Consider the following 42,949-nt stretch of genomic DNA (forward strand, 5'->3'; position numbering starts at 1 on the left):
ATAATTCAAAATTTTACAATTATTATATTAGGAGGTATATATCATGGTTGCATTTTTAAGAATCGTAGGCCAATTAGGCGCTAAAGCTGCTTCATGGGCTTGGGCTAACAAGGGTAAAGTTTTAGATTGGATTAAAAACGGTATGGCTATTGACTGGATTATCAACAAAATTAATGACATGGTAAACTAATTGGTGTAATTACATAGACTAAACCAATTAATTCTAAAAGGATAGGATCTACAGTTCTATCCTTTTTTATATAATGATTATTAATTTTTATACCTTATTTCTACAATCTATTTATCCCCATGCTATCCCTGAAGCCCACTAGCATTAAAGACATTATAACATCCTTCCTTGTTTAACAAAAGAACATATAGAGTAAAATCCTATAATATAATTATATTATTATAGAAATACTCAAAAAACAGCTCCCGATATCTAATTATTAAAAGGGAATATGTATGATATATATTCCCTTTTAAAGTTTAAAAATCCACATTATACTTAAACTCAGTTACATGTCTTTAGACGCTAATCCTTTTCTTTATTTATTCGATTACTTCATATCCTTTGTTTTCATTTTGTCCAATTCTTTTTTCTGTTTATTTTTTAGTTCTTCTCTGCCCTTAATCCAAATTCCTAATAAAATGGCTAAACCACCTAAAATAATTATGATGAATATAAGTGTATTCCCTTTGACAGTTAGAGCCTCAGTTATCCAAAGATATAGGAGTGTTATCACATATACAATAGGTAAACATATTCCCCAATAAACATTTTCTCTTCTTGATAAAAAATATTGAAATCCAATTAATAAAATCGCAATTATAAATCCATATAGACGAAACATTAATTATCCCCTCTTTCATTTTTATATTTTTCAATTATTAATTTTGCATCTTCTAAATTAATACGATCTTCAATGGAAAGTTTTTTGATAAAAGTAATAAACTCCTCATCTTCATCAGTATCATTTACTTTTATTTTTTGAATTAACTTATCTACCCGTACCCTCACCGTGGGATAAGAAACATCATAAATTTTTGCTATTTCTTTCAAAGATCCAGAATGTAAAATGAAATTTTTAATAAATTCAATGTCCTCATTCTCTAAATTTAATAGCCAATTTGGAATCTTTTTAAAATCCATAACCTTCAGCTCCTTTAATTACATTTTAACATAATTAAACAAAAAATCAATTTTATTTTTAATAAAATTGATTTTTTGTTTAACTTTATTAAAAATCATTTTCCCTCAAAGCTTCTTAAACCTGTTTACAAATGAAAAAAAGAAGCAAAAAAAATCAAAAACACGATATTTTAACCCCTCTTACACTCCCATTTGATAATGTGTAAACTACTTTTTGCAACTTTAAACAATATATCTATCTATTACTTGAACTCCCACCATTTGAACTTCGCTTAGAAGTGAAGAATTCCTGCCATCCCTTGTTCGAAGCCAATTCATCTCACACCTACTCACTGGACTGTGACCCTTCCCCCCCTTGAGGAAAGAGTCTTCTTGGCTAAAATGATCAAAAAAGAGCCACCCAGACCAGGGCAGCGCCTACAATAATTGTTATAAACCTATTTATTCTCAAATCATTTATTTCTTTGCTTCCATACCCCATTCTCTTTACGATAAGTATTTTTTCCATTCATGAATCCTGCTGTATTACCAGGAATGATATATTTCTTATTCTTAGACTTCTTCTTCATCCTCTTTTCTTCTTGAACAACTTGCAAATCCACCTTCCATTGTTTCAACAAATCCTTTATACTTCGCATCGAATTTGTACCCCTTATATTGAAATGACAATCCAATAATCACATTATATAAATTTACATATTTTTTCAATAAAAAGAGAGCACCCTGGCTATTGGTGCTCTCAATGTGAATTGGGGTTTATCCTGAGCATTGATTAGGACACGAAGAACTTGTCCTATTGCATTATATGCTTGTCCTTATAATAATGTGCAATAAAAAAAGCACCCTCGCCCAGGCACCAAAAGATACATATATTTTGAGGTAACTAACACGTTAGAAAAGACCCTTCTATATCATTGTATGATTATCAATTATCTTTATACCTAGATGGCTCATTAAATACCTTTAATGTGTAATTTCTATATAACAAAGAAAAAAGCACCTAATACTCATACCCATCAAGCTAAGCTTATATAAGTTAAATTCCACGTGAGATTTTTTCTTTTTTCTAATATATCATTATGTCTCGGTTAAGGAAAAATGTAGAGTTACGCTAAAATAAAGAGTTTGCGCGGTTTAATTAAAACCATCGTTCTGGGATAGTCGCTTTTCTTAGCTTGATAGTGATGTAGTACTAGCCCTAGGGAATGAATCCAATCGAATTTTGTTAAGTACAATCATGACAAGAAAAAGAACATCCTTAACATGTAAGGACGCTCTCTCTTATTTAAGAACAGAAGGTGAAGTCTTTTCTAACCATAAAACTCCATCATATTGTTCGTTAGGAATCATGATTTCTTCTTTATCTTTGTCGCCCCAATAACTTGCTACAGTTGGGGTAAACATCCATGACGTTTCTGGTCGGTTACTTTCTCCCTTTAAGTTTACAAAGACATTTGGATGTCCAACGGTGTTTATTATTTTTTCTACACTTTTTTCTTCATGTTCTGTATGTACAGGAACAATTTTGTTATTTTCAGAGTTCCAACTGCTCCCACTATACGCAAACACTCCAATTGTGTACATTTGGTTTTTAATGTGCTGCGGAAGAAAATCCATCATATTAGGACATACAAAATTGTGTTGTTGATACTTTGTATAATCTAATATCATTTTTGAATTTTGTTTTCGAATGTGATAATTATGTCCCCATACAATTATTTTTTTGTTTTTATACTGCATCTCAGTGAGCCATGCTAAGTTATGAGCCATTTTTTGATCTCGAACATAATCTGGGAATCCTGCGATGTTAGAAGGGATAATACCTCCTTTTAATTTCATAAAACTATCTAGGTGTGTTTTAATTGCATCGATACGTATATTGATTGATTTCTCAAGAAAATTCACGTCATAAGTAGGACTAGGTGCAACTCGAGTCAATTCGGTTTTATGGGTCTGAATAAAAGCTTTTACGTCTTCAAACTTGTTGATTACGGGCTGTATTTCTACTTTATATTGATCATAAGGATACCCACCTTTTAAATTATAGTAATACTTATCCAGTTTGATTAGCTCTGTTACTGCTACATCTAGTTCACTCGCCACTTCAGGATTTAATTTTTGCAACCAGTCTTTCGCATACGAGTAGAATGGAGATCTATAAAATAAATTCATATCAAAACCAGCTAATGTTAGTGGCTTTCCTTTTTCTTTTTGTTCTTTCATATAGGTAAACAATTGTTCAACTTCCTCCGTTTGCCATACACCTTCTAAAGATTGTTTCATCGCTTCAGTAGCGGTTAAGTTATCAATATTTTGTTGAACCGTACTTGCTTCTGCAAATCCTGATTCAAATGCAATTACATCATATCCCATTTGCTCATGTAAGTACTTAATCATACGTATTTTGGATTGATTTATTTCCTTCGCTCCATGCGTACTTTCGCCAAGTACAACAATACGCTTATCTTTTATGGCATCTTTTAGAAAAGATAAATCTTCTGTTGTCTGGGAAGTGGGTTCATTTAATCTTTTTGCATGTCCATTTAGCCATTCCTCCCATTTGGGTTGATCGACAGGTTTTTCTGCTGCAAATGCTACAGATGTGAAGGTAGTACAGGCGAGAAGCGTACTCATTAGCCCGATTTTCCATTTTTTACGCACAACAATGCCTCCAATAATTATATTTTTAGAGATTGAATAGAATCCATATAAAAATTTTACTAATATTCCATTATTTATAATAATATATAGAGAGATTATAAACAATATTAATATTCCGAAAATTTAAAATCCCCTTCATATATAATGAAGAAATTTTCTACCTGGGTTCACCATACAGTTAACAAATGTGAATATCCCCAGAACAAAAATTTTGTGCTAACTTGTACCAAAAAAGCTCATTTTTCCGTTTTGGGGTACTTTTGTATTCTTAGCTTGATGGGCATGGGGTACAGTCAGCATTTCGGAAAAACCACGCTAAGCAAATTTCGACAGAAAAAGAGCCGATTTTACTCTTGATAGGGTAAAATTGGCTCTTTTTCTTAATACACGTATTCCACTAAGAAATTTTATCTGTTCTGCCCCCTAATATTTCAATAATTTCGATGTACTTCTATTCAAATAATATCTTTTATTGTAAATCTTCGAACTCCAACAAAAGTAAATATAATAACAAATAAGCAACTTAAGACATAAAAACTACTAAACTGAAAGAAAGTATGCAAGCCTTCTAGATGAATAGGGTCCATTGCTAATCCTGGTTGCGCAAATGGCCATATATACCCGATATTTAAGTAATGAAATATCATTCCTATACATGTAAAACCAAAATTCATTCCAACTGGAACAGCAAAACTTTTTATAGAAGATGAAAGAAATAATTGTAGTGCAGCAATTGAAAATGTACCAATCCATCCATTGAATGACTAATTTAATAATGAAATCCAAGGAATAGGACTTGTAATACCTAGTAGCTTACCAATTAAGATATAAGCAATTAAAAAAATACTGACCGCTTCCTGTTGCAACCTCTTCTTCATTTCTTTGTCCATTACTGGTAATAATGTTATTTGCTCCATCAATAATCCACCTATTTCTGAATTTTGGTTTTTATATTTACATACGGTACGTGAAATTTTAATATTTCTTTTAGATAACTATGCATTTAAATATTAAAATTTTATTGTGGTTCTCATATAGAGTCACATACGACTTTTTCTCTGTTTATGGTGCTCTTCATAGTAGTAAGAGCCATTTTTCATTAAAGTTTATACAAAAATCTTAATATACAGTTGTTAAAATGTTTGATTGAGTGTTAAAATTCCATATATACTCCTTAGGGAGTTCTCATGTAATTAAACAAGAGTTTAAAAATTCTCGAATCTTAGCCCCTTGGAGCGCCCTCCAAGGGGCTGCAACAATTAAAATAACTTTTTTGATACATTTACGAAACATTTATGTGTTATCTTCAGTAAGTTCTATTCTTTTTATAATATCGTGTGAGCTATACCAAAACGAGAAGCCCTAGGCCCCTAAGCCTAGGGCTTCTTCTTTTAAATACGGATTCTATGCAATTTTATTCTTTTCACAAACTAAATAATTCATTATATGCAATATACAGATATATTAGTTTATGATACCTTTATGAAACATCACGTGTTTCAAATACAACATTTTTGATGGCCTCTTATCTTTCCGTATGGGGTTCTTTTTTCAAATAATGCTTTTGTTTAATTTATATTTAAAAAGTTCATTTTCATAAGGCCTACCATTATGTGCTATACTCATTTTTAAATAATTGTATAAGGAATGTTAAAAATGGATGATAGATCATCAAGACAATGGAAAATGCAACAAAAGTTAAGAGAATTGAAAACAAAAAATAGAAATGATACAAATCCTTTGTTTAATGAATGCCTTGAATCTCTAGGAGACGAAACTCTTATCTTCTCTCAGAAAAAAAGCCAACAGATTGCTACTAATTTAATGAATTTATTTCCTATAACTGTTTCTGGAAGAATAGATTGGGAACAGATAGACAATCAAATAATAGCTTCGAACAAAGAACAACTAATTTCCCTTATTAGAGCAAACCAACTAGATTTTGATGAACAGATTTTTATAATATGGGATAACTATGAAATCCCTGTAGTAAGTACAAATCTGGATAAAGTATTCCAATCACTAGTTGACGTTGATGCAGTCAGTTTTTGTTACTGGCTATTAAATAAAGAATATAGATTCGTAATTGAAATACACGAAGAAGAATTGATTAGGGTTGGATTTCGCTAATACTCTAAGCATATTTCCTCATTCTGCTGTTCTACAAAATTCAAATTTTGTTTTAATCAAATACTTCAATCACATGTAAAAGTTACGTAAAGATTGCTATGATTCAATCGTTACAACTTAGAAACGTTATATAATAAAACATCTAATATTAGGTTTGCATAAAACTACCTTTCTGTACGACATAACTCTTTGCTAGAGGCAAAATCATAGCCCTTTTTATTTAATCTCGCTACTTCCAAAACCATTTTTTCCTCTTTATGATTCTGATAACTCCTCCACATCTTCTAAAGAAAATGAGCCAACATTAACGTTAACAACTTGCTATCCTTTTGACTATATGGGCGATGCTCCAAATCGGTACATAATTGAATCATCTCTTCTTTCCATTAGTTGAGGATGGAAGTCTCCAATACATATTATTAAAATTAAGATGGTTCAGGTCAGAGGAAGGCACCTTAAAGTATCTTTTATTTATGAATAAGAGGTACAGCAGAAATAATAGATTATAAGACAGAGAGATAGTCTGAAACTTCCAAACTATCTTTTTATTTCCTTTCGACATAATATGACAATATAAAGATATATAATTTGATATTATTAACGAGGTAATCTTACATTTTACATAATTGGAGGAACAAACGTGGGAAAAATATTTAAGTTTGGATGCCTAGGCATTATAGCTTTATTTGTAATTGGAATAATTGCTATGGTTGCTGGTGGTGGAGATTCAACAGAAAAAACTTCGACAGACACTACAGCAGTATCAAAAGAAGGTGTATCTTCTGATGTAAAAATCGCTGTAGGATCTATGGAAACAGTAGATTCTGTGGGTAATGAATATACAAAGGAACAAGCACAAGGTGTCTTTAAAATTTTAGAAGTTACACTTACTAATAATCAAAAAGATGCCATCACTGTTGATGCTAATAGTTTTAAATTGGTAGATAACAAAGGTCGTGAATTCACATATTCAACACAAGGTCAAACATCTTTTGACTTAACTAATGGTGGGAAAACTGACTTCTTCTTAAAACAATTGAATCCTGGTCTAACACAGACAGGTAAAATTGTATTTGATATACCAAAAGATGCTGAAGGCATTTTCTTAAAAGCTAGTGGCGGTATGACTGGTAAAGAAATTAAGTTAAAAGTTGAATAGTTGAAGGCACTCGAAAGAGTGCTTTTATTCTTTCTCAGTGCCTAAAATTACTTAATGCGTTAAAATAATATTTGGATGGAAGTCCAATACATATTATTAAAGTTAAAGTGGGTTAAATCGCAAGGCACATTTGGGTGTCTTTTCTTTTGTACATTATATCTATTATACACAAAAGGCATTACTGTATTAGTATTACGGTAATGCCTTTTGTGTATAATAAAAGAAGAGATTCGCTAACATCTCTTCTTTTAACTGCTACCGTCAGGGTGATGGTTATTCATTTATTTTTTACGAAACTCACCCTTTTGCTTCCGACAGCGACGAGGAGTGGGGTTTTTGCTGTCTTTTTCTAAAAACATACACAGAAGCTTCACCTACAATGGCTTTCACAAATTCTTTTAGAAGCTCAAACAAAAACTCCATAGGTATATTCCCCCTTTCCTTCCAAATGGAAAGAAGGGATAACCAATCAACCTCACAATATACCGTTAATTCTGTTCTATCATACTAGTACAATCTAACCCATAAAAAAAACCACCATTACTGGCAGTCTTTTAGGTAGTTTTAGAAATAAAATTATAACATATTAATATATAGATAACAAATATACTTTTCCCAAGATACTATAATTTTTTATAATTCTTGATTTCTCAATCTTCATTGCATGATAAATTTTCCTATGACAATTAACAAATAACATTAAAATTATCAATCCATTAGATTATTAGCAAAAACTGGTTATACATATAATATTTTGGTAAAATATAGATATAATTTAAGAAGATAAAGTTAATATAGATCAACTAAGTAATGCAAAGAAAATGTTTTATTGCATAAAAAAAGGCTCCGTTACTGGAGCACTCAAAATAAAATAAACAAACGAATTAAAACAAGAAACAGACAATTTAACTATATAGATAAAATATATTAAAATCTATATATATGCAATATTACATATAAAAATCCTCTACTTATTGATGCTATAATAGGCTTACTTGATGATTATTATATTTTTTATGGTTTTTAAGCAATACAATACCTTCTTAACACCAATTGTACAGGTAAAAGAGGACATCTTAACCATTTTCTTTTTTAGTATAATACTTCTAAACCAATAAGAAAGCCTCCTTATTGGAGGCTTTTGATGATATAGCCTATTTTCCGTTGTAGTAAGAGTCAGATTTATTATCTTTTAAACCACTTTTGTTATACTAAGGTAACAGGAATCAACATATATCAACGTTTTATACATACTTAAAACATATAAAACAATAATATATAAAAGTGTTATTTATACTTGTCTATCCAATCATTTATAGCTCCAGGAATATTTTTTGTAGTACTTTTTACTTCTTCAACAATATAAGACAAAAATTCTGTCCACGAAAATTCTTCTTCATATGGATTATTTTGATTAATAAACTTTATAATCTTTTTTAACTCCTTTAGTCTTCCAGAGTCTAATTGTTCTTGTAAATACATTTTAAAATATTTGTTTATAATGGCTGAGTTTTTTAAACTCACTTCCAGCAATATTGCTGTAGCTTTAGAAGGTGTTACATCTAATGCATAGGCTAAACTGTTTATCTTTTCAGCGATTTCCTGTGTAAAACGAATTGTAATACGATCTGTCAGACCGTCTATCTTTTGACGTTGTAAAGACGTTCTTTCTAGGTCCCCAATATAGCATGTATTTCCGAACACTAAATCTCTTCTAAAGTATTCTGATAAAAGGTCCATTACTTGTTTAGAATATAAACCAATCGAACAAATCTGCTCTGCTACATCTTTTACTGGAGTAGTAGTTATATAGGAAATCCGTGAAATTGTTTCTTTAAGATTAATAGAAACAGTTGGTTTAATGTCCTTTTTTTTATCTGAACGTGTCTTCCTCTGTTTTTCTTCTATTTTCATTTTGCCCTCCATTTTCATACTTTAAGTTTTAACCAGTGTCCTAGTGTCCTAGATTTATTTTATGTATATGTGGTAGGGAAGAGGGGTATGTATAAATTTTTACTAATCTGTTAAACATAGAAATAAATACGGAAGGGGAGAGGATCTTTATGCGATTATCAAAAGAAGAAGCTAAAAAAATCGCAAAGATAGGTATTGAAGCGAGAAAAAAATATAATTTACCAGGAAAGAAAAAAAAGCAAAATAAAATTATTTTAGACAATAAAAAATAATAAAATATTTTATTAAACTTGTGCAAAAAAGAAAATATAGTCCAGCTATAATTTCTCTTTTATTATTTACTAACAAACTCATTAAACTTATAATTAATATATATAAATTATAGGTTTAACGGAGGAGTTTATGAAGAAAAAGATATTCATGGGAGCCTTAATTGTAATCATCATTCTGGGTGTTACTCTTGGTTTCTTAGTAAACAAAGCAAATAATATGAAGAATGAATTCACAGGATTTAGAGAAGAACTTGACAAAGACTTCTTCCCACTACTTAAGGATACTAAAGAACATTTTGAAGCTGTAGTTCAAAAAGGAAACTCCTACGCGTTAGAGAGTTGGTATCTTACAGGAGATGGAATGAATAATACCCTAAAGTATAATGCTAAGATAAAAGAAATAAGGGATAGAATTGTGAATAAAGATGTTAAGAACCAAGATACACTTGAGTTGAAGAAAAATGTTTTAAACTCATTATCTTTAATGGAAACTGCTTTAAAAGACATTAACACTTTTTACAAGAATGAAAACTCTCATTTACTATGGGACATGCTAAGTGAAGACACAGATAAGTTAACAAAGAACATTTCAGAACAAAACAAGATATTAGCTAAGTATTACAAATAAGAATCCATAAATAGGATTTTCATTTAAAAATTCTTTAGATTTGGAAAGCCTAAATGAACAGAAAGGAAACCATATTAATTAATCTTTTTCAAAATGGTTTCCTTTTATTAATTATATCTTATAGGTTTACAAAACATTTTTAATCAAAAAACATTTCAAATCTACAATAGATTTTATTAAAATTACTAATAAAAAAATACATTTGGATATTGCAAATGTCATTATGTTAAGTAAATCTCCCATTATTTATTAATAAATAATGTATCAGATAAAATCTGTGTCTTATGCCTTGAAACGGTTATTTACCATTTTTTAATAATTCAATTGCCTTAGCAGCAGCTTCATTAGTTGAAAGACCTAACTTTTCACCCTCATTATGGAACATTTCATACATTTTAAGTGCATCATGTGCCACTTCAAACATCTTCTTATTGTCTTTAAAAGCATATGTTTTAAGACGAACATGATCTTCTTCTAAAACCTTAGTTGTATGTGTAGCATATATTGCCTTTGACTGTTGCTCACCTTTTGTTAAAGGATTTGATTTTCCAGATCTAAACTCATTTGTGTTAATATCTTTAAAGCTCATTCTTTTCCAATCCTTTCTATTAACTCATTAACTACACTTTGATACATATCTAATACCGCTTTATCATGCATATCTTCATTAGTAATACCATTTTTACTAAACAATTTTATACGTTCACGTTTCATTATTTGTGAATTAAATAAATGATCACTAAATATCTTCTTAGAGTCTTCAAGCACTTCATTATCGACTTTTCCCTTTTTTGTAACCAAATAAGGAATAACTCCAGCTAATTTAATATTCTCATTATAGTCAAGAAGGTCTTTTAAATACTCAATAAACTTTACAGATGATGCAAAGGACTGTTGATGTGTTTGCATAATAAGAGCCACATAATCACTAGCTACAATTGCATTATTGGTAAATTCACTGATTGTTGGCGGAACATCAATAATAATATAATCGTAATCTTCTTTGATTTGATCAATTAGATATTTTAATAGATAAAATCTCTTTGTTTTATCACTAGTTAAGTCATATAAATGTGCTGGAAATCCTACTAAATCCAAATCACTTGGGAAGATATCTAACTCTGAATTTGCTTTAACAACACATTTAAGCAGATCCTCTTCTTGAATTGCTTCAAAAAGACTAGTTTTTACATTTGAATCCATATTGAATGTATTAAACATGATTTCAGTAGCATTAGCTTGTGGATCAAAGTCAATTAATCCAACCTTTTTTCCTTGCTTCTGTAATAAGTATGCTAAGATAGTTGCAAAAGTTGTTTTACCAACTCCACCTTTGAAATTAGAAATTGTAATTACTGTCATTTTTCATTTCTCCTTTTGTGTTATTCTACTTAATTTTACACTTTTACACAAGTAAAAAAGTGTAAAAACCAATTAATAATAATCTTTAATTTCTCCACTAATCTTTTTTCAAGTTCTTCACCATTTAATTGCATGAGAGCATTTAAATGGATTTCATCAATTAAAACAATCCACTCTATAAGATGGAATCTTTCAGTTTCAACCACTTGGTTCATATTTCTACATTATTTTACACTTTGCTATTTTTATACTTTTACACTATATAGTTTTAGAGAATAACTATTTTGTTTTCTCCTTTAAACCTACGCTTTTATCTTAGCAATTCTCTTAATAATGCCTAAATTGAACATAATCCGCTTAATCTCCCTAACCCCTTATGTATTTCATATGCTATTTCAAATTAAATCAAACCAACACTTACTTCTTTAATCATGTTTTAACGTCTTTTTTTACACTTTAGTTATAATAGAAGATAGTCTCAACTCATTTATTCCCCTATACTAAATGTTTTTATACCAAATCTAACTAAACAAATAGAGGTTGCAACTATTAAATCATAAATTTACATTGAAAAGGGTTGGCTTCTATACTTCTTACCCCATAAATAATTTAGCTTTCTTCCAATCATTGACTTGAGATTCACTACTAATAGAACTAATTATTTTTTAAATCCTTTCAAATTAAATGTTTATAAATAAATTAATATGTTAGAAAATAAAAATAATATGATATTATTATTTATGTAATATTCATTCCAAAAAAGGGGGATTTTTCATGTTTAAAAAAGTAATAATTGGAGCATTAGCAACTGGAATTATGTTATCTGGTGCTGGAGGAGTATTTGCGGAAATCCCCACTGATACAAGTGTAAAATTGAAAACAATTGATAATAAAAAAAGTTTTGTTAAAAAACTTGAAAAACAAGACTTCCCTGGCTACAAATCAAAAAAGGAAATACCTGCTGTAAAAGAGTGGAATGGGGTGACTTGGTATTTAAAAGGAGCAACTGAAGTAAGTAAAAATTCATGGACAGGACATTATGAAGGATGGCGAACAAGTAATAATTAAGAAACTTAATTAAGTGTTTTCAAAGAAAATACTTACAAGGTTTATTTTCATTTATACTCAAATAAAAGCAAAAAGACAGCAATAAATCAGCTGTCTTTTCTTTTTTTATCTATAGATATTCTATTTTTTAGGCATCCATGTATGTCCACAATTCATACAACCATTGACAATATTTTTTCTACCAATAAATCCACTGAATAAAGTTATAGGTGCCCCTAGTAGCATAATAAACCAAACAATAAGTATGGCTATACCAAAAAGAGGGGAATCTATAGGGATTATATTATCAATAGAAGCTAGTCCAGCTATAAGTGTAGCTAACATAAGAAACAGAATTAAAAACATCCTTTTAAAATTATAACCACGTTTATTACCAACTATTTGATCAGATTTACATCTCCTACAAACAACCCGCCTAGTTACCTTTTCTTTTTCTACTGTCATGTCCAATCATCCTTTTTAACTATAAATTTTAATAAATTAATTATAAAATATATAAACTACAATAAGATACAAATATTATCAAAATAAGAAATAGAACCCTAAAAATCAGTTTCTTTTTCTTATTTTCCAAAGTAAACTTTTGAATAGAAGTTTACTTTCGGTTATTGTTAAAACAATCACCCCAGCATACCATCAAACATTTTGGAATGGCACCAATAAGGAGGCACTCATGAAAACTATTTTAATAATTATTCGTGGAAACTCAGGATCCGGAAAAAGCACAGTAGCCCGACAACTACAGCTACTCCTAAAAGACGCCCTACTAGTTCCACAAGATGTGGTTCGTAGAGACATGCTTCGTGTAAAAGATGATGTCGGAAACTTATCTGTTGAACTTATCAAACAAATAGCACTGTACGGTATGAATAAAGTAAAATATGTAATTGTAGAAGGCATTCTAAGCAATAGTAAGTACAAAACTATGCTTACAGAACTAATTGATACATTTGAAGAAACTCATGTCTATTACTATGACATTTCTCTCAAAGAAACAATGGTTAGGCATAAAACCAAGCCCAACAAAAACGATTTTGGCCAAGCTGAATTAACCGCTTGGTACATTGCCAAAGATTTTCTAGATTTACCAAACGAGAAAACTATTTCTGAAACTATGTCAGTAGATGAAACTGTCAAAATGATTATCTCTGATATTGAAACTGTTTCTAAAACATCTGAAGCAAATCTTGACGAATAAGCCTCTATAATTAGGCCAATTACGAAAACATTTTCCTACTTAAAACAGAAAGAGTCCTAAATTAATAGGACTCTTTTTTTACTCTTATCAAATGTAAACTTTTAAATATTAGTTTACTTTCATAACCTTGATTTTATTGGTTTTATCGCAACTTACCCATTTCCCTCAAAAATGACTAAAAAAGTATACATTCAAAATGCCATAAATAAAGAATCCAAAAACTCTATAAAAAAACAAACATCTCATTAATATAAAACTGATTCGAAGTAGTTCACATCACTCCGAGGACTATCCAAAGTAATAATGACCTATACTGAAAATAAATATAGACGCTTAGATGAAATGGGTGATCAATATGTATATGCCAATGGAACAAGAGATTAGAGGATATTTAATTAGGGTGTTTTTGCCCAAATCCCCAAAATGGGGGAATTAGCTTAATTTATTAGAAATAAATACATCATGTCAAAAAGTACACTTTATGACATAGCTAGAAATCCTGAATTTTTCATTTCAAAAATACAACTTATACGTATTTGAAATGTGTCAATTAAACTGTATATGTTTTGACATGTTCATTTTTAAAAGAAGTTAAAACTCTTTATTTATAAGGATTTTGTTAATAATTTGCTTGCTATTCCCCTATTTCGAGGGGATGGGCAAAAATATCCTGTAATAACCGTGAGAATAGAGAGCGTAAAAATTCCACCGCTTTTGGTGTTTAACCTAAGATTCAGTCCTTCCGGACTGATAAGGACGCCAGTTTCTGATTCTAAAACACCACATAATCGAGTCAGAGAATAACTCGCAATATCTTGCCCCATTCCAATACATAATAAAGATAGATCTTGTGCCCGAAATTTACTTGTACGTTGAACAAACTGAGCTTGTTTGTTTGGCAAGTTCGGTTAATGCTTTTGGTGAAAAGCTACGTTGTAATTCTTCTGCAAGTAGTCGAAACACTTAAGAGCTAGAAAGTTTTTTCATAGATATTCCTCCACTTTTTCTTCAATTTTATACAATAGAAAGAAAGAGCTGAGAAGATAGCTACCATTTGTGATACGTATAATTTCTACTACATCGTGGGGTTAGAATTCAATGAAGATATATCAGATTTAAGGAAAGCAATCAAAGATTACAAACGACCAGCAAATATTTATGAGAATTGCCCTTGTAACAGTGGTAAGAAATACAAATTTTGTTGTATGAACAAAGAAATTAAGTTGGATATATAAAAACGAGATACTCCCATTTTTTCGGTTTGGGGGTATCTCATTTCCCTTAGCTTGATGACGATGTTGCTGTACCCCCACTAGAGTACCTCAATATACTTAATTCGGAATGACTCAGATGAATCGAACACCCGTCCCCTTAGCGTATTTCAGTGTATTCCCCACCGTATATACGATATGGGCATTGCCGAGATGATCATAAGTCAAGGACGGCATAACGCCGCCGTCAGGATTGACGACTTCAATGACCCATTCGCCGAACCGGTTGCGCGATGCTAATTTGAGTGTATTTTTGTCTCCAAAGGCTATACGATAATTATCACTCCCAGGAGCCCTTGCTAACGAAGGAACAACGGCAAAAACAGTCTCCGCCACAGTCTCTTGGTGTAACTCAGGCAAACTAAGGTCAAAAACAGATGCCTTTAACCTGTTATTCGTAATGTCAGCATACGCTACACACCATTCAGTTTCTGACACGATGGAAGTAGGTCGCACCACTCTGAAATGACCATCTTCGATGAGTGATGTATACCCGATCGTGCCTTCATAGGGGTCGTTAATTCTCGTCGCGAGAACCCTTGTATGTGGTTCAGGCCCTCCCTCATCTCGTTCCTCGGTATACGCAATGAGGAATGTACCTGACGAATCATCGAACGCCATTGAGGGGAACCGACCGACATCGAACCCGCTACGTTCGGCTACTATCATTCTCTTAAATTGCCCATCTACTTTTCTCGTGTAGCCGAGTGCGTCCGACGTTAAGTCGTGAAAAGCAAAGTGTGGAGTGTCGCGAAGTTCGGGAGACAATCGCCCTGCGTGAAGCCTAAAAGCAAAGTGCGAGACGTCACCTGGATTGTTAAAACGGTTCGTCGGGACAGGCGTGAATGTCCATTGCTCGTTCCGCTTAACACCATAGATGAGATGGCCGGTACTATATCCGATATAGGTGACGTGCGGATTACCCTCAGAGTCGATTTCTAGGACAACCGGGTTCTCGTCTGAGCCACGAACGAGCCCTGCACTGAATACTTTCTCAATACTCCATTCACCGTTAGCATCCCTACTGGCCAGCATCAGTTGTAGATCAGAACTGACATAAGAAATATGAGGATTGTTGTTCTTATCAAGCGCCAACCAAGCTTGCCCGTGGACGGTGCCTGGGACGTCCACCGTCTCAAATGTAAACTGTGCCATGGTGATTCCCCCTTATCTTGATTCTAGTTTCCTGATAGTATATTTGACCGTTTATGGTTTAGATGATTGTCTATTCATAATTAGGTTAGTGTCTAACATTTATTCGGAATCCACCGACGATGCTGATTCATCCACGCACATTTAGAAACCTATTTTTTTGATCTAGTTTTGCTAAGACTTTCTTGGATGTAGAAGAAGCAAGGGGAACGAATTCAATAAAGAAAGTACGAGAGATTGATTTAGCCCTACTCAATTACATAGACAAAATTTGATAGATATCATACTCAGATTTTATGTCCACATACTAGCTTTTTTGGGGTTCTGTTGCAAAGATTTATAAACTGAGCTAACCTGTAGAAAAAGTGTGAGCAGGAGAATGATATATGGGATATTTTAAAGAAAAACGACAATAGTAGCCGTCGGCTACTATTGTCGTTTTTCTTTAAGTTATCGAGATGTATCTGAGATCCTCAAGGAACGTGATGTATCGGTTCACCCCACAACCATCATGCGATGGGTTCATGAATATGGCAATCTCATCTATCAAATCTGGAAAAAGAAAAATAAAGCTTCCCAATCATCATGGCATTTGGATGAAACCTATATCAAAGTTAAAGGAGAATGGCGTTATCTCTATCGTGCAATTGATAAAGATGGTCATACACTGGACTTTCAACTTCGAAAAACACGGAATCATCAAGCTGCCTATGCTTTCATGAAAAGATTAGGGAAACATTTTGGAGAACCGTCGGTTCTCATAACAGACCAAGCTCCTGCATTACTTTGTGCTTTCAAAAAGTTGAAGAAAAACGGGTTTTATGACCATACAAAGCATTGTACCATCAAACAGTTCAATAATCTTATTGAACAAGATCATCGTCATGTGAAACGTCGATTTGTTAAATCGTCTGGGTTTCAAAACCTTCGCCATGCTTCTCGCACAATAAAAGGAATCGAGACAATTCAAGCTCTATATAAACAGAAACGAAGTCTTCAATCAGACTCCGTCTTTTCGGCGTACAATGAATTACAGCAATTACTAGCCACTGCATAAATATTGCTGCACATTTATCAACCTGTTTATGCTTTTTTCAAACTTTGCAACAGAATCGAAATTTGTATAAGTATGGAAATCACCCAATTATGTATAGACAATCATCCAAGAAGTATATAGTCAAATAAAATAATAGGGGGAAATTGGTTGCAATAGGAAAGGTTTAATTTGTATAAAAAATTAACTGAAAAACTTTCATTCGTCTATCCATCCCAATATTATAGTATAAGAAATACCCTTCAATATTACAGTTTCTCTAACTACATGATACATTTCCAAACAATAACGAGGAGGGAGAGTAAAAACAATGCCATTTAAATTTAGGAACGAGACTAATTTAACTGTGTGGTTAGCAGCCGCCTGGTATGAACCAACATGTAGAAGCAAATGGAGAAAAAAAGGATGGTTTCACATGGCCCCTGGACAGACGGTAACGTTATGGCCCGGATCGGCTACGTATAGTGATGTTTACTTCTTTGCTAGGGATACAAATGAAACTAGGAAGTGGGAAGGAAATGAATATAATGTTGTCCTCCCTTTAGGACACATGGATTTTTCTAATGGATTAGACTACTATTTCGATCGATGTTGGGGCGATCCCAATACTGAGCCAAATAAGATACGTCGTGGGTTGATTGGAATCAGGGCTACAGCTGATGATTTCACATACCCCATTCGTTAGACGGGATGAAAGATAAAATGCTATCCGTTTATTATTATTCGGTCTATTTTATCAAAGTAAACGTCAAGTAACTTATATATATGTAAGTTAATATAATGTCCTGTTATTGGTATGAAAAAAGGATCTTTGATTGGAAGATCCTTTTAGCTATTATTGAACTCAATTTTTTTTTAGTTGAATTAAAAAAACTGTTATAACAGTCGTTTATTTTAAATTAAAGTGTCTATAGTTTTTAAGTAGACATTTTCAAAATAAATTCTACAATTAACCACAAATATTAGTAGCTCTACTAATTAAGCTCCAAATTCGTGGAATAATTTTGTTTGTTATCTTATCATAATCTGGACCAGTAACAACTACAACTTCGTAAAATCGATATTGATCAATTCTTAAATGCATAATAACAACTGTATGATCATCATCGGTTGTGCAGACAACTGCGCTGCTATGATTAATTACATTTGAATAGTAATACCTTAACTCATTTGCTATGCACTCCTTGTGTCGTTCAATGTCTGAATAACTGTTTATAAGTGCTCTATAATTGATCGATGGATGAGCCAATAATTTTCCTCCTCAGAAATATTTTTTAAATTACTAAGATTGTATTGAATTGTTTATGTTCGTGTATATTGTCTATACATAATTGTGCTATTACCTATAAAAAATGACACTAAAAAAAAGCCCTTTTGGAGCTGTTAGTTTTAATATAAGATTCGATGATATAGGAAGTTAAATGAACTTTTCCTCTTTTTAGTACACTATATAATTTAATAAAATTGTATCATGCAGAATAAATGATTCGTTATAAAAGATGGATTTACAGGATACTTATGGTAGGATTACATAACTCGTAAAAGTATGTATTTTTAAAAAAAGTAATAAAATAAATATTTAATTAGATCTTCTTATTAGGAGAAAGTACGTATAATTTATGAAAATCATTGGTCAAAAGAAGGATTATTTAAGTAATGGTTGGGGGAAATATTATTAGTGAAGTTACTAATATCTGGGCTGATATAATGGAAGGGCTCTTCTAAATGTTGCATACTGATGGTCTGGGTATTGATTTATAGGCTCAGTATAAAGATGAAAATCTCGGTGACGAATGTAACGGTTAGGGTAATTAGATGAACGAAATGAATACTGATTTGGATCTACAAGTCTAGGTTCTAAAATGAAAGTAGAGTCCGCGCGGACTCTTGGTTCTGCTTCTGGATCCAAGGCAGGTCCGTAATAATCAAAAGAGATACGAAAGTTGCTGTCGGGTAAGTGTCGCAAAACCATTAACGGGTTGATGATTAAACGAAGTTGCCCACTCTCCCCATATCTCTAAGCACCTGTCCATTCAAATGAGGCATCCATTCGGTCACCTTCAGTTTGAATTGTAGTAAGTTCCCCCCAACCACCACTGTCACGGATATACATATTTTGATAGTTATTGGAATATAGAGAAAGATAAGTCATATTTTCCCTCCTTGATATGATAAAGTTTTATTGCAGTACCTTTTCTTTTTTAACTTTAAGAAATTAGAGTTAAAAAGTTTAGTTTAGGTAATCAAAATTTGTTAAAAATATACAGTGTTAATATATGTGAAAAACATATGTTAAGAACTAATAATTTACTGTATATTTTATTCGTGTTCAGTTAACATAACGCATCATTATAAGAAGTTATCCTCACCAACAATTCCCGACTTATAAACACCTTGTGAAATATCCTCTTCACCTATGTATGCAGTTTCTTATTCATCTCATTATATTTTAGTGGTTAAAAGCAATCATTGTCTTTATTTCTTTTACTCCATATGTATAAAAGTTCGCATAAATAAAAGGCCAACTTAAAGGTAAAGTGACAGAACAAATGCTCATCTATATAAAAATAGTAGAAGTGTAGATTTGAGGGGTTCACACACCTCTACTAAATCATGTAATCAATCCATTATATGCGGCATATAATTTCTTACAAATTAAACAATCTCTGAATTAAGGATTTCTTTGGAGCTGGAATCTCTTTCTTATCTTCTTGTAGTAGTGTTATAGCTTTATCTAACTTATTTTGTAGCAATTTAATTTCTTGGTCCTTTTCTTCTGCTATGGATCGTTCCTGTATTAATAGATCTATAATGGTTTGGTTTTGCTGGACTATTTTATCCTGTTGTTCAAACATGTGTACAAACCGTTCTTTCATCATAGAACTCTCTTCCTGTGAACGTTCAGCCTCTAACAGCGTTATCAGATTCGTGAACGCTAACCGTTTCCGTTGCGTTTATCCCCTCATATAGCTTATTCTCTGCATCCTGAGGGCTATTCGCTGTATTGTCTTTAAATGTCTCAGGAGCTGCAATGTCTTCATTACTAACAGTGGCAGCGGCTTCGTCTAGTTTCCAATTTTGCTTTAGATATATTTTCATCTGTCTCAGTATCTCTATATCTTTTTGATAATATATTCGCTGGTTGCGATCATTACGTTCAAATGTGTAATCCATCTTTTCTAATTCAATGGACCACCTACGAAGTGTATTGGCGTTTATTTCTAATTGCTTTGCTACTTCTTGAGCAAAATAACCATATTCCAAGCGTTACACCTCTGTTTTTCTACAGACTATATTAGTTATATATATCTTTTATATACATAATAGGCCGAACCCTTTGTCTTCCCTTAGTTTCCCCAAAAGTAGTCAAAAATCGCTAAATTTATTAATTATTAGTATAAAAAATTTAAAATTTTAATTGAATAATAGTTTAATTTTATCGGGTTCATTTTTATATACATATTACAAATAAATGTAAAGTTATCATTTTTAAAAATAAAAATTGAAACAATAATAAATAACTAATTCAAATAAATATAAAGAGCAAAGGGAAATAGCGTGAAAGCCTTGAGGCTCTAAGTGTAATAGAATTATTAAAAATGTTTAAATGTAGAATAAACAATTTAACAAGAAGTCTACTAAATAATTAACAATTAACAAGAAAACTATTCAATAATTAACAATTCAACAAGTTTTTTATCGTATTATCACATATACACAAGTCTTGAATCGTAATAGAGAAAATAGAAGAAGAACACAAGAATAGGAGAGTTGATGTTTAAAACTTACTTTTCCTGGTGTTCTTTTTTGTTTCCTTTATAGTTTTCCATGACTAACAGCCTTATGCTTTATTTTTTAAAATAAAGCATAAGGCTGAAATAAAGTAGATTTTTAATTTTTTATTTTATGCCTTTAAGGCATCTGGTACAGGAATATTATTAGTTGTTAGAGCCAGCACTAGATCATGCCTCATATCGCTATAAGAATCATCTGGTATATATTTAGTCCTCCAGGACAGAATAGATTCACGGAATTTAGCACGCATAAACGCTCCTAAAACGCTTACTTTGTTACCAGATTTCACAAAATTCTCTAGCTCATCTAACGCATATGTCATTGTATATGTCATAAATCTCTTAATATCTTTTGTATGTTTTAGAAATTGAGCAATTGTGGAGATTTCATTTTTAAATGCAACAATAAGATCATTGTCTTCTTTCATAGACAATGGTAATTTTAAAGACTTCAAGCGATCCTTTGCTTCTTTTCTCATATGTGCTTCTTGTTGTCTTAAAACTTTATTTTGTGATTCAATTACACATTCAGCAGAAATGTGAACGTTAAATTTTGTGATGAAAATTTGTTCAACATACTCTTTGATACGAGTAAGCCTACCCATATTAGGTTTACGCACTTCTGTATTTGAAGCTGTAAAAGGGAAAATAGGTCTAATAATATTTAAGTATTCACGTACTTTTTTAGCATTACGTCCTAGTTTTTCTTTTAGGTAACTCATCGTGCGTTGTGTAATGAATTTTTCAATTTGATTTTTATTCTCTAGGCCTATTTTTCTAGTAAATGTATTACATAAGTCTAAAAGTAATAGAATACCTTTTGAGTCACGGTGAGAAACTAATTGTTTTAAAACTTTAGAATCTAGTAAATGGTTAGGAATTCGGAAATAAGAGAGCTTTCCAATGTCTTGTTTAGTTGTTTCTTTATATGTACGGTTTAATCTAGCATAGTTACAAATTTCATAAATTGAGATTCCGTTAATAAAAACTTCTCGAACCATTCCAGATTCTAATAATGCTTGAAATCCTGTATGTACAGTCGTATATGCAATACCAGAAGCATTGGAAATAATAGATAATTTAAAATCACGAGGTAATAAACCTACATCATTTACATAAAAATGTAAGTAAATATAGGTTGCTAAGGCTGATGAAGGAAGTGCATATTTGCCTAGCTCGTTATTTTTAAGTAGATAATGGCGTGTTTCATCAAACATTTTTACTCCACGCATGAGGAACTTTGATGATATGTTGCTTGTGGTATCTAATTTTATATTTGTAAGTTCATTGATATCAAAATCATTGTTTGTGAACATGAAAAAGCCTCCCTAAATTTCCCACCTAAATATAAGAGAATTAGAGAGTTTTGTATTCACAAACCTTTATAACTTATGATATAATTTAGTCATAAATAATTTTGTGATTAAAACTCTGCTAATGGGAGTTTTTAATTGATTCAAAGTTTGCCGACCTAGATCAATTAAAAACTGAGGTGGAGTTTTATTTTTTTGTGATTTTTTATTATATAAATGTGTTTCTTTAGATTATTTATCTGTAATTACTTTTTATTCTATAACGTTTTCCCAATAATTACAATATACTTAAAGTGTATGTTGTATACTTTTGGAGAATAGTAATAATTTCATATAAATAATTATACCATAAAGAAGAACTATAGTTCTGAAATTTTGGAATTTTTATACACTAAAAACAAATTATAATTAAAATAAAAGGCTTGAGGGAGAAATTCCTCAAGCCTTTTATTTTTAAAAATTTTATGTATAATTACTAACCTATTTCCCTTCACATATAAGGAAAATATTAAATTCGAAATAAGAAAACATTGCTATATAAAATAAAACGAAACTGGAATATAAAAGTTGTCATTGGAAAAGAATTCATGTTATTCTATGAAATGTTTTTTTACTAAGTCTGTATAATCAAGCAGTGAGTCAAGAATAATTTTTTGTTTTTCTAATGGTAAAGTACTAATTTTGTCTTTTATTTCTTCAAGTTGTACATCTGTATCACATTTTCTCCCAACTAATGTATCAAGTGATATACCAAGATAATCTGAAATCTTTATTAAAGTTGAGAGATCGGGTTCAGTCCTATTTGCTTCCCAATTTGTGTATGTTGGACGAGCGACATTAAGGTAACTTGCGATTTCATATTGTGTTAATCCCCGTTTTTTGCGAAAATACATTAAATGCTCTCCTACCGTCGCCATATACACCATCCTTTCGAATCTTCGAACATTATACTTGAAGTAATAATAAGGATGGAATATATTTGGATAGAACGTTCTCAAACTAAACCTTTGGTGCGCAAATGGTAACGGTTTGAAACCTGTTTGAGCTTAAAAGTAGAACAGACGTTCTATCCCGTGGTAGAATATGTTATATTCATGTTGTTATATGTGGTTAATATGATTAAAAATTTTTTAAAAACAATATTAAAAAATCTTAATATACATTTAAAAGGTATTTAGAAAGTAGGAACTCTTATGGAACAAACTTTTTTTGTAGATATAGTAAAAGAATGCAAGGAATATACCAACTCCGATACATTAGAAACATTTATAGAATTACTAGATGTCATAGAAAAATATGAAAATCTAGATAACTTAAGTGACTCGTAATTACCTTTCATATCTGACCCTTAATCGTCTGTATTATTTTCATTTTTTAAATTAGCTTCTAATTTTAAAAGATCAGCATAACGAATTAACTCACGTTCTACCTCGGGTTTATATTTATCTGGGACGCTCATAAATCGATCATATAGAAGACGAGCTAAACGTTCAATAGGTTCTTCCCCAGTTTCATTCCGTAAATCCTCGTCACGAATATTATGTGTAAGTAAATATGCCTCTGTTACATTGAAGTAAGAAGCAATTTGAGAGATTTTATTTAGTCTTGGCTTCTTTTCTCCCTTTTCCCAGCTGGAGACAGCACTAACAGAAACCGACATTGCTTTAGCAAACTCAGTTTGATTAACGCCCTTAATTGCTCTTAATTTTCTTATGTTTTTTCCTAAAACTTCTTGGTTCATATAATCAAACACCTTTCTTTTTCACTTAAAGTATAATTTTTAATCTTTCAGAGTTGACTTTAATCTTTTAGAACTATACAATATTTTCAGGGGGTGAGAATATGGATAATATTTCTACTCGAATTACCATGCGAAATATTCGCAAATCCAAAAATCTTTCTCTAGCAGAAGTATCAAAGGAATTAAATTTATCATTAGGCGTTCTAAGAGAGATTGAGATTGGGAGTAAAAGTACAACACTCTCTAGAGCTGAACGAATTTCAGAATTTTATGGAGTTCCGATTGAAAAATTATTTCTTCCAAAGTATTTTACTGCTTTAACAGACGAAAATGATCCCAAAATATAAAACCATTTATATTTTGTTTAAGTAATTCTTCTTATATTATAAACAAAATTGCACTAAAAGATAAAAAAGTACTATAGGATTTGCTTATTTCTAAAATTCCCAATATTGAATTAACAATTTTCATATATAAATTTCAAAACATTTTAAACTTAAGAATTTTACTTTAAGTGAAATTGTAGGAGGTGATTTGGTTGGTATTGCTGGTTGAACCGACTAAAAAACAGGAAAAGAAAATTATTAAACTTGTTCTTAAAGAATTCAAAAAGTATCATTTGTATGTTTGGTCATTGGAAGAGAAACAACAACCAAAGATTACAGCATCGTACACTTTGAACGAATCAACTACAGTAAACAACACGTTTCATTCTTCTACAGAAAGTACGGCTCTTAAAAATGTTGAGGCATGTGAGTTTACTACTTCTCTATTACGTAAGGTTAGTCGTTTGGAGTTAACCCAAAGGCAATTGGTTATTCATTACTATATTAAGAAAGATAAAAGTGTAGTGCAGCTTTGTAATCAATTTCATATTTCAGAATCCCAATTTCATAGGATAAGAAATCGGGCATTGATGACTTTAGCATATGCACTTGGATTAGCAAGAGAAGAGCTGATTGATATCGACTAAAAAGTTAAATTTCGAATAGTCAACTACCATATAAAATGTTATATTTTAATATGGTTAAATAATAATTAGTTGATATTGAGCATTATCCTAGTGCTATATATAGGGAGGAAGCTATTACTAAATTAGGATAACTCAACAATTTGAGTGTTTAGTGATAGATTACACACATGTTTAAAAAGACTACTACTAAAAAAACTGCTGCTGGTATTATGACAATTGGTATTGCATTATCTACAACAATGATTTTTAGTCCAACAAAGGCGTTAGCATGGTATACACCAGATGATCCAGCATATGATGAAATTGTTATTTATTCACATAATACGCTTCAAGATCCTGCACGCCCGAAAGGGGATTTAAATTATTATGTTAAAGGTTATGTTGCTCCAAGTGGAAAAGTAATTTTAATCGGACCGTATACTGGAGAAGTATTTGATGGACAAGAAATTGAAGTTGTGGAGCCGTTCAAAGGAAACTATAAGTTGAAGATTAAAGTGGCTACATCTGAAAAGCCAGAACCAAAACCTGAGCCGAAGCCAGAACCAAAACCTGAACCGAAGCCAGAGCCAAAACCTGAGCCGAAACCTGAACCGAAGCCAGAACCAAAACCTGAGCCGAAGCCAGAGCCAAAACCTGAGCCGAAGCCAGAACCAAAACCTGAGCCGAAGCCAGAGCCAAAACCTGAGCCGAAACCTGAACCGAAGCCAGAACCAAAACCTGAGCCGAAGCCAGAACCAAAACCTGAGCCGAAGCCAGAACCAAAACCTGAGCCGAAGCCAGAGCCAAAACCTGAGCCGAAACCTGAACCGAAGCCAGAGAAACCAACAGAAAAACCAGAGGGTAATAAAATTCCAGAGAAACCAATTGAAAAACCTACTACAAAACCAAACTTCTTTATTCCTAAACAAGAAGTAGTTCCAGAAGCTAAATATGTAGTAGTAGAGGATAAAAAGGAAACTTCAAGTCCAGTGGATTTACCTAAACAAGACAATAAACCAAAAGCTGAAAGTATTGCCAAAGGTGAAATTAAATTTGTAGAGAATAATGGCGTAGTAGTTCCAATGAAGAATAAAGAAGATGATGTTGCTTTATCTGTGAATACTACCCTTAAAGATCTTGCAGATAATAAAGGTAACAAGGAAAAATTAAATACTTCCGATGAACAAGTTAAACAGGAAGAAGAAAATAAACCAGAAGAAGTAAAACCAGAAGAAGCAAAACCAGAAGAAGCAAAACCAGAGGATAAAAAAGAAGAGAAAAAAGGTACGGATAAAGATAAAGCCTCTAAGCAAAAAGAAAAAAACTCTGAGGTGAAAGATGAACAAGGTGGCTTATCACCAATTGCGGTAGCTGGTGGAGTTGCTGCAGCTGGAGCTGTAGGTGTTGGTGCTGCGGCTGGAGTTAGTCCAACATTTAGAAGATCCATTCAAAATGGTTTAAGAAGACTGAAGGACCTTTTTAGAAAATAATTATTTAAAAAGACTAGGATAAAAAATCCTAGTCTTTTTTTATGCTTTTTTAAAGCAAAAGAATTTGGGAGTTTTATGAAAGTATCTTGAAAGTTTCTTGGCAGGGAGGAGATTGGAATTGGCGATATGATATTACCAGAAGCAAAACATGTGTGGAGAAGCGTCTACCTCCCTTATCAATGACGAACCGTGTATAGGTAAAAGATGTTTCGAAAAGTGTAACCATAAGAGAGGACACTTGGGTTCTGGATCGCACTAGTTTGCGACTACTTATATGGGGGATTTGGACTATTACTTTTAATGATTTTACTAGGTTCGGTTTTTATCCTCTCTATCTTAGTGATTTAATAAACCATTAGTTTTATTCTTTTTTGAATTAATGATTTTTTATTTAGCGATGGATAATAAACATTTATGCAAGATATTTAATCGTTAATTGAAAGAGGTGTAGGACTAGTAAAGTAATACATCCATTGTTAGTTTTTTGCATCCATTATGGATGTTTTTTTATTGAATTTTTAAGAGGGGGTGAAAAGAGTGGGTGAACAAAAAGGAGCTATTTTAATTATTGTAGTATGTCTTGTGATTTTTGGATTATGCGTAGGATTTGCAACAGGTGTGATCCAACCATTATTAAGTCAAATTGGTACAGGAATGAGCAACATGGTAAACAATGTATTTAAAGCTATTCCAACGGCTGGTAAGTAGGAAATAGCAAGAAAGAATTTAAAGGAGGTGAAAAGAGTGGGTGAACAAAAAGGAGCTATTTTAATTATTGTAGTATGTCTTGTGATTTTTGGATTATGCGTAGGATTTGCAACAGGTGTAATCCAACCATTATTAAATCAAATTGGTACAGGAATGAGTAATATGGTAAGCAATGTATTCAAAGCTATTCCAACGGCTGGTAAGTAATTAGTTGTTTTAATATAGGATGTGAAACGAAACATGAAAGTAAAACATTTGCTAATGGTAATTGGTTTTTCGTTTCTTTTTGCTTTAAGTTTTTTTAGCAACCCTACATATGGGGCGGCATATTCGCCCTATCCTTCTCATAACGTTTCTCCTGGAGAAGGTGGAGGAAAGGAAGAGGCTTGGAAAAGTGGTAGAAAGTTAGTATACGATGTTTATAGTGGTGTTGATGGAAAACCTAAATGGCAAATCACCAACAGGGATTATGGACGAGGAACGCAACCTTATTTAGAATTTACAGGTTGGAGTGCGCTAGTAGGGTATCATGAGCATAATGCTTCCAATCAAGAAACGTATTTATGGGCGTTGAATAAACGGACTGGTAAAAGTTATATTTATCAAGCTGAAATGACGGATTTAGATGCCTCTAAAGATTTGGAGTACAACCGACAAAACAGTACAGGGGAAATTTATAATGCATGTCCCAAAGATGCTTATAACAAAAGTAACGATGAGTGTAACATGTATTATCATAATGTAGGATTTGTTGCGCACATCCCTTTAAACGAACTATTTCCTAATGGAACTACAGAAGATACATGGAATCTAAGGATTATTAAAAAGGTAGAAAATAATGTTGTTTGGGACTATTTAAAAGTACCATTTCAATTTAGTGATTTAGATTTCAGTCTTGGTAAAATTTCATTAGATTCTGGTTTAAATGCTGGAAACTTAGTTATGGCGAATGATGGAGTAGTAAGAAGGAATTATCCCCGTCAAACAGGTTGGTCTGGTGGAAGATACTTTACTATAAATGAAACGTATCAAAGGGTTGCGCAAAATGAATCGAATACCGTTGTATGGTATGGAGTAAGCTCTCCAGAAGAAGCTGGACAAACAAGATGGGCTGGTAGTGCGTATTGGATATTTGGAGGCCAACCAGCTGAATTATCCTATAAAATTGGTCAAAAAACTTGTCCAGACGGTTCAATTGTAAACTTGGACCAAACTTGCTCTATTAAAGTAGACATAAAGCATGTAGATGCTAAGTCTAATAAAATTTTAAGAGAAGATCATCATAAGATGAAGATAGGTTCAGATTATAGTTATACTCCAGAAAATAAAGGAGTATTTAAGGATTCACAAAATAATCCTTATGTTGCTGCACCTTTAAACCAGCAATATAAAGGAAAAGCTCCAGAAAACAACTTGAGTTTTACATTTACGTATAAGAGTTCTCTCACTGATCCAACTAGGATTGTAGAAATAGAAGGATCTACAGAAGGAATGGCAAAAGGTGACTATTTATGGGAGCTTAGACGTGTAGATCCAGCTAAACCGAGTCAAATATATGCAAGTAGTAATTTTGAAATTACAGGTAAACATTATTCGGTTAGAAATGTCTTAAATCGTATAAGTACGAATGGTGTTTTTTCGGAGCAAAGTGATAAACCGATGGCACTTTTATTAGATTTGAAAAACCTACAAAATAAAAATATACAATATGATTCTTCTTATGAATATACGAATCATTACAGTGAAAATTATATGTGTAAAGATCAACAAGGTAGTGATTGCTTTGATTGGGTCTATAAGGATACAACAGCCGTTTGGTCCGAACCATATAAAAAAGTATTTGATTTAGTTAAACATTATGGTGAAAGCCTCCGACTTTTAGTAGACCCAAGTTTTGAAAAAATGTTCAATGTGACTGGCGCTAAAGATTTACAAAATATCACTGGCAACGGAGCATCTGGTGAAAAGGGTGGCAATCTAATTGTAGGTAAAAAGAAAGCAATTGATATGAGCAAGGATAAAACGAAAGTAGTCTTTAATAAAAATTACTACGAAAGATTTAAACAAGCTGCAACTTCAAAGGTTAAAGATGATAATAATTTACCTACGCAATCATGGATTGATATTTCACCAGGAACGATGGAATATGAAGTAGAATTACCCACTGATTCCCAAAAATCTAAGTCTTTCATGTATCAACGTAAAAATGGAGCGAATAGCTATTATTACGCTGTTGATGTTGATAAGAGTTTAAGAAGTACATATCAAAATCAAAGTCCATATGCGTATACGAAGTATGCATTACCTCTTCAACTAGAGAATATGAAGGATAAAGGCTTAGTGAATGATACAAAACGTAGCTATACTTTAAATTGGACTTCTGATTATTTCTTTGTCGGAAAACAAACAGGATTTATTCAGCCGTTTCCTTATACAAAGTATTTGCGAGATATGGAACAGGGTAAAGGAAAGTTACCATCAGCTGACGAAATTAAGAACATTGTAAATCAAGAAGCTAAAAAGAATTATGAACAGCAAACAGGACAGAAATTCAATGATACACTCTTACATGCAGATTCTAATAGCAAGGAAGGTTTGTATGGATTGAGAACAAACCTAAATCGTTACTACCTTCCTATTTCATCTGATTCAGCTTTAAAAGCCAAACAACCGTATGAGAATAAGGTTTTGTTAGCAAATATGGGCTTAAATGATGCCACTTTAATATTTGGACAAAAATTTAATTTCGAACGCTATTTAGTGGGGAGTGTCGTTGACGATGCTTATGTAGTAGAGCAACATGATCCAACGGTAGAAATTGCATCATATCCCCATCAAGTGAATGTAAAGAATGATCAGCAACCTAAGATTAATGCGATTACAAAGGCTCACTCAGCAGAAAAATTGTTTGAGTTTAGAAAGACTGATACTTTAAGTTTGTATGATCAATTGAAGAAAGTAATTAATTTAGGTATATAACTAAATTTATGTGTAAAAGGCCATTTTCCTTAGGAAAACGGTCTTTTTTTATGAATTCATTGAAAGGAGGTGATATGAGTGACGGAATATCAAAACCACAACACTCCAATTCAAGAAGAAACACAGGTAAAAAAGCCGAAAGTACAAAAGCCACCAACATTTAAAAAAATGGAAATTGCTACGAAAAATATTTTGGCAGCAAAGGGTATTAATTACTATGATTGGCTCCATGAAGCACATGAGAAGCTAGTTCAAGAAACAATGCTTGCAAATGTGGACTCAATTGGTTCACTAGTAAAATCTTAAAAAAAGGTAGGAAAATTCTATGAATGAATTTATTTCAACGATTGGTAATTTTACAAACACAATTAAACCAGTTGCGCCAGCGTTAGCAGGTTTAATTTTAGTTATTATTGGTATTATTTACATGGTTTCAAAAGATCCGCAGCGAAAAGAACAATGTACAGGCTGGATGATCAATGTAGTAAAAGGATTTTGTATTGTATATCTTGGAATCGCTATTGTTTCTTGGTTATCAGGACAAGTAGTAGGATTCGGTTGATAAAGAGGTCGTATGACCTCTTTATATTTTTTTTACAAAAAAACGGGGGTGTCCAACTTATGTGTTTAGAAAATGGATTAAAAATTGATTTTTATCCCAATCATAGTATGGGTAAAGGATTGATTGAAATTGTACAAATTAAAGCAAATGGTGAAAAAAAACCATATACATATCATTTATGTAGTAATAAAGATGCACAAGAGTTTATTCGAGATGTTAGAGAGAAAAGAAGAAGCTTCTTAATTGCTGAAGATGCTGGAACAAAAAGCTTCGAATTACTTGTAGGTGAAGAAGGTAATATAACATTCAGATACCCAGAGTGGAATACCATTAAAGAAATGGAAACACGTTTATTAAGTGTACATTGTAAAGTTAAATTTAAATTATTACCAGAATTGAATTTCAGAGAAATAGTGAAAAAATACGTAGATACTGAATCCAATAGATTGTTTGGGGGAGAAAAAATTTTTTTCCAAGAACGAGAAATTACGAAAGACAGTATTTTCAATTCTTATTTTGAGGATTTATATAAAGAAGAGAACTTGCAAGAGGATACTTATGATTTTCTTACATTAGAAGAGTGGATATATCAAAAAAATTTAATTAATGGGTGTGAAAAGTAAAGGAGGGAGTGATTTTGAGAGAGATAATTATAAAATTCTCAACGGAAGGTGAACGTTTTAGGGAACTTGATGAATCAAAAAGCTACTTTTTACAAGAAGCTGAGGATATTATTTTTCAATTGCGGCATAAAGTAAAGAGTAGATCACAAGAGATTCAGCCGAAACGATTTGGATTATATTTAAACGGGAAGTTTCTGTTGGATTCTAAGATTTCCTTTTCTGATAAGAACTCAATAGAGCAACAAATTAAAGATACCTTTCAGCGTACCGATGTATGGACGGATGATATAAAAAAGCAATATATAAAAATTCTAGGCGATTATGCAAAGGAAGAAAAACAGGCATTTCTTAATCAAGAATTTCGTTCGTTTATCTTTTTGAAGCGGGATTTATTTGAGAAAAAGGCAGATTTTTTATTTTCATTAAAACAATCGGAAAGGTTGTTCCAAAGCGTATATGCAAAGATTTCAAATGGTTTTTTCTCACAACTTGAGGATATTGTATCTTCTATGTTTGATTCTTACGAGTATATTGTACATTATTATAATTTACTAAATGGAAGCTATGAGGAAGTTGTAAAAAATAAAGAAGAATGGTTTGGAAGTGTAGAAAATTTCGAGAAATTTGTTCGTTTTGTAACAGCAAATTATTTTTCTATAAATCGTTCCAGATTAAAAGTAATACAAGCTAATAACCCAGTATATCATTCATTTCAAGATTATTTATTTGAATGGCGTGCTAAAACTGATTTTCAAGAATCACTAAAAGTCCATGAAAATATTAATCAAAAATTACAAAATAAATGGACAGAAGTACTTCTTAATGGTTCAACTTTTGTAAATGCCGATAGTGTGGAAAAGTGGGTTGTTGAGAAGGTATTAAGGGAATTCTTTCAAGAAGAAGCAAAACGTGAAGGTTTATCAGAAGAGGAAAAACAATTTTGTGAGATAGCTGCTGGAACAGAAACTAGGTTTTAGGAGGTAAATCTTGGTGGCACGTTCAGAAGTAACGACTTATTCATATCAAAATGTCGAGGAAGCTTTAGCTGCTGTTAACGCTCAAAATCGCGGGCGTTATTTTTTATGCACTTGTCCAGAATGTAAACAACCCGAAGCCTTTATTTATAAAAATAATCCCCAATTTTTACAATGTAACCGTGAAAACGTGTGTGGTTCATCTATTGTGTTTGAATATGAAGAAAACAAAAAGGTGAATGTTTGGAAAGGGAAACAAGATGTTAAAGATTCTGAGATTACACCAGAACAAAGAAAAGAAATAGATTTGGTAACTAAGTTATTAAAGCATATTCAATATAATACAGAAAATAAGAGTCTTGAGAAATTTAGGGGAATGAGCAGAAACACGACACAAGCCTTTATCTTAGACTTGGAGCAAGAAAAGCTTGTGAAGAAAATGTTCGAAATCGCTCCTAATATTTTTTACTCGAAGAAGACGATGCAAAATGAAGGCAAAAAGATAAATTATTCCACCATTCCAGATATGGTTAAAAGAAATATTGTTCTTCCAATCTATGGTGATGACGGCATGATTGACAGAATTTTATTACGGTCAACAATCGATCCGAATTTAGCTAAAAAGGAAATTCAATTACAAGTAAATCCAAAATCAAATGCAAAGGATTATTTTAAAGATATTCCAGAGAAGGCATCACATATCGTAATTGGTGAATCTCCAATAGATGCATATTCCTTTCGTGAAATAGATTCTGGTGTTGGTATATACGCTCTTACAGGATCAAGAAAGTGGAGAAAGGTAATAGAAGATATAAAAAGTAATAAAGAATCCTTGCAAGAAAAAATATTCATTATAGCGACAGATAATGATAAAGCTGGTATCGAGGCTAATGAGAATATAAAGAAGGCATTGGAAGAGGAAAGCCTAAACTATAGAACTTTTGAATATCAAATAGAAGATATAAAAGATACAAATGAATATTTGCAGAAAAATAAGCAGGGGTTTCAACAAGCTTATGAAGCCATTAAACATAATATGTGGGATAAGAATTTAATTGATGCCCCAAAATTAGAACAAAGGTTGGTTATTAACCGTTTATATCGCTCGGAACAAGAAAAAATTGATCGTACGCAATTTAAAGTTAGTTATGAAGGTTTATCACTTCATAATATAGCAATTGACAATCCACCAGGAAGTGTGACAATTCCTGGGCTAAAGGCTAAGGCACCTACTGTAATAGTAGGTAAAAGAATGGAAGATTTTCTAAAACATATTGCTCAAAAAGCACCTAAAGATCAAGATTACCAGGATATAGTGATTCCTACTAAAAATAATATACCTGCACAACTAAAGATAATTTCTCATAAAAAGGAAGATGATACGACAAAGAAAGTATCGTTTCAAATCGGAGAGATTACTATTAGGGATGTAGAAATCAATTCTTTACCAGATGGTAGAGATCCGATGGTATTTTATCCTCGACATTCTAATAGAACTACCTTAGTAACGGGAACTGAAGAATTTAATGAGAATTTAATTAAAATTTTGAAGCAATATGAAAAAAATATGGACAAACAGCTAATAGTGAAACAACGCTTTAACGAGAGTACTTTGGAGCGTTAGAAAGATAGGGGATGAAATACTATGGCAGTGCCATTTAAATACTTTTTCGTAATCGTAAGTGTTGCATGTATTATTTTAGCAGCCTCCATATTTGGTTTAAATCAAAACAGTAATACCAGGACCATTACAGAAGTAAAATCATTACTTTCAACCATGGCAGTGGGTCAATTAAGAGAATCACAAAAAATTGAACAAGATCCAAAAGAACTAGTCACTAATTTAGTATCAGAAGTAATTAAAGTTCAAAAGAATCATGGTAATGATATTCGAATTAGTTATGTATTTTTAAATCATGCTGAAAAACCAACCGAGAAGTCGCATGAGATTGAAAGTGTTCAATTTAAAATTGAGCAATTAAATGAAGATAAAGAAGTCCGTTCACAAGCCGAACAGAGATTATCTTTAAATAAGGTATCTAATTAGTGAGGCAGAAAGGAGTTGTGACATGGGGGAACTGAAAGGTTTTATTCTTTCATTGCTTTTATTCATATCTATTTTCTTACCCTTTCAATTGTTTTTAAGCATCCAATCTATTCATCAAAATGCTTTTATGAAAGTAACCACTGAGATTCAGCAAATGGTTGATTCAGAAGGTGGCGTAACTCCAAAAATTCAAGGGGTAGCTAATAGATTACGTTCTAAAGGGTATGAACTGAATTTTAAAAATCAGAAGGGTGCTAATGTTTCTGGAAAACAGCCCGTTGGTACTGTTATCGAAATTCAGTATCGTTACAAATATATAAATGTATATCGTGAGCAAACGCTAGAAACGTCCAATTATGTTTCAGTTTTAAGAAGATAGGAAAGGAGGACGCTTGTGAAACAGTCAATAAATAAATTAGCCGAAACCAAAGTATTAATGCTTATTAGTATTTTAGTTTTATTTTTTAATTTTTTCTTTGCTAATTTCTTATTAGCATTTTTACAAAATATATTAGTGGTCTTTAAAGAATTTGCTCATCAAAATATGCAAGCAATGGATTTATTCCACCTTTCGTTGGAGGATTGTTTCAATTTTCAACGTGACATCATGACCTTCTATATAGGTGCATATGCACTTACTCTCTTTGGATTATTAAAATTTTGCTACAGCATGAAAACAAATTACGCAACAATGAATGAGAACCAGCATGGTAGTGCAGAGTTTGAAGATCCAAAAGAATTAATGAAGCAATATAAGGTTGTACCAGGAAGTGACAAAGAGTACAAAGGGGGAAGTGGTGTAATTGTTTCTGCTCTCCAAAGAGGAAAGAAATATCAACTTATGCTAGATACTGGCCCAGTACATACAGCGGTTATCGGTATATCCCGTTCAGGTAAAGGGGAACGATACGTTTTTCCATCAGTTGATGTAATTTCTCGTGCAGAAGAAAAAGACTCCATGATCGTTAATGATCCTAAAGGTGAAATTGCTGCAGCTAGCTATGAAACATTAAAAAAGCGTGGTTATGAAGTTTATATCTTTAACTTAATGCAACAAAAAAAATCAATGGGATTTAATCCCCTGCAGTTAGTCATTGAAGCTTATAAAAAAGGCGACACTGCTTTGGCTCAACAGTATGCTAATAGCGTAGCTTTCTCTTTATATCATGATCCAAACGCTAAAGATCCCTTCTGGAATAACTCTGCAAAATCTTTAGTAACAGCAATTATTTTAGCTATTACTAAAGATTCTTTAAAAGTTGGAAAAGAAGAAAGAGTAAATATGTATTCTGTAGCCAACTTTCTTGCCACAAAAGGAAGTGATAACAATGAGGAAACAGGGGAAAATGCACTAGATATGTTTTTCCGAGCACGAGATGAAAATGACCCAGCACGTATGATGTATGCAACGAGTAACTTTGCCGCCGGTAATACACGTTCTGGTATTTTCAGTAATGCAATGGATAAACTGCAAATTTTTACATTAACACCAAATGCTAAATTGACATCTTATAATTCTTTAGATTTAACAGAGATTGGATTTGGAGATAAGCCAGTAGCAATCTTTATGGTGACACCTGATTATGACAAGTCAAATCATGTATTAGCCTCGATTTTTGTGAGTCAGGCATATCGTGTCAATGCTGAAAAAGCGACAATGAGTGCAAGTGGAAAAATGAAAAGAAAAGTACAGGTATTACTTGATGAATTCGGAAATATGCCAGCCATTGATGGTATGGACGGTATGATTACGGTTGGTGCTGGTAAAGGTTTCCGCTTCCATTTAGTTTTACAAGCATATTCACAAGTTAAGAGTTTATATGGGGATGAAGCTGACACTATTATTGGTAACTGTTCGAACCAAATTTATATCTTAACAATGGATAAATCTACAGCGGAGCACTATGCTGCCTTAATAGGGAAACAGACGATTCAAGACTATACTCGAAGTGGTAAATTCTTATCTATGGATAAGAGTACAAGTGAAAGTACAAAAGAACGTTATTTATTAATGCCTGATGAATTAATGCGATTACAGGAGGGTGAAAGTGTAGTCGTACGTGTAAATAAAAGGCAAGATAATAAGTTTGGAAAAATTGTACCAAAGCCAATTTATAATCGTAATGAAACTGCAGCTAAAGCTCGTTACGAGTATTTAAGTCAAGATTTTGATAATTCAAAGTCAGTATTGAATTTACCAATTATTTCAGAACATGAAAATATTATCTTAGAAAATATCGTATATACTGCAAAATCAGAGACTGATAGTTATGTATTAATGAAGGATTTAATGCCTAAAGATGCCATTTTAGAGATAAAAGACACTATTAGGACGGAGTTAGGGGACTTTATTCATGATCGAGCAGATATTGCTTTAAGTATTGTAGAAACTCATTTTGATGAATTCACATTCCAACAATGTTTATCGTTCATTGTATATGCTTCCTATTTATCTTTAAAAACAAAAGTAGAACTAGTAGGTCAATTAAATGAGTATTTACCTAAATCGGTAATTGAATTATGGCGAGAAAGAGCAAAAAAATCTGATTGTTATAAACCGACGGCGGAGGGAGCATTTATTCAAGTAGAGTCATCTGCAGAATATGAGGAACGTGAAGAAAATGCAGAGTATGACGAAATTGATGTAAGGGATCAGTGGGCTACTGTTGCAAGCGATGGTTGGGATAACGTTTCAAATGATGATTAATATAAACAAGGGATATAGATATGAATATTAAAAAGAAATTACAAACAGAAAAAAATAGTTTGGAAATGGCGAGATAGGAAGGGATAATTCCCTTCCTTTTATTATTTATGGATTAAAAAGGAGTGAAAGAAGATGTTTGGAGAGATTTTGCGTGAAAAACATTTAGAAATGTATTTAGAATACTTTAATTTAAATAAAAAAGCATATCTGATTACAAAATGGATGTTAACTGTAGTAATTTTTATGGTGTATACATTAGTTGTAATGCTCACACAAAAATATGTATTTTTCTTAGGATTACCAATAGTCGTAATAGCTGCCAATAAATATAACTATTTTAGTTTAGTGCTGCGTAATACAAATGCCAATATAGAGAAAACCTTTTTGTTTCCAGAGTTTTTGAGATATTTTTTAGGTTCATTAGGTACCTCCGGGAATGTTTATACAACATTAAAAGAAACAGCTCCCTATTTAAAAGGACCGATGCAAGCGCAATTAAATTTATTAGTTGAAAAGATAGAAATGAGTAATGATCGGGAGCATTATATAGAATTTGCTGACTTTGTTGGGACAAGTGAAGCAAATATGGTTATGAGTATTATTTATGAATTTAGTGAGTACGGGGTAAAGAAAGAAGCTTTACAAGAGTTAGAAATGTTTATTGATCGTATTCAAGAAAATAAAGTTAATGAGCTAGTTGATAAAAAGGTCGAAGCAATGGATATATTTTCTGTGCCCGCATTATTTTTAGCTGTAGGTTTTGTTGCTGGATTTGCAGGGATAATTTTTATCTATTATATGAATCAAATTTCAAATGCCATTACATTTTAATTGAAGGGAAATGAGAATTATGAATATCCAAATGCAAAAACAGCAAAGGGTAGAAAAAATTTTAGCAGAAAGTTTTTTAAAAGTATATCTGAAGGATAAAGATATTACGGATATGAAATGGAATGGTTCTTTCTTAGTAATAGAGAATCGAATGACTGGAAGATATAGGCCTAAAGAGCAACCAACGCAAGAAGAAGTGAAAAGTTTGATAAAACAAATTGCTGATATTCAAGGTGATGAATTTACAGAAAGTAATCCAATATTAGATACTGCCTTTGGGAATTTGCGAGTGAATGCAATACATCCAGTTTGTGCGAACGGTGGTACATTCGCTATACGTGTGAGTAAACCACATTTAGCAATTCCTGATTTATCAGGACTAGTTAATAAGGATGTAGCAGTACTCTTAGAATTATTAATGAAGGCAAGGGGTAATGTCACAATTAGTGGTGCAACGGGTACGGGGAAAACAGAATTACAAAAGCTATTGGTAGGATTTATGAATGATGATGATGCGATTTTTTTAATTGAGGATACGCCAGATAGTCACTTGAAAGAATTGTATCCACATAAAGACATTAGTAGTTTAATAACCCTAACTGGTGATGATAGGGAAAAAAAGATAGATATATGGGATTTAAATAAAGCTGGTCTACGTAATAACCCAGATTGGATTTTAATTTCAGAAACTCGTGGCGTTGAGGCTGCTGGAGTATTAGATAGTGTCAAAACGAGTCATTCTATCATTACAACTCTCCATGCCAAGAGTGCAGCAGCTATTCCGAGTCGATATATTCCAATGATGAAACAAGCTCCATCGTATGCTAAATCGGATGATCTTACAATTGCAAGGGATATTGTGGAATTATTGCCATATGGAATCCAAATGAGCAAAGAAAATGTAAATGGTAGTGTTGTACGTGAGATAAAGGAATTCGTGGAGTTCCTAGAATATAATGATAAAGGCCTTGTATATCGACACATATACCAGAGAGAAAATGAATGGAATCCAGAATTAGAAGAGTATGAAACCATTGAAAAGATACAACCCATTTCAGAACGGACGATAAAGTTGTTGAGAGATGCTAAACTCTATCATTTACTTCCAGATGTATTTAAGGAGAAAGTTGAAAAATAGGAGTTTCCTGAGAGTTTTATGACATTATCCTGAAAGTTTGTTGATAGGATTGGGATGAAAAAAGCTGATAACATGTTAATATCAAATAATTTAGGTGGGATAAATGATGAAAAGATTGGTCTTCATGTTATCAGCTATTATTATAGTTTTTAGTGCTTTTATGGCTTTTGATACATATAGAAGTGCACAAAAAGAAAAAGCAAGTCCATACGGAAACAAACAAGTGTCTATGCAAACTTTAGAGCAAGCAGAGAAAGATCCGTTTTACCAAAATATAATTTTGCCTGAGCAATTGAAGGAGAATAAAAAAAATGGGCAGAATGAAGTGGTTTATTTTTTTAGCCCAGTCTGTTCATATTGTGAGGCGCTAGAGCCTAACTTAAAGGATGCAGTAAAAAAACACGCTAACACGAAATTTAGCTTATACAATGCTTATGAGTTCCAAGAAGGATGGCATGATTATGATTTACAGGGAACGCCTACATTGATTCATTTTAAGGATGGTAGAGAGGTAAATAGGTTAGTAGGATATCAATCTAAAGAGGCTGTAAATCAATTCTTTGATGCAATTAAATGAGAATAAGTCTAGTATATGCAGCTGTAAATTTAGTAAACTATACTTATGTGGATTTATAAATATACAGTTGGAGTGATTGAGTTGAAAATCATGAAATCAAATTGGATTATTGCGCTTGTAATTCTATCTATAATGGTTGTAAGTGGCTGTTCTAAAAATACAGATGGAACAGGTAGTCAATCTAATAAGAATGAGAAATCTATTAGTGCTGGTGTAGTGGAAATCTCTTATGATGAATTAATGAAATTAGTTAAAAAAGAAGAACCTGTATTTATAATGATGGCTCATAATGATGACCTTCAAAATACAAATGCAAAACAAGTTTTAGATTATGATGCAAAGCAATTAGATAAAAAAGTGTATCTCTTTTCTTGGGAAGATGCACCAAAAGATTTAAATTGGAGTTCCTATGTGGCAAGTAAGACAAGAAATGAATTAGAGAGTATAGGTATAACAGAGCCAAAAAGTACTTATTTAGCTTTTAAGAAGGGAAAAATAGTTGAAGGTTCAAGTTCTATTTTTAGTGGAAAAACAAGGCTTTATGAAAATGGGGATTTCAGCTACTCAATTAAGATGGGGCTAGAAAAATAATTATTTTAAGGACTTATTCTAAAGAATAGGTTCTTTTTTTATTAAAGGAGGTTTATAAAAGTGGCAAAATCAAAAAAGAAAAAAATATCTTTGTGGCAAGAAGCAAGGTTGCTATTTAGTGGATGGGCAATAGTAGGATGGTTAGCATTTTTATTTATGATACATACGGGCTATGTATACATAATTTTGAAGGATATTCCCTTGAGTATAGTTGCAGGTGCTTTTGGTGCAGTAATATGGTTCTCCGCCTTTACTGTTGCAAATAAGAAAGTTAAAGTTTATCAATTTCAATTAAATGAGCTATTAAAGTATGCAACGAATATGTCTTTCTTTATGCAGTCGGGGAAAAATCCATATTATAGCTTAATAGAAACAAAGAAAACATTAGATATTTCTATTCAAAAAGAAATTGATAAAACACTAGCTAAATTGGAAGAAGAGGCAAAATTAGATACAAAACACTTTGAAAAATATAATTTCCCAGCTTTGAACCAATTTCATAAAATTTTAAAGATTAAAGATGAAAAAGGTGGTTCAGCAAGGGAAATGTTTGGCCGAGTTATTAAAAGTATGAACTTTGAAATCTCAAAGCGTGATGATCTACACCGTAAGAAGAAAGGTAAAGCAAAAACAATTTATATGATTATTGGTATGGTTGGCGCAATGCCAGTTATGCTAGATTTCATGACAGCTAATATATACGAACAGTTTTTATCAGTGAAAGGACCAGCTACTATACTGCTCCTTCTTTTTTATATAGTTATACTTTTCACTTGTAAATTCGCACAAAAAAATAAAAATGATATTTCAATTCGATTATAGAAAGAGGTGAATGCATTGAGTAAGGAAGAAATACTAACTCAATATCAAGATATATTAGATATAAACGGGATTGCGAGTAATATATTTCGTTGGTTAGGTCAGAAACTTCTATTTATACTTCTTTATATAAATGAGGTTGTAGAAAAGGTAGTAATGCAAGTTATTACAGGTAATGATTTCTTTCAGTATTCGGGAATTAATGATCTAAGGAACGGAATGAGTATGGTAATATGGGCACTTTTGACCGTTACCATAATAGCGGTTGGTTACCAATTGATGTTCAATAAAATAGAAAAAAGAACAAATGTTATATTAAACGGATTACTTTCAATATTGTTTCTTGTGGGTGGACCGATTTTAATGGACAATCTGAATAAAATAGCGAGTGCTGGTGTAAAAGACTTACATGCAGCTCCTGGTTCATTAGGTGTGAGTATTGTAAAAAGTAATTTAGCGGACCTTAACTTTTATGCTAAAGAAAATTTTCAATTACCGAAGCCAAATGAAAAAAGAATTAATGGTGTATCGGAAGAAAATATTAAATATATTGATTTTAATGAAACAGTAAATATGGACGATGCTAGGGATGAAGGAAAAAAGGCTTTAAACAGTAGATTAGTTCTTTCATATGATAATAAACTTAAAACAGAAGATTTAGATAACGGTTGGTTTGATGTATTTAAAGAGGCTTATTATAGATGGGATATAAATTGGGGATCAGTATTAATCTCCCTCATTGTTACTGCATTTGCTTTACTAATTAGTATAGTGAAAGTGGGACGAATTATCTATGAATTGGCTTTTCATAATATATTTGGAGCACTAGTAGCCGCAACTGATATTAGCAGTGGTCAGAGATTAAAAAAGATAATAAATGAAATTTTTAGCTGCTATGCAGTCATTTTTTGTATGGCGTTACTTTTAAAAATATATTCCCTTTATATAGGGTGGCTAGCTACAAAAGATTTTGGCTTTATGGGTTGGGGAAATGCACTACTCCTTCTTGCTGGATCTTGGGCTGTAATAGATGGGCCAAATATTGTTGAACGTATACTTGGCATTGATGCAGGCTTACAAAGTGGCTGGAAGACCATGATGGGCGGTATGATGGCTGCCAAGGCTGGATTTGATGTTGCAAAAGCGACAGGGAAAATGATGAAAAAAGGTGCAACAGGAACAGCGGGTATGATTAATAAGCTTAGAGGGAAAGAAGAGCCAGCAGGTCCACGGATGCCAGGTGTTGGAGATAATGATTTAAACAACTTTGATATGAAAAATGGTAATGATGATACTGGTGAGGATGGAGATGACGGTCCTCCACCTTCTGACGATGGGGGTGCTATTGATAGCCCTGACGATTCAGAAGAGAAAGATAAGACAAACCCAAAAGGTCGAGGTGGTGCAGAAGCAATACCAGGTACATCTTCAATCGGCAGCGGAAATAATAAAGACGTAAAAGGAAAGAATGGTTCCAACGTTAATCCTGGTGGCTTTTCAACAAATGAGGAATCGTTATTTGATGGAGGGAAGTCTAATATTCCATTACCAATACCGGTTAAATCAAATATAGGTCCAAAATCAGCAGGATCAAAGGCAGGGGTTAAGAAACCTGCAAAGAACGGTGAAAAATCAATTGATAAGATTACACCAATGAAAAACCAATATGACGGACCGATAGGACCACATCCAGCAGGACCAAAAGCAGGAGTGGGACAGTCCACAATGAACGGAGAAAAAGCGGAGAGTAAGATTACTCCAATGGAAAATCAATATGATGGACCGATAGGACCACATCCAGCAGGACCAAAAGCGGGAGTGGAACAGTCTACAATGAACGGACCAAAAGCAAATGGATCACAACCAACGATTCCAGGAACAGAACAAGGAGTTGCGGACGGACCAAAAGCAAATGGATCACAACCAGTGATTCCAGCAACGGGACAAGGAGTTGCGGACGGACCAAAAGCAAATGGATTACAACCAGCGATTCCAGCAGCAGGACAAGGAGTTGCGGACGGACCAAAAGCAAATGGATCACAACCAGCGATTCCAGCAGCAGGACAAGGAGTTGCGGACGG

Annotated in this window: 49 protein-coding genes and 1 pseudogene; 31 read left to right on the forward strand and 19 right to left on the reverse strand. The window is 32.4% G+C overall.

All coding sequences use genetic code 11. The annotated features are described in order from the left end of the window. Positions 1-43 precede the first annotated feature (43 nt). Positions 44-190, forward strand: coding sequence for an aureocin A53 family class IId bacteriocin (locus ACTFSL_RS29320; RefSeq protein ID WP_063539054.1), 147 nt, complete (start codon positions 44-46; stop codon positions 188-190). A gap of 370 nt (positions 191-560) precedes the next feature. Here ACTFSL_RS29320 and ACTFSL_RS29325 read toward each other — a convergent pair whose 3' ends face one another. From ACTFSL_RS29325 to ACTFSL_RS29345, 5 genes are all read right to left on the reverse strand, one after another. Then, complete coding sequence (locus tag ACTFSL_RS29325; protein WP_063539052.1) at positions 561-854, reverse strand: hypothetical protein; 294 nt, start codon at positions 852-854, stop codon at positions 561-563. Then, entirely contained in the window at positions 854-1,153 is a 300-nt protein-coding gene (locus tag ACTFSL_RS29330) for a DUF2089 family protein (RefSeq protein WP_046945618.1), read from the reverse strand. Before ACTFSL_RS29330 ends, ACTFSL_RS29325 begins: the two co-directional genes overlap by 1 nt. Before the next feature lie 452 nt (positions 1,154-1,605). Continuing rightward, positions 1,606-1,791 (reverse strand): hypothetical protein, encoded by a 186-nt coding sequence (locus ACTFSL_RS29335; RefSeq protein WP_063539050.1) that lies wholly within the window; start codon positions 1,789-1,791, stop codon positions 1,606-1,608. A gap of 643 nt (positions 1,792-2,434) precedes the next feature. Further along, the gene (locus tag ACTFSL_RS29340; RefSeq protein WP_063539048.1) at positions 2,435-3,814 is read right to left on the reverse strand and encodes an erythromycin esterase family protein; all 1,380 of its coding nucleotides are present in this window, start codon (positions 3,812-3,814) and stop codon (positions 2,435-2,437) included. 764 nt (positions 3,815-4,578) lie between these two features. Continuing rightward, positions 4,579-4,731 (reverse strand): hypothetical protein, encoded by a 153-nt coding sequence (locus ACTFSL_RS29345; RefSeq protein WP_228546540.1) that lies wholly within the window; start codon positions 4,729-4,731, stop codon positions 4,579-4,581. A 739-nt stretch (positions 4,732-5,470) separates the two neighbouring features. Here ACTFSL_RS29345 and ACTFSL_RS29350 point away from each other — a divergent pair. The 3 genes from ACTFSL_RS29350 to ACTFSL_RS29360 all read left to right on the forward strand — a co-directional run bounded on the left by ACTFSL_RS29350 (position 5,471) and on the right by ACTFSL_RS29360 (position 7,103). Beyond that, positions 5,471-5,944 (forward strand): CDI toxin immunity protein, encoded by a 474-nt coding sequence (locus tag ACTFSL_RS29350; protein WP_063539046.1) that lies wholly within the window; start codon positions 5,471-5,473, stop codon positions 5,942-5,944. Positions 5,945-6,167: 223 nt separating this feature from the next. After that, positions 6,168-6,338 carry a sortase domain-containing protein gene (locus ACTFSL_RS29355; RefSeq protein WP_154818504.1) on the forward strand — a complete coding sequence of 57 codons (171 nt, stop codon included), beginning with the start codon at positions 6,168-6,170 and terminating at the stop codon, positions 6,336-6,338. 246 nt (positions 6,339-6,584) lie between these two features. Further along, a complete protein-coding gene (locus ACTFSL_RS29360) occupies positions 6,585-7,103 on the forward strand; it encodes a DUF4352 domain-containing protein (RefSeq protein ID WP_063539044.1) in 519 nt (172 codons plus the stop codon). A gap of 297 nt (positions 7,104-7,400) precedes the next feature. Here the strand turns inward: ACTFSL_RS29360 and ACTFSL_RS29365 are convergent, their stop codons facing one another. Both ACTFSL_RS29365 and ACTFSL_RS29370 read right to left on the reverse strand, forming a co-directional pair. Continuing rightward, complete coding sequence (locus ACTFSL_RS29365; protein ID WP_265939523.1) at positions 7,401-7,526, reverse strand: hypothetical protein; 126 nt, start codon at positions 7,524-7,526, stop codon at positions 7,401-7,403. A gap of 864 nt (positions 7,527-8,390) precedes the next feature. Next, on the reverse strand, positions 8,391-9,017 hold the full coding sequence (locus tag ACTFSL_RS29370; RefSeq protein ID WP_063539043.1) for a hypothetical protein: 627 nt from the start codon (positions 9,015-9,017) through the stop codon (positions 8,391-8,393). Between the two features lie 149 nt (positions 9,018-9,166). Between ACTFSL_RS29370 and ACTFSL_RS29375 the strand changes: the two genes are divergently transcribed. Continuing rightward, positions 9,167-9,289, forward strand: a complete 123-nt coding sequence (locus ACTFSL_RS29375; RefSeq protein ID WP_255253821.1) for a hypothetical protein — start codon at positions 9,167-9,169, stop codon at positions 9,287-9,289. A 130-nt stretch (positions 9,290-9,419) separates the two neighbouring features. After that, positions 9,420-9,917 carry a hypothetical protein gene (locus ACTFSL_RS29380; protein ID WP_063539041.1) on the forward strand — a complete coding sequence of 166 codons (498 nt, stop codon included), beginning with the start codon at positions 9,420-9,422 and terminating at the stop codon, positions 9,915-9,917. A 298-nt stretch (positions 9,918-10,215) separates the two neighbouring features. Here ACTFSL_RS29380 and ACTFSL_RS29385 read toward each other — a convergent pair whose 3' ends face one another. The 3 genes from ACTFSL_RS29385 to ACTFSL_RS29395 are packed head-to-tail and all read right to left on the reverse strand — an operon-like array spanning position 10,216 to position 11,494. Next, complete coding sequence (locus ACTFSL_RS29385; protein WP_061667675.1) at positions 10,216-10,506, reverse strand: hypothetical protein; 291 nt, start codon at positions 10,504-10,506, stop codon at positions 10,216-10,218. Next, the gene (locus ACTFSL_RS29390) at positions 10,503-11,279 is read right to left on the reverse strand and encodes a ParA family protein (RefSeq protein WP_063539039.1); all 777 of its coding nucleotides are present in this window, start codon (positions 11,277-11,279) and stop codon (positions 10,503-10,505) included. Before ACTFSL_RS29390 ends, ACTFSL_RS29385 begins: the two co-directional genes overlap by 4 nt. Before the next feature lie 35 nt (positions 11,280-11,314). Next, complete coding sequence (locus tag ACTFSL_RS29395; protein WP_098033050.1) at positions 11,315-11,494, reverse strand: hypothetical protein; 180 nt, start codon at positions 11,492-11,494, stop codon at positions 11,315-11,317. Positions 11,495-12,053: 559 nt separating this feature from the next. On the opposite strand from ACTFSL_RS29395, the gene ACTFSL_RS29400 reads away from it, so the two are divergent. Next, positions 12,054-12,347, forward strand: coding sequence for an LCI fold-containing protein (locus ACTFSL_RS29400; RefSeq protein ID WP_063539037.1), 294 nt, complete (start codon positions 12,054-12,056; stop codon positions 12,345-12,347). A 120-nt stretch (positions 12,348-12,467) separates the two neighbouring features. Here ACTFSL_RS29400 and ACTFSL_RS29405 read toward each other — a convergent pair whose 3' ends face one another. Next, entirely contained in the window at positions 12,468-12,791 is a 324-nt protein-coding gene (locus ACTFSL_RS29405; protein WP_063539035.1) for a hypothetical protein, read from the reverse strand. 229 nt (positions 12,792-13,020) lie between these two features. Here ACTFSL_RS29405 and ACTFSL_RS29410 point away from each other — a divergent pair, with 229 nt between their 5' ends. Together ACTFSL_RS29410 and ACTFSL_RS29415 are read left to right on the forward strand one after the other, a co-directional pair. Next, positions 13,021-13,545 carry an AAA family ATPase gene (locus ACTFSL_RS29410; protein ID WP_153579927.1) on the forward strand — a complete coding sequence of 175 codons (525 nt, stop codon included), beginning with the start codon at positions 13,021-13,023 and terminating at the stop codon, positions 13,543-13,545. Between the two features lie 1,082 nt (positions 13,546-14,627). Continuing rightward, complete coding sequence (locus ACTFSL_RS29415; RefSeq protein ID WP_258009809.1) at positions 14,628-14,780, forward strand: SEC-C metal-binding domain-containing protein; 153 nt, start codon at positions 14,628-14,630, stop codon at positions 14,778-14,780. 111 nt (positions 14,781-14,891) lie between these two features. Here ACTFSL_RS29415 and ACTFSL_RS29420 read toward each other — a convergent pair whose 3' ends face one another. After that, positions 14,892-15,971, reverse strand: a complete 1,080-nt coding sequence (locus tag ACTFSL_RS29420; protein ID WP_063539033.1) for a hypothetical protein — start codon at positions 15,969-15,971, stop codon at positions 14,892-14,894. 409 nt (positions 15,972-16,380) lie between these two features. Between ACTFSL_RS29420 and ACTFSL_RS29425 the strand changes: the two genes are divergently transcribed. Together ACTFSL_RS29425 and ACTFSL_RS29430 are read left to right on the forward strand one after the other, a co-directional pair. Further along, positions 16,381-17,025 (forward strand): IS6 family transposase, encoded by a 645-nt coding sequence (locus ACTFSL_RS29425; protein ID WP_063539031.1) that lies wholly within the window; start codon positions 16,381-16,383, stop codon positions 17,023-17,025. Between the two features lie 307 nt (positions 17,026-17,332). Then, a complete protein-coding gene (locus ACTFSL_RS29430) occupies positions 17,333-17,707 on the forward strand; it encodes a DUF1036 domain-containing protein (protein WP_063539029.1) in 375 nt (124 codons plus the stop codon). A gap of 264 nt (positions 17,708-17,971) precedes the next feature. Here the strand turns inward: ACTFSL_RS29430 and ACTFSL_RS29435 are convergent, their stop codons facing one another. From ACTFSL_RS29435 to ACTFSL_RS29465, 7 genes and pseudogenes are all read right to left on the reverse strand, one after another. After that, a complete protein-coding gene (locus tag ACTFSL_RS29435) occupies positions 17,972-18,271 on the reverse strand; it encodes a hypothetical protein (protein WP_063539027.1) in 300 nt (99 codons plus the stop codon). A 438-nt stretch (positions 18,272-18,709) separates the two neighbouring features. Continuing rightward, entirely contained in the window at positions 18,710-18,994 is a 285-nt protein-coding gene (locus ACTFSL_RS29440) for an AbfB domain-containing protein (RefSeq protein WP_080470940.1), read from the reverse strand. Positions 18,995-19,039: 45 nt separating this feature from the next. Continuing rightward, positions 19,040-19,174, reverse strand: a complete 135-nt coding sequence (locus ACTFSL_RS29445; RefSeq protein WP_267239976.1) for a hypothetical protein — start codon at positions 19,172-19,174, stop codon at positions 19,040-19,042. Positions 19,175-19,670: 496 nt separating this feature from the next. Continuing rightward, positions 19,671-20,286, reverse strand: a pseudogene (locus ACTFSL_RS29450) (MerR family transcriptional regulator). 640 nt (positions 20,287-20,926) lie between these two features. Beyond that, positions 20,927-22,132, reverse strand: a complete 1,206-nt coding sequence (locus tag ACTFSL_RS29455) for a hypothetical protein (protein WP_063539025.1) — start codon at positions 22,130-22,132, stop codon at positions 20,927-20,929. A gap of 587 nt (positions 22,133-22,719) precedes the next feature. After that, entirely contained in the window at positions 22,720-23,046 is a 327-nt protein-coding gene (locus ACTFSL_RS29460) for a helix-turn-helix domain-containing protein (protein ID WP_063539023.1), read from the reverse strand. A 431-nt stretch (positions 23,047-23,477) separates the two neighbouring features. Then, positions 23,478-23,870, reverse strand: coding sequence for a helix-turn-helix domain-containing protein (locus ACTFSL_RS29465; protein ID WP_061667669.1), 393 nt, complete (start codon positions 23,868-23,870; stop codon positions 23,478-23,480). Positions 23,871-23,971: 101 nt separating this feature from the next. Here ACTFSL_RS29465 and ACTFSL_RS29470 point away from each other — a divergent pair, with 101 nt between their 5' ends. From ACTFSL_RS29470 to ACTFSL_RS29565, 20 genes are all read left to right on the forward strand, one after another. After that, positions 23,972-24,217 carry a helix-turn-helix domain-containing protein gene (locus ACTFSL_RS29470; protein WP_061667668.1) on the forward strand — a complete coding sequence of 82 codons (246 nt, stop codon included), beginning with the start codon at positions 23,972-23,974 and terminating at the stop codon, positions 24,215-24,217. 182 nt (positions 24,218-24,399) lie between these two features. Beyond that, positions 24,400-24,843: an ArpU family phage packaging/lysis transcriptional regulator gene (locus ACTFSL_RS29475; RefSeq protein ID WP_255253822.1), complete on the forward strand. Its 444-nt coding sequence runs from the start codon at positions 24,400-24,402 to the stop codon at positions 24,841-24,843. A 167-nt stretch (positions 24,844-25,010) separates the two neighbouring features. Continuing rightward, positions 25,011-26,312 carry a hypothetical protein gene (locus tag ACTFSL_RS29480; protein ID WP_196214285.1) on the forward strand — a complete coding sequence of 434 codons (1,302 nt, stop codon included), beginning with the start codon at positions 25,011-25,013 and terminating at the stop codon, positions 26,310-26,312. A 537-nt stretch (positions 26,313-26,849) separates the two neighbouring features. Next, complete coding sequence (locus ACTFSL_RS29485; RefSeq protein WP_164876590.1) at positions 26,850-27,020, forward strand: hypothetical protein; 171 nt, start codon at positions 26,850-26,852, stop codon at positions 27,018-27,020. Between the two features lie 36 nt (positions 27,021-27,056). Beyond that, positions 27,057-27,227, forward strand: coding sequence for a hypothetical protein (locus ACTFSL_RS29490; protein ID WP_176510574.1), 171 nt, complete (start codon positions 27,057-27,059; stop codon positions 27,225-27,227). A gap of 33 nt (positions 27,228-27,260) precedes the next feature. Beyond that, on the forward strand, positions 27,261-29,999 hold the full coding sequence (locus ACTFSL_RS29495; RefSeq protein WP_063539019.1) for a hypothetical protein: 2,739 nt from the start codon (positions 27,261-27,263) through the stop codon (positions 29,997-29,999). Between the two features lie 78 nt (positions 30,000-30,077). After that, on the forward strand, positions 30,078-30,305 hold the full coding sequence (locus ACTFSL_RS29500) for a hypothetical protein (protein WP_063539017.1): 228 nt from the start codon (positions 30,078-30,080) through the stop codon (positions 30,303-30,305). Between the two features lie 19 nt (positions 30,306-30,324). Further along, a complete protein-coding gene (locus ACTFSL_RS29505; protein WP_001001740.1) occupies positions 30,325-30,561 on the forward strand; it encodes a pilin in 237 nt (78 codons plus the stop codon). A gap of 59 nt (positions 30,562-30,620) precedes the next feature. Beyond that, on the forward strand, positions 30,621-31,184 hold the full coding sequence (locus tag ACTFSL_RS29510) for a hypothetical protein (protein WP_098801175.1): 564 nt from the start codon (positions 30,621-30,623) through the stop codon (positions 31,182-31,184). Between the two features lie 8 nt (positions 31,185-31,192). Next, positions 31,193-32,161, forward strand: a complete 969-nt coding sequence (locus ACTFSL_RS29515) for a hypothetical protein (protein ID WP_440042845.1) — start codon at positions 31,193-31,195, stop codon at positions 32,159-32,161. A 13-nt stretch (positions 32,162-32,174) separates the two neighbouring features. Then, complete coding sequence (locus tag ACTFSL_RS29520) at positions 32,175-33,782, forward strand: toprim domain-containing protein (RefSeq protein ID WP_440042846.1); 1,608 nt, start codon at positions 32,175-32,177, stop codon at positions 33,780-33,782. Between the two features lie 21 nt (positions 33,783-33,803). Then, entirely contained in the window at positions 33,804-34,205 is a 402-nt protein-coding gene (locus ACTFSL_RS29525; RefSeq protein WP_063539013.1) for a hypothetical protein, read from the forward strand. A 22-nt stretch (positions 34,206-34,227) separates the two neighbouring features. Then, positions 34,228-34,584, forward strand: a complete 357-nt coding sequence (locus tag ACTFSL_RS29530) for a hypothetical protein (protein ID WP_088338473.1) — start codon at positions 34,228-34,230, stop codon at positions 34,582-34,584. Between the two features lie 15 nt (positions 34,585-34,599). Next, positions 34,600-36,912, forward strand: a complete 2,313-nt coding sequence (locus tag ACTFSL_RS29535) for a VirD4-like conjugal transfer protein, CD1115 family (RefSeq protein ID WP_440042848.1) — start codon at positions 34,600-34,602, stop codon at positions 36,910-36,912. A 132-nt stretch (positions 36,913-37,044) separates the two neighbouring features. Continuing rightward, on the forward strand, positions 37,045-37,743 hold the full coding sequence (locus tag ACTFSL_RS29540; protein ID WP_153579961.1) for a flagellar assembly protein FlaJ: 699 nt from the start codon (positions 37,045-37,047) through the stop codon (positions 37,741-37,743). A gap of 19 nt (positions 37,744-37,762) precedes the next feature. Continuing rightward, a complete protein-coding gene (locus tag ACTFSL_RS29545) occupies positions 37,763-38,881 on the forward strand; it encodes an ATPase, T2SS/T4P/T4SS family (RefSeq protein ID WP_153579962.1) in 1,119 nt (372 codons plus the stop codon). 103 nt (positions 38,882-38,984) lie between these two features. After that, positions 38,985-39,458, forward strand: coding sequence for a thioredoxin family protein (locus tag ACTFSL_RS29550; protein ID WP_153579963.1), 474 nt, complete (start codon positions 38,985-38,987; stop codon positions 39,456-39,458). A 90-nt stretch (positions 39,459-39,548) separates the two neighbouring features. Continuing rightward, on the forward strand, positions 39,549-40,049 hold the full coding sequence (locus tag ACTFSL_RS29555; protein WP_228546546.1) for a hypothetical protein: 501 nt from the start codon (positions 39,549-39,551) through the stop codon (positions 40,047-40,049). A 60-nt stretch (positions 40,050-40,109) separates the two neighbouring features. Continuing rightward, positions 40,110-40,871, forward strand: a complete 762-nt coding sequence (locus tag ACTFSL_RS29560) for a hypothetical protein (protein WP_440042851.1) — start codon at positions 40,110-40,112, stop codon at positions 40,869-40,871. Between the two features lie 15 nt (positions 40,872-40,886). Beyond that, positions 40,887-42,949 (forward strand): pLS20_p028 family conjugation system transmembrane protein (locus ACTFSL_RS29565; protein ID WP_440042853.1); only part of this gene is annotated, 2,063 nt, incomplete at its 3' end.

The sequence above is a fragment of the Bacillus cereus group sp. MYBK108-1 genome (assembly GCF_051917185.1).
GTDB classification, from domain to species: domain Bacteria; phylum Bacillota; class Bacilli; order Bacillales; family Bacillaceae_G; genus Bacillus_A; species Bacillus_A cereus.

Bases quoted from the DNA above. Each gene is read 5' to 3' on its own strand.
- ACTFSL_RS29455 (WP_063539025.1), bottom strand. From the start codon at position 22,132: ATGTTCACAAACAATGATTTTGATATCAATGAACTTACAAATATAAAA.
- ACTFSL_RS29400 (WP_063539037.1), top strand. From the start codon at position 12,054: ATGTTTAAAAAAGTAATAATTGGAGCATTAGCAACTGGAATTATGTTA.
- ACTFSL_RS29350 (WP_063539046.1), top strand. From the start codon at position 5,471: ATGGATGATAGATCATCAAGACAATGGAAAATGCAACAAAAGTTAAGA.
- ACTFSL_RS29530 (WP_088338473.1), top strand. From the start codon at position 34,228: ATGGGGGAACTGAAAGGTTTTATTCTTTCATTGCTTTTATTCATATCT.
- ACTFSL_RS29470 (WP_061667668.1), top strand. From the start codon at position 23,972: ATGGATAATATTTCTACTCGAATTACCATGCGAAATATTCGCAAATCC.
- ACTFSL_RS29440 (WP_080470940.1), bottom strand. From the start codon at position 18,994: ATGGTTTTGCGACACTTACCCGACAGCAACTTTCGTATCTCTTTTGAT.
- ACTFSL_RS29460 (WP_063539023.1), bottom strand. From the start codon at position 23,046: ATGGCGACGGTAGGAGAGCATTTAATGTATTTTCGCAAAAAACGGGGA.
- ACTFSL_RS29405 (WP_063539035.1), bottom strand. From the start codon at position 12,791: ATGACAGTAGAAAAAGAAAAGGTAACTAGGCGGGTTGTTTGTAGGAGA.
- ACTFSL_RS29320 (WP_063539054.1), top strand. From the start codon at position 44: ATGGTTGCATTTTTAAGAATCGTAGGCCAATTAGGCGCTAAAGCTGCT.
- ACTFSL_RS29420 (WP_063539033.1), bottom strand. From the start codon at position 15,971: ATGGCACAGTTTACATTTGAGACGGTGGACGTCCCAGGCACCGTCCAC.
- ACTFSL_RS29370 (WP_063539043.1), bottom strand. From the start codon at position 9,017: ATGAAAATAGAAGAAAAACAGAGGAAGACACGTTCAGATAAAAAAAAG.
- ACTFSL_RS29365 (WP_265939523.1), bottom strand. From the start codon at position 7,526: ATGGAGTTTTTGTTTGAGCTTCTAAAAGAATTTGTGAAAGCCATTGTA.
- ACTFSL_RS29495 (WP_063539019.1), top strand. From the start codon at position 27,261: ATGAAAGTAAAACATTTGCTAATGGTAATTGGTTTTTCGTTTCTTTTT.
- ACTFSL_RS29325 (WP_063539052.1), bottom strand. From the start codon at position 854: ATGTTTCGTCTATATGGATTTATAATTGCGATTTTATTAATTGGATTT.
- ACTFSL_RS29385 (WP_061667675.1), bottom strand. From the start codon at position 10,506: ATGAGCTTTAAAGATATTAACACAAATGAGTTTAGATCTGGAAAATCA.
- ACTFSL_RS29345 (WP_228546540.1), bottom strand. From the start codon at position 4,731: ATGGAGCAAATAACATTATTACCAGTAATGGACAAAGAAATGAAGAAG.
- ACTFSL_RS29480 (WP_196214285.1), top strand. From the start codon at position 25,011: ATGTTTAAAAAGACTACTACTAAAAAAACTGCTGCTGGTATTATGACA.
- ACTFSL_RS29335 (WP_063539050.1), bottom strand. From the start codon at position 1,791: ATGCGAAGTATAAAGGATTTGTTGAAACAATGGAAGGTGGATTTGCAA.
- ACTFSL_RS29550 (WP_153579963.1), top strand. From the start codon at position 38,985: ATGATGAAAAGATTGGTCTTCATGTTATCAGCTATTATTATAGTTTTT.
- ACTFSL_RS29465 (WP_061667669.1), bottom strand. From the start codon at position 23,870: ATGAACCAAGAAGTTTTAGGAAAAAACATAAGAAAATTAAGAGCAATT.
- ACTFSL_RS29545 (WP_153579962.1), top strand. From the start codon at position 37,763: ATGAATATCCAAATGCAAAAACAGCAAAGGGTAGAAAAAATTTTAGCA.
- ACTFSL_RS29430 (WP_063539029.1), top strand. From the start codon at position 17,333: ATGCCATTTAAATTTAGGAACGAGACTAATTTAACTGTGTGGTTAGCA.
- ACTFSL_RS29410 (WP_153579927.1), top strand. From the start codon at position 13,021: ATGAAAACTATTTTAATAATTATTCGTGGAAACTCAGGATCCGGAAAA.
- ACTFSL_RS29555 (WP_228546546.1), top strand. From the start codon at position 39,549: ATGAAATCAAATTGGATTATTGCGCTTGTAATTCTATCTATAATGGTT.
- ACTFSL_RS29330 (WP_046945618.1), bottom strand. From the start codon at position 1,153: ATGGATTTTAAAAAGATTCCAAATTGGCTATTAAATTTAGAGAATGAG.
- ACTFSL_RS29395 (WP_098033050.1), bottom strand. From the start codon at position 11,494: ATGAACCAAGTGGTTGAAACTGAAAGATTCCATCTTATAGAGTGGATT.
- ACTFSL_RS29380 (WP_063539041.1), top strand. From the start codon at position 9,420: ATGAAGAAAAAGATATTCATGGGAGCCTTAATTGTAATCATCATTCTG.
- ACTFSL_RS29510 (WP_098801175.1), top strand. From the start codon at position 30,621: ATGTGTTTAGAAAATGGATTAAAAATTGATTTTTATCCCAATCATAGT.
- ACTFSL_RS29525 (WP_063539013.1), top strand. From the start codon at position 33,804: ATGGCAGTGCCATTTAAATACTTTTTCGTAATCGTAAGTGTTGCATGT.
- ACTFSL_RS29505 (WP_001001740.1), top strand. From the start codon at position 30,325: ATGAATGAATTTATTTCAACGATTGGTAATTTTACAAACACAATTAAA.
- ACTFSL_RS29390 (WP_063539039.1), bottom strand. From the start codon at position 11,279: ATGACAGTAATTACAATTTCTAATTTCAAAGGTGGAGTTGGTAAAACA.
- ACTFSL_RS29375 (WP_255253821.1), top strand. From the start codon at position 9,167: ATGCGATTATCAAAAGAAGAAGCTAAAAAAATCGCAAAGATAGGTATT.
- ACTFSL_RS29445 (WP_267239976.1), bottom strand. From the start codon at position 19,174: ATGACTTATCTTTCTCTATATTCCAATAACTATCAAAATATGTATATC.
- ACTFSL_RS29540 (WP_153579961.1), top strand. From the start codon at position 37,045: ATGTTTGGAGAGATTTTGCGTGAAAAACATTTAGAAATGTATTTAGAA.